The sequence below is a fragment of the Citrobacter sp. Cpo061 genome (genome assembly GCF_030332845.1).
GTDB classification, from domain to species: domain Bacteria; phylum Pseudomonadota; class Gammaproteobacteria; order Enterobacterales; family Enterobacteriaceae; genus Citrobacter; species Citrobacter portucalensis.
This window is the reverse complement of record NZ_JAOWHB010000005.1, coordinates 57,672-114,013: the sequence shown is the minus strand read 5'-3', so window position 1 is coordinate 114,013 and position 56,342 is coordinate 57,672. Positions and strand designations below refer to the sequence as shown.

General features: G+C 51.6%; 59 protein-coding genes and 2 pseudogenes (1 of these 61 only partly in view). 33 read left to right on the top strand and 28 right to left on the bottom strand.

The genetic code is table 11. From position 1 onward, the window contains the following. Positions 1-84: 84 nt before the first annotated feature. Positions 85-588, bottom strand: coding sequence for a molybdopterin-guanine dinucleotide biosynthesis protein MobB (gene mobB / locus OGX97_RS00555; RefSeq protein WP_060683030.1), 504 nt, complete (start codon positions 586-588; stop codon positions 85-87). Continuing rightward, the gene (gene mobA / locus OGX97_RS00550) at positions 585-1,169 is read right to left on the bottom strand and encodes a molybdenum cofactor guanylyltransferase MobA (RefSeq protein WP_048227536.1); all 585 of its coding nucleotides are present in this window, start codon (positions 1,167-1,169) and stop codon (positions 585-587) included. Before mobA ends, mobB begins: the two co-directional genes overlap by 4 nt. 69 nt (positions 1,170-1,238) lie before the next feature. Between mobA and OGX97_RS00545 the strand changes: the two genes are divergently transcribed. The 3 genes from OGX97_RS00545 (at position 1,239) to dsbA (ending at position 3,211) form a co-directional block, all read left to right on the top strand. Beyond that, positions 1,239-1,508: a YihD family protein gene (locus tag OGX97_RS00545; protein WP_003028616.1), complete on the top strand. Its 270-nt coding sequence runs from the start codon at positions 1,239-1,241 to the stop codon at positions 1,506-1,508. 76 nt (positions 1,509-1,584) lie between these two features. Further along, a complete protein-coding gene (locus tag OGX97_RS00540) occupies positions 1,585-2,571 on the top strand; it encodes a serine/threonine protein kinase (RefSeq protein ID WP_174770869.1) in 987 nt (328 codons plus the stop codon). A gap of 16 nt (positions 2,572-2,587) precedes the next feature. After that, positions 2,588-3,211 (top strand): thiol:disulfide interchange protein DsbA, encoded by a 624-nt coding sequence (gene dsbA, locus OGX97_RS00535; protein ID WP_003028621.1) that lies wholly within the window; start codon positions 2,588-2,590, stop codon positions 3,209-3,211. A gap of 13 nt (positions 3,212-3,224) precedes the next feature. On the opposite strand, the gene OGX97_RS00530 is transcribed toward dsbA, so the two are convergent. Next, positions 3,225-4,079 (bottom strand): acyltransferase, encoded by an 855-nt coding sequence (locus OGX97_RS00530; RefSeq protein ID WP_230320050.1) that lies wholly within the window; start codon positions 4,077-4,079, stop codon positions 3,225-3,227. Between OGX97_RS00530 and OGX97_RS00525 the strand changes: the two genes are divergently transcribed. From OGX97_RS00525 to OGX97_RS23245, 3 genes are all read left to right on the top strand, one after another. Next, complete coding sequence (locus OGX97_RS00525) at positions 3,973-4,308, top strand: hypothetical protein (protein ID WP_230320052.1); 336 nt, start codon at positions 3,973-3,975, stop codon at positions 4,306-4,308. The genes OGX97_RS00530 and OGX97_RS00525 overlap by 107 nt on opposite strands. Before the next feature lie 215 nt (positions 4,309-4,523). Continuing rightward, entirely contained in the window at positions 4,524-7,310 is a 2,787-nt protein-coding gene (gene polA / locus OGX97_RS00520) for a DNA polymerase I (RefSeq protein ID WP_235125990.1), read from the top strand. 166 nt (positions 7,311-7,476) lie between these two features. Beyond that, positions 7,477-7,524 (top strand): spot 42 RNA, inhibition of DNA synthesis, encoded by a 48-nt coding sequence (locus tag OGX97_RS23245; protein ID WP_071892919.1) that lies wholly within the window; start codon positions 7,477-7,479, stop codon positions 7,522-7,524. Between the two features lie 119 nt (positions 7,525-7,643). Here OGX97_RS23245 and yihA read toward each other — a convergent pair whose 3' ends face one another. Next, complete coding sequence (gene yihA, locus OGX97_RS00515) at positions 7,644-8,276, bottom strand: ribosome biogenesis GTP-binding protein YihA/YsxC (RefSeq protein ID WP_008786982.1); 633 nt, start codon at positions 8,274-8,276, stop codon at positions 7,644-7,646. 209 nt (positions 8,277-8,485) lie between these two features. On the opposite strand from yihA, the pseudogene OGX97_RS00510 reads away from it, so the two are divergent. The 3 genes and pseudogenes from OGX97_RS00510 (at position 8,486) to hemN (ending at position 10,912) form a co-directional block, all read left to right on the top strand. Continuing rightward, a pseudogene (locus tag OGX97_RS00510) lies at positions 8,486-8,671 on the top strand (hypothetical protein). 169 nt (positions 8,672-8,840) lie between these two features. Further along, a complete protein-coding gene (gene yihI / locus OGX97_RS00505; protein ID WP_003028627.1) occupies positions 8,841-9,350 on the top strand; it encodes a Der GTPase-activating protein YihI in 510 nt (169 codons plus the stop codon). A 188-nt stretch (positions 9,351-9,538) separates the two neighbouring features. Then, positions 9,539-10,912, top strand: a complete 1,374-nt coding sequence (gene hemN, locus OGX97_RS00500; RefSeq protein ID WP_279851033.1) for an oxygen-independent coproporphyrinogen III oxidase — start codon at positions 9,539-9,541, stop codon at positions 10,910-10,912. 87 nt (positions 10,913-10,999) lie between these two features. Here hemN and OGX97_RS00495 read toward each other — a convergent pair whose 3' ends face one another. The 4 genes from OGX97_RS00495 to glnA all read right to left on the bottom strand — a co-directional run bounded on the left by OGX97_RS00495 (position 11,000) and on the right by glnA (position 15,384). Beyond that, positions 11,000-11,110: a YshB family small membrane protein gene (locus OGX97_RS00495; RefSeq protein ID WP_020996121.1), complete on the bottom strand. Its 111-nt coding sequence runs from the start codon at positions 11,108-11,110 to the stop codon at positions 11,000-11,002. Between the two features lie 112 nt (positions 11,111-11,222). Continuing rightward, positions 11,223-12,632 carry a nitrogen regulation protein NR(I) gene (gene glnG, locus OGX97_RS00490; RefSeq protein WP_191226598.1) on the bottom strand — a complete coding sequence of 470 codons (1,410 nt, stop codon included), beginning with the start codon at positions 12,630-12,632 and terminating at the stop codon, positions 11,223-11,225. A 10-nt stretch (positions 12,633-12,642) separates the two neighbouring features. After that, positions 12,643-13,692 (bottom strand): nitrogen regulation protein NR(II), encoded by a 1,050-nt coding sequence (gene glnL, locus OGX97_RS00485; RefSeq protein WP_008786986.1) that lies wholly within the window; start codon positions 13,690-13,692, stop codon positions 12,643-12,645. A 282-nt stretch (positions 13,693-13,974) separates the two neighbouring features. Next, positions 13,975-15,384 carry a glutamate--ammonia ligase gene (glnA, locus tag OGX97_RS00480; protein WP_008786987.1) on the bottom strand — a complete coding sequence of 470 codons (1,410 nt, stop codon included), beginning with the start codon at positions 15,382-15,384 and terminating at the stop codon, positions 13,975-13,977. A gap of 379 nt (positions 15,385-15,763) precedes the next feature. Between glnA and typA the strand changes: the two genes are divergently transcribed. Continuing rightward, positions 15,764-17,587, top strand: a complete 1,824-nt coding sequence (typA, locus tag OGX97_RS00475; protein WP_008786988.1) for a ribosome-dependent GTPase TypA — start codon at positions 15,764-15,766, stop codon at positions 17,585-17,587. A gap of 67 nt (positions 17,588-17,654) precedes the next feature. Here typA and OGX97_RS00470 read toward each other — a convergent pair whose 3' ends face one another. Then, positions 17,655-18,443, bottom strand: a complete 789-nt coding sequence (locus tag OGX97_RS00470) for a DeoR/GlpR family DNA-binding transcription regulator (protein WP_008786989.1) — start codon at positions 18,441-18,443, stop codon at positions 17,655-17,657. 39 nt (positions 18,444-18,482) lie between these two features. Further along, complete coding sequence (locus tag OGX97_RS00465; protein ID WP_008786990.1) at positions 18,483-19,379, bottom strand: sugar kinase; 897 nt, start codon at positions 19,377-19,379, stop codon at positions 18,483-18,485. Between the two features lie 172 nt (positions 19,380-19,551). On the opposite strand from OGX97_RS00465, the gene yihU reads away from it, so the two are divergent. From yihU to fabY, 10 genes are all read left to right on the top strand, one after another. Next, positions 19,552-20,442, top strand: a complete 891-nt coding sequence (yihU, locus tag OGX97_RS00460) for a sulfolactaldehyde 3-reductase (protein ID WP_286591757.1) — start codon at positions 19,552-19,554, stop codon at positions 20,440-20,442. Between the two features lie 25 nt (positions 20,443-20,467). After that, positions 20,468-21,355 carry an aldolase gene (locus OGX97_RS00455; RefSeq protein WP_008786992.1) on the top strand — a complete coding sequence of 296 codons (888 nt, stop codon included), beginning with the start codon at positions 20,468-20,470 and terminating at the stop codon, positions 21,353-21,355. Between the two features lie 31 nt (positions 21,356-21,386). Next, complete coding sequence (locus OGX97_RS00450; protein WP_235125982.1) at positions 21,387-22,397, top strand: zinc-dependent alcohol dehydrogenase; 1,011 nt, start codon at positions 21,387-21,389, stop codon at positions 22,395-22,397. A 69-nt stretch (positions 22,398-22,466) separates the two neighbouring features. Next, positions 22,467-23,900 (top strand): MFS transporter, encoded by a 1,434-nt coding sequence (locus OGX97_RS00445; protein WP_008786994.1) that lies wholly within the window; start codon positions 22,467-22,469, stop codon positions 23,898-23,900. Between the two features lie 104 nt (positions 23,901-24,004). Next, complete coding sequence (locus OGX97_RS00440) at positions 24,005-25,330, top strand: MFS transporter (RefSeq protein WP_212024555.1); 1,326 nt, start codon at positions 24,005-24,007, stop codon at positions 25,328-25,330. A 30-nt stretch (positions 25,331-25,360) separates the two neighbouring features. Beyond that, positions 25,361-26,251, top strand: coding sequence for an aldose epimerase family protein (locus tag OGX97_RS00435; RefSeq protein ID WP_279851036.1), 891 nt, complete (start codon positions 25,361-25,363; stop codon positions 26,249-26,251). 90 nt (positions 26,252-26,341) lie between these two features. Beyond that, positions 26,342-26,941, top strand: a complete 600-nt coding sequence (gene yihX, locus OGX97_RS00430) for a glucose-1-phosphatase (RefSeq protein ID WP_008786997.1) — start codon at positions 26,342-26,344, stop codon at positions 26,939-26,941. Beyond that, positions 26,935-27,807 (top strand): virulence factor BrkB family protein, encoded by an 873-nt coding sequence (locus tag OGX97_RS00425; protein ID WP_279851037.1) that lies wholly within the window; start codon positions 26,935-26,937, stop codon positions 27,805-27,807. The genes yihX and OGX97_RS00425 overlap by 7 nt, the downstream gene beginning before the upstream one ends. Beyond that, positions 27,804-28,241, top strand: coding sequence for a D-aminoacyl-tRNA deacylase (gene dtd / locus OGX97_RS00420; RefSeq protein WP_003825289.1), 438 nt, complete (start codon positions 27,804-27,806; stop codon positions 28,239-28,241). Before OGX97_RS00425 ends, dtd begins: the two co-directional genes overlap by 4 nt. A 44-nt stretch (positions 28,242-28,285) precedes the next feature. Beyond that, positions 28,286-29,227, top strand: coding sequence for a fatty acid biosynthesis protein FabY (gene fabY, locus OGX97_RS00415; protein ID WP_003825286.1), 942 nt, complete (start codon positions 28,286-28,288; stop codon positions 29,225-29,227). Positions 29,228-29,244: 17 nt separating this feature from the next. Here fabY and OGX97_RS00410 read toward each other — a convergent pair whose 3' ends face one another. The 3 genes from OGX97_RS00410 to OGX97_RS00400 form a co-directional block, all read right to left on the bottom strand. Continuing rightward, positions 29,245-29,691: a helix-turn-helix domain-containing protein gene (locus tag OGX97_RS00410; protein WP_235125977.1), complete on the bottom strand. Its 447-nt coding sequence runs from the start codon at positions 29,689-29,691 to the stop codon at positions 29,245-29,247. Next, entirely contained in the window at positions 29,688-29,999 is a 312-nt protein-coding gene (locus OGX97_RS00405) for a type II toxin-antitoxin system HigB family toxin (RefSeq protein WP_048215202.1), read from the bottom strand. The genes OGX97_RS00410 and OGX97_RS00405 overlap by 4 nt, the downstream gene beginning before the upstream one ends. An 84-nt stretch (positions 30,000-30,083) precedes the next feature. Beyond that, on the bottom strand, positions 30,084-31,013 hold the full coding sequence (locus OGX97_RS00400) for an alpha/beta hydrolase (protein WP_235125944.1): 930 nt from the start codon (positions 31,011-31,013) through the stop codon (positions 30,084-30,086). Positions 31,014-31,233: 220 nt separating this feature from the next. Here OGX97_RS00400 and OGX97_RS00395 point away from each other — a divergent pair, with 220 nt between their 5' ends. Next, positions 31,234-31,545: a hypothetical protein gene (locus OGX97_RS00395; protein ID WP_057066653.1), complete on the top strand. Its 312-nt coding sequence runs from the start codon at positions 31,234-31,236 to the stop codon at positions 31,543-31,545. Further along, positions 31,546-31,833, top strand: coding sequence for a NadS family protein (gene nadS, locus OGX97_RS00390; RefSeq protein ID WP_038635893.1), 288 nt, complete (start codon positions 31,546-31,548; stop codon positions 31,831-31,833). It begins immediately after the preceding gene. Between the two features lie 43 nt (positions 31,834-31,876). On the opposite strand, the gene fdhE is transcribed toward nadS, so the two are convergent. The 4 genes from fdhE to fdnG are packed head-to-tail and all read right to left on the bottom strand — an operon-like array spanning position 31,877 to position 37,400. Continuing rightward, entirely contained in the window at positions 31,877-32,806 is a 930-nt protein-coding gene (gene fdhE / locus OGX97_RS00385; RefSeq protein WP_003028685.1) for a formate dehydrogenase accessory protein FdhE, read from the bottom strand. Further along, the gene (gene fdoI / locus OGX97_RS00380; protein ID WP_003028686.1) at positions 32,803-33,438 is read right to left on the bottom strand and encodes a formate dehydrogenase cytochrome b556 subunit; all 636 of its coding nucleotides are present in this window, start codon (positions 33,436-33,438) and stop codon (positions 32,803-32,805) included. Before fdoI ends, fdhE begins: the two co-directional genes overlap by 4 nt. Next, on the bottom strand, positions 33,435-34,337 hold the full coding sequence (gene fdoH, locus OGX97_RS00375; protein WP_003825273.1) for a formate dehydrogenase O subunit beta: 903 nt from the start codon (positions 34,335-34,337) through the stop codon (positions 33,435-33,437). Before fdoH ends, fdoI begins: the two co-directional genes overlap by 4 nt. 12 nt (positions 34,338-34,349) lie before the next feature. Continuing rightward, complete coding sequence (fdnG, locus tag OGX97_RS00370; RefSeq protein WP_100247862.1) at positions 34,350-37,400, bottom strand: formate dehydrogenase-N subunit alpha; 3,051 nt, start codon at positions 37,398-37,400, stop codon at positions 34,350-34,352. Positions 37,401-37,594: 194 nt separating this feature from the next. On the opposite strand from fdnG, the gene fdhD reads away from it, so the two are divergent. Next, a complete protein-coding gene (fdhD, locus tag OGX97_RS00365) occupies positions 37,595-38,431 on the top strand; it encodes a formate dehydrogenase accessory sulfurtransferase FdhD (protein ID WP_071692610.1) in 837 nt (278 codons plus the stop codon). On the opposite strand, the gene OGX97_RS00360 is transcribed toward fdhD, so the two are convergent. Both OGX97_RS00360 and OGX97_RS00355 read right to left on the bottom strand, forming a co-directional pair. Then, on the bottom strand, positions 38,398-38,904 hold the full coding sequence (locus OGX97_RS00360) for a YgjV family protein (protein ID WP_032945569.1): 507 nt from the start codon (positions 38,902-38,904) through the stop codon (positions 38,398-38,400). The two genes, fdhD and OGX97_RS00360, sit on opposite strands and share 34 nt — an antisense overlap. 58 nt (positions 38,905-38,962) lie before the next feature. Beyond that, a complete protein-coding gene (locus OGX97_RS00355; RefSeq protein ID WP_125363050.1) occupies positions 38,963-39,484 on the bottom strand; it encodes a Crp/Fnr family transcriptional regulator in 522 nt (173 codons plus the stop codon). Between the two features lie 129 nt (positions 39,485-39,613). Here OGX97_RS00355 and OGX97_RS00350 point away from each other — a divergent pair, with 129 nt between their 5' ends. Continuing rightward, a complete protein-coding gene (locus tag OGX97_RS00350) occupies positions 39,614-39,826 on the top strand; it encodes a DUF1471 domain-containing protein (protein ID WP_003825262.1) in 213 nt (70 codons plus the stop codon). 42 nt (positions 39,827-39,868) lie between these two features. On the opposite strand, the gene OGX97_RS00345 is transcribed toward OGX97_RS00350, so the two are convergent. Together OGX97_RS00345 and OGX97_RS00340 are read right to left on the bottom strand one after the other, a co-directional pair. Then, positions 39,869-40,192 carry an AzlD domain-containing protein gene (locus OGX97_RS00345; protein ID WP_003825260.1) on the bottom strand — a complete coding sequence of 108 codons (324 nt, stop codon included), beginning with the start codon at positions 40,190-40,192 and terminating at the stop codon, positions 39,869-39,871. Continuing rightward, positions 40,192-40,851 (bottom strand): AzlC family ABC transporter permease, encoded by a 660-nt coding sequence (locus tag OGX97_RS00340; RefSeq protein ID WP_003825259.1) that lies wholly within the window; start codon positions 40,849-40,851, stop codon positions 40,192-40,194. The genes OGX97_RS00345 and OGX97_RS00340 overlap by 1 nt, the downstream gene beginning before the upstream one ends. Before the next feature lie 101 nt (positions 40,852-40,952). Here OGX97_RS00340 and OGX97_RS00335 point away from each other — a divergent pair, with 101 nt between their 5' ends. Then, complete coding sequence (locus OGX97_RS00335; RefSeq protein WP_003825255.1) at positions 40,953-41,501, top strand: helix-turn-helix domain-containing protein; 549 nt, start codon at positions 40,953-40,955, stop codon at positions 41,499-41,501. A gap of 83 nt (positions 41,502-41,584) precedes the next feature. On the opposite strand, the gene rhaM is transcribed toward OGX97_RS00335, so the two are convergent. From rhaM to rhaB, 5 genes are all read right to left on the bottom strand, one after another. Next, positions 41,585-41,899 carry an L-rhamnose mutarotase gene (gene rhaM / locus OGX97_RS00330; protein WP_008787008.1) on the bottom strand — a complete coding sequence of 105 codons (315 nt, stop codon included), beginning with the start codon at positions 41,897-41,899 and terminating at the stop codon, positions 41,585-41,587. After that, positions 41,896-43,044: a lactaldehyde reductase gene (fucO, locus tag OGX97_RS00325; RefSeq protein WP_020996115.1), complete on the bottom strand. Its 1,149-nt coding sequence runs from the start codon at positions 43,042-43,044 to the stop codon at positions 41,896-41,898. Before fucO ends, rhaM begins: the two co-directional genes overlap by 4 nt. A 74-nt stretch (positions 43,045-43,118) precedes the next feature. Then, on the bottom strand, positions 43,119-43,946 hold the full coding sequence (gene rhaD / locus OGX97_RS00320; RefSeq protein WP_008787010.1) for a rhamnulose-1-phosphate aldolase: 828 nt from the start codon (positions 43,944-43,946) through the stop codon (positions 43,119-43,121). A 143-nt stretch (positions 43,947-44,089) separates the two neighbouring features. Beyond that, entirely contained in the window at positions 44,090-45,349 is a 1,260-nt protein-coding gene (gene rhaA / locus OGX97_RS00315) for an L-rhamnose isomerase (RefSeq protein WP_008787011.1), read from the bottom strand. Beyond that, positions 45,346-46,815 (bottom strand): rhamnulokinase, encoded by a 1,470-nt coding sequence (gene rhaB, locus OGX97_RS00310; protein ID WP_235125942.1) that lies wholly within the window; start codon positions 46,813-46,815, stop codon positions 45,346-45,348. Before rhaB ends, rhaA begins: the two co-directional genes overlap by 4 nt. A gap of 303 nt (positions 46,816-47,118) precedes the next feature. On the opposite strand from rhaB, the gene rhaS reads away from it, so the two are divergent. Both rhaS and rhaR read left to right on the top strand, forming a co-directional pair. Beyond that, positions 47,119-47,967 (top strand): HTH-type transcriptional activator RhaS, encoded by an 849-nt coding sequence (gene rhaS / locus OGX97_RS00305; protein WP_008787013.1) that lies wholly within the window; start codon positions 47,119-47,121, stop codon positions 47,965-47,967. 147 nt (positions 47,968-48,114) lie between these two features. Beyond that, positions 48,115-48,963: an HTH-type transcriptional activator RhaR gene (gene rhaR, locus OGX97_RS00300; protein ID WP_048215191.1), complete on the top strand. Its 849-nt coding sequence runs from the start codon at positions 48,115-48,117 to the stop codon at positions 48,961-48,963. On the opposite strand, the gene rhaT is transcribed toward rhaR, so the two are convergent. Next, positions 48,960-49,994, bottom strand: coding sequence for an L-rhamnose/proton symporter RhaT (gene rhaT, locus OGX97_RS00295; protein ID WP_003825242.1), 1,035 nt, complete (start codon positions 49,992-49,994; stop codon positions 48,960-48,962). The genes rhaR and rhaT overlap by 4 nt on opposite strands. Positions 49,995-50,283: 289 nt before the next feature. On the opposite strand from rhaT, the gene sodA reads away from it, so the two are divergent. Both sodA and kdgT read left to right on the top strand, forming a co-directional pair. Further along, positions 50,284-50,904, top strand: a complete 621-nt coding sequence (gene sodA, locus OGX97_RS00290; RefSeq protein ID WP_003825239.1) for a superoxide dismutase [Mn] — start codon at positions 50,284-50,286, stop codon at positions 50,902-50,904. Between the two features lie 233 nt (positions 50,905-51,137). Next, positions 51,138-52,121: a 2-keto-3-deoxygluconate transporter gene (gene kdgT, locus OGX97_RS00285; RefSeq protein WP_020996114.1), complete on the top strand. Its 984-nt coding sequence runs from the start codon at positions 51,138-51,140 to the stop codon at positions 52,119-52,121. 41 nt (positions 52,122-52,162) lie between these two features. Here the strand turns inward: kdgT and OGX97_RS00280 are convergent, their stop codons facing one another. Then, positions 52,163-53,059, bottom strand: coding sequence for a dihydrodipicolinate synthase family protein (locus OGX97_RS00280; protein ID WP_125363048.1), 897 nt, complete (start codon positions 53,057-53,059; stop codon positions 52,163-52,165). Positions 53,060-53,211: 152 nt separating this feature from the next. On the opposite strand from OGX97_RS00280, the gene yiiM reads away from it, so the two are divergent. From yiiM to OGX97_RS00260, 4 genes and pseudogenes are all read left to right on the top strand, one after another. Then, positions 53,212-53,886 carry a 6-hydroxyaminopurine reductase gene (gene yiiM, locus OGX97_RS00275; protein WP_235125931.1) on the top strand — a complete coding sequence of 225 codons (675 nt, stop codon included), beginning with the start codon at positions 53,212-53,214 and terminating at the stop codon, positions 53,884-53,886. A gap of 227 nt (positions 53,887-54,113) precedes the next feature. Next, positions 54,114-54,818 carry a GntR family transcriptional regulator gene (locus OGX97_RS00270; protein ID WP_128612238.1) on the top strand — a complete coding sequence of 235 codons (705 nt, stop codon included), beginning with the start codon at positions 54,114-54,116 and terminating at the stop codon, positions 54,816-54,818. Positions 54,819-54,826: 8 nt separating this feature from the next. Beyond that, complete coding sequence (locus tag OGX97_RS00265) at positions 54,827-55,780, top strand: sugar phosphate isomerase/epimerase family protein (RefSeq protein WP_235125923.1); 954 nt, start codon at positions 54,827-54,829, stop codon at positions 55,778-55,780. 122 nt (positions 55,781-55,902) lie between these two features. Next, positions 55,903-56,342, top strand: a pseudogene (locus OGX97_RS00260) (MFS transporter) (it continues 827 nt past the right edge of the window).

Below are 56,342 nucleotides of genomic sequence, written 5' to 3'. Positions count from 1 at the left end.
CCTTATCCGGCCTACAGGGGCCGGGCTGAACGTATTTTGTAGGCCTGATAAGCGCAGCGCATCAGGCACATCACAACACCACGGTTACCATCTTATCCATTGCGTAACAAAATCAGCAATTTGCTGTATGTCGTTAATATCTAACAATGGAACATCCACCGCCAGCGGAACATCACTGGCAACCGCGATAACATATTCGTCTATCGCCAATTCTTCAGGACTATGCCCGCAACCGTCGCGAAAAAGCACGATCTTAGCGACAGGTTCATGCTTAAACCCTTCAACCAGCACCAGGTCCAACGTTGCTGCATCCATCCGGCTTACCAGATACGCTAAATCCAGTTCGGGCTCTTCCGGTGTTTCTACCATTAATGCCCAACGTTGCTGGCTGGCGACCAGCGTTTGTGCTGCACCGGCTTTGCGCAGTTCATAGCTATCTTTACCGGGCTTGTCGACATCCATATTGTGATGAGTATGTTTAATCAATCCGGGACGTATACCTCTGGCACGTAGCTCCGGGATCAACTTTTTGAGCAGCGTGGTTTTTCCCGTGCCGCTCCATGCCGCAATGGCGAGAAATGGGATCATGATTTATCCTGCCATTTTGCGAGCTCTTCGGGGGTGTTCACGTTTACGAACGCATCTTTATGATCGCTGAAATCGACAGCATGGCCGCCAGCCAGACGCATAAAGACCATGACACGTCGTTCACCGGACTGAAGATAATCCTGCAGCAAAGGCTGCATCGAGCGGTGCATCAACGCAATGGTTGGGTGATCTCTTTCCCCATCATGCACCCAGACAACGGGAGCAGCTTTGCGCTGCTCTTTTAAACGAGCGACCAGATTGTGAGGAATATAGGGCATATCGCACGGGCAAAACAGAAACCACTCCCCCGTTTGCTGCAGGAATACCGATAGCATCCCGGCCAGTGGGCCAGGGAAATCGGCCAAGGAATCGGGAATAACTTTCAGGCCGCTTTGCTGGTATATATCCCGGTGGCGATTGGCATTAACCACCACGGTTTCGACCTGCAAAGCGAGAATGTCGGCCACATGCCGCCAAAGAGGTTTACCGTCCAGTTCAAGCAGACCTTTATCGGTCCCACCCATCCGTCTGGCCTTACCGCCAGCCAGCACAACCCCTGTTATTGCACTATCCAGAATCACTGATATCGCCTCTTTTAATGTGGGATTGACCCTGCTAACGTATCTGTATTGAGCCTAAGGAGCACAACCATGAAATGTAAACGTCTGAATGAAGTTATTGAACTCCTCCAGCCTGCCTGGCAGAAGGAACCCGATCTTAACCTGATGCAATTTTTGCAGAAACTGGCGCAAGAGTCAGGTTTTGACGGCGAACTGGCGGATTTAACTGATGACATTCTGATCTATCACCTGAAAATGCGAGACTCAGCGAAGGATGCTGTCATCCCTGGTATTCAGAAAGATTATGAAGAAGATTTTAAAACCGCACTACTCCGCGCTCGTGGCGTAATTAAAGAGTAAAAGCTTGTAATCGCCGCCACCGAAAGCGCTGCGAAATGATATCCTGAATCATTCGTAGTATTTTCCGGATGATGGGATGAACGACAACGCTTTTAATTTCCAGACGCTACACCCGGATACCATCATGGATGCACTGTTTGAGCAGGGGATCCGGGTGGATTCCGGGCTTACCCCGCTTAACAGCTATGAAAACCGTGTCTATCAATTCCAGGACGAAGACCGTCGACGCTTTGTCGTTAAGTTTTATCGCCCTGAACGCTGGTCTGTCGATCAGATCCAGGAAGAGCACCAGTTTGCTCTGGAACTGGTAAGCGATGAAGTCCCGGTAGCTGCACCGTTGGTACTGAACGGCCAAACGCTGTTAAGCCATCAGGGTTTCCATTATGCGATCTTCCCCAGCGTCGGTGGACGACAGTTTGAAGCTGACAACATCGATCAGATGGAGGCGGTGGGGCGCTATCTCGGGCGTATGCACCAGACCGGATGCAAGCGTACTTTTACCTTCCGACCGACGATTGGCCTTGAAGAATACCTGACTGAGCCGCGTAAAGTTTTTGAACACGCACAGCTTATCCCATCAGGGCAAAAAGCGGCTTTCCTGAAGGCAACGGATGCGCTTATCGCGGTGGTTACTGAACGCTGGCATACGCGTTTTACTGCGTTACGCCTGCACGGTGATTGTCATGCCGGTAATATTCTGTGGCGCGATGGCCCGATGTTTGTCGATTTAGATGATGCCCGCAATGGTCCGGCTATTCAGGATTTATGGATGCTTCTCAATGGTGATAAAGCTGAACAACGCATGCAGCTAGAAACCATTATCGAGGCTTATGAAGAGTTTAGTGAGTTCGACATCTCTGAAATCGGACTGATAGAACCTTTACGCGCTATGCGTTTAGTTTATTATCTTGCCTGGCTGATTCGACGTTGGGCTGACCCTGCGTTCCCAAAAAACTTCCCGTGGTTAACCGGGGAAGATTACTGGCATCGTCAGACCGCGACCTTTATTGAGCAGGCAAAAATTCTGCAAGAGCCCCCCTTACAATTAACGCCAATGTATTAATCGGAGAAACTTGAACATGAAAAAAATATGGCTGGCGCTGGCTGGTATGGTCTTAGCTTTTAGCGCATCTGCAGCGCAGTTCCAGGATGGTAAACAATACATCACCCTGGAGAAGCCTGTTGCGGGTGAACCGCAAGTGTTGGAGTTCTTCTCCTTCTACTGCCCGCACTGCTATCAGTTTGAAGAAGTGCTTCATGTATCTGATAACGTGAAGAAAAAACTGCCGGAAGGCACCAAGATGACCAAATACCACGTCGAGTTTCTCGGGCCGTTGGGCAAAGATCTGACGCAGGCATGGGCGGTTGCTATGGCGCTGGGTGTTGAAGATCAGGTTACTGTTCCGCTGTTTGAAGGCGTTCAGAAAACGCAGACCGTTCAGTCGGTTGCTGACATCCGTAAAGTGTTTGTCGATGCGGGTATTAAAGGCGAAGACTATGATGCGGCATGGAACAGCTTCGTAGTGAAATCTCTCGTGGCACAGCAGGAAAAAGCAGCGGCTGATTTACAGCTGCAGGGCGTTCCGGCGATGTTCGTGAATGGCAAATATCAGGTCAACCCGCAGGGCATGGATACCAGCAGCATGGATATCTTTGTACAACAGTATGCGGATACCGTGAAATACCTGGTCGGTCAGAAGTAAAAGTAAAAGCCGGTCACTGACCGGCTTTTTTATTTGCGGCTTTAATCGCGTCGAGCTGCGCGTCTTTCTCACTCCACAGCGTATTCAACCACAGCTGAAAGCGGCGCTTGAATGCCTTATCGTTCACGTAATCACCGTGTAACTCTTCATGGATTGGCTCCAGATTCACCCGCACGACAATCCTCGTTAGCTTACCGCTCAGCATGTCGTAGAAAGGCCGACTGCTGTTTTCCGGATAGCATAACGTGACGTTCAACATTTTATCGAACTGTGACCCCAGTACGTTTAATGCCATCGCAATACCTGCCGCCTTGGGTGGGAGCAGGTTTTGATAGGGTGAGCGGGTTTGCTCACGTTTATCTTTGGTAAAGCGCGAACCTTCGACAAAATTCACAATGGTTGTCGGGTGTACGCGAAACTTCTCGCAGGAACGACGGGTTGTTTCGACATCTTTACCACGGCGTTCCGGATGGCGAAGCAGATAGCCACGTGAATAGCGTTTCATAAACGGCATATCCAGCGCCCAGCAAGCCAGGCCAATAAAGGGCACCCAGGCCAGCTGTTGCTTGAGGAAATATTTATTCATCGGGATGTGCTTACGGAACAGAACGCAAAGCACAACGATATCGGCCCAGCTGTAATGATTACAAATGAGCAGATACCAGTTTTTCTTGCTAAGACCTTCCAGCCCTTCAACATCCCACTTCAGCCGTGGATTAAGGTGCAGCAGTAGCGCCAGACCTTCACACCAGCAGTACATCATGAAATTACAGAAGACAGAAACCTTGCGCCAGACGACAGGAATGGGCAAAAGGAGTTTCACAACCCCGGCAAGGATGATCGGCACAGAACAAAAAATCGTGACCAATATGGTCAATACGATACTCAGCAACAGCGTTATCGCAGCGAGTATTCTCGTCATAATTAAATTATTCAAAAGGTTAGCCATAGACAGTGCGCGAAAGAGGCGCAAGGGGCTGATTTTATCAGAAAACGAACCAAATGATGGATCTTCCCTGAATAGAAAAAAAGAGAATATCTATCCACATCAGGATATAAGCTGTAAAAATGGAATAAAATGTCGTGAGTTTATTTAACTAATTGAAATTATTGTATAAATACAATGGGGTATTAATTGCCTTGCTATATTTAAAGAGCTGAAAATTATTTATTCACAAAGTTATCCACAGCTGTCTTTGCGAGCAAAGCAGAAGATCTGCAAAAGTTTTTCGACAAATGCGGCGAAAAACTCATGTTTTCATCCTGTCTGTGGCATCCTTTACCCATAATCTGATAAACAGGCACGGACATTATGGTTCAGATCCCAGAAAACCCACTTATCCTTGTAGATGGCTCATCTTACCTGTATCGCGCATACCACGCGTTCCCACCGCTGACTAACAGCGCAGGAGAACCTACGGGCGCGATGTACGGTGTCCTCAACATGCTGCGTAGCTTGATTCTGCAATATCAACCAACCCATGCAGCGGTGGTATTCGACGCCAAGGGTAAAACCTTCCGTGATGAATTATTCGAACATTATAAGTCTCACCGCCCACCGATGCCGGACGATCTGCGTGCGCAGATTGAACCTCTGCATGCGATGGTAAAGGCGATGGGGCTGCCACTGTTGGCTGTTTCTGGCGTGGAGGCGGACGATGTTATCGGTACGCTGGCGCGGGAAGCAGAGAAGATCGGTCGCCCGGTGCTAATTAGCACCGGTGATAAAGATATGGCTCAGTTGGTGACGCCGAATATCACCCTTATCAACACCATGACCAATACGATCCTCGGCCCGGATGAAGTGGTAAATAAGTACGGCGTCCCGCCGGAACTGATCATCGATTTCCTGGCGCTAATGGGTGACTCCTCAGATAACATTCCTGGCGTTCCAGGCGTAGGCGAAAAAACCGCTCAGGCACTACTGCAGGGGCTGGGTGGGCTGGATACCCTCTATGCCGAATCAGACAAAATAGCGGGGCTGACCTTCCGTGGTGCGAAAACCATGGCAGGCAAACTTGAGCAGAACAAAGAGGTGGCGTACCTCTCTTATCAATTGGCTACCATCAAAACCGATGTTGAGCTGGAATTGACCTGTGAGCAGCTTGAAGTGCGTCAGCCCGCTGCAGAAGAACTGCTTGGCCTGTTTAAACAGTATGAATTTAAACGTTGGGTTACCGACGTTGAAGCGGGTAAATGGCTACAGGCGAAAGGGACGAAGCCGGCGGCAAAACTGCAAGAAACTATTGTCGTCGATGAAACGCCCGAGGAACCGGCCACGGTTCTTTCGTATGAAAACTATGTGACGATTCTGGACGAAGCGACGCTGGAAGAGTGGATCGCTAAGCTGAAAAAAGCACCTGTCTTTGCCTTCGATACTGAAACTGACAGCCTGGACAACATTTCCGCGAATCTGGTTGGCCTGTCTTTTGCCATTGAACCGGGTGTGGCGGCGTATGTTCCTGTTGCCCACGATTACCTGGATGCCCCTGACCAGATCGCGCGCGACCGTGCGCTGGAGCTGCTAAAGCCGCTGCTGGAAGATGAGAACGCGCACAAAGTCGGGCAAAACCTGAAGTACGATCGCGGCATCCTGGCGAACTATGGCATCGAGCTGCGCGGCATCACCTTTGACACCATGCTCGAATCCTACATTCTTAACAGCGTCGCTGGACGACACGATATGGACAGCCTGTCGGACCGCTGGCTGAAACATAAAACCATCACCTTTGAAGAGATCGCCGGAAAAGGCAAAAACCAGCTGACCTTTAACCAGATAGCACTGGAAGAGGCTGGCCGTTACGCTGCGGAAGACGCCGACGTTACGCTACAGCTGCATCTGAAAATGTGGCCAGAATTGCAGCAGCATAAAGGGCCGTTGAACGTCTTTGAAAATATCGATATGCCGCTGGTGCCGGTTTTGTCTCGCGTTGAGCGCAACGGTGTGAAAATCGATCCGGCTGTTCTGCACAAGCATTCAGAAGAGCTGACGCTGCGTTTGAATGAGCTGGAGCAAAAAGCGCACGAGATCGCCGGAGAAGCGTTTAACCTCTCTTCCACTAAGCAACTGCAAACTATCCTGTTTGAAAAGCAGGGTATTAAGCCGTTGAAGAAAACCCCTGGCGGCGCGCCATCAACGTCGGAAGAGGTACTGGAAGAGCTCGCGCTGGATTACCCATTGCCGAAAGTGATCCTGGAATATCGTGGTTTAGCAAAACTGAAGTCGACCTATACGGATAAGCTTCCGTTGATGATTAACAAGAAAACCGGGCGCGTGCACACCTCATACCATCAGGCGGTTACTGCCACCGGGCGCTTGTCTTCAACGGATCCAAACCTGCAAAACATCCCGGTACGTAATGATGAAGGTCGTCGTATTCGTCAGGCGTTCATTGCGCCAGAAGACTACGTGATTGTCTCTGCGGACTACTCACAGATTGAACTGCGTATCATGGCGCACCTTTCACGTGATAAAGGTCTGCTTACCGCGTTTGCCGAAGGGAAAGACATTCACCGCGCAACGGCGGCAGAAGTCTTTGGTTTACCGCTTGATTCTGTGACCAGCGAGCAACGCCGCAGCGCTAAAGCCATTAACTTCGGTTTGATCTACGGGATGAGCGCCTTTGGTTTGGCGCGCCAGTTGAATATTCCGCGCAAAGAAGCACAGAAGTACATGGATCTCTACTTTGAACGCTACCCTGGTGTGTTGGAATACATGGAACGCACCCGCGCGCAGGCGAAAGAGCAAGGCTATGTAGAAACGCTGGAAGGTCGCCGTCTCTATTTACCGGATATTAAATCCAGTAATGGTGCTCGTCGCGCTGGTGCTGAACGTGCGGCCATTAACGCCCCGATGCAGGGAACTGCTGCAGACATTATCAAACGAGCCATGATTGCCGTGGATGGATGGCTGCAAACCGAGCAACCGCGCGTGCGCATGATCATGCAGGTACACGATGAACTGGTGTTTGAAGTGCACAAAGATGATCTGGAAAGCGTCTCCAAAAAGATCCACCAACTGATGGAAAACGAGACTCAGATTGACGTGCCGTTGCTGGTGGAAGTCGGGAGTGGTGAAAACTGGGATCAGGCGCACTAAGGGTTTACTTAATAACGCTCCTTTTTCGTAACTAAGCAACATAAGAGAGAGCTTTTTGTGATGTCCATTAGAATTCCCTATGTAAGGAATGAAAAAAAATTACAAAAAGTGCTTTCTGAGCTGCTCAAAAAAGAGTAAAGTTATTCTCGTAGGGTACAGAGGTAAGATGTTCTATCTTTCAGACCTTTTACTTCACGTAATCGGATTTGGCTGAATATTTTAGCCGCCCCAGTCAGTAATGACTGGGGCGTTTTTTATTGTGCGAAAGAAAAGTTTTGCACATGCTGTAGGCCGGATAAGACGCGCAGCGGCGTCATCCGGCATATCGGTGGGTTATTCCCCTTCCTGCACCTCTTCAACCGGTGCCAGTTCACTAAACCAGCTATCCAGTTTTTGCCGCAGTTTGTCCACACCCAGTTTTTTCAGCGATGAAAATGCTTCTACCTGCACATCACCGTTAAATGCCAGTACGGCTTCACGTACCATATTCAGCTGCGCTTTGCGTGCACCGCTGGCCAGCTTATCTGCTTTAGTCAGCAGTACCAGAACCTGAACGTTGCTCTCAACTGCCCACAGGATCATCTGTTGATCGAGATCTTTTAACGGGTGACGAATATCCATCAGTACCACCAGACCTTGCAGGCTCTGACGCTTTTCCAGATATTCAGCCAGCGCGCGCTGCCATTTACGCTTCATTTCTTCTGGAACTTCGGCATAACCGTATCCTGGCAAATCGACCAAGCGTTTGCCGTCAACGACTTCAAACAGGTTGATGAGCTGAGTACGACCCGGCGTTTTAGATGTACGCGCCAGACCTTTTTGATTCGTCAGGGTATTTAGCGCACTGGATTTGCCTGCGTTGGAACGGCCAGCAAAAGCCACTTCGATACCGGTATCGGAAGGTAAGTGGCGAATATCAGGCGCACTCATCACAAAGTGCGTCTGTTGATAATTCAAGTTAGTCAAAGCAGTCCTCTCCATCAATCAGGGCTTTGCAGCGATTATACCTGAACCCCAGCAAAAGGCTGGTTTTTCGACGAGTGGGCTGTGTAAGTAAAAACCTCGCGCTTTGTGAGACATTGCCGACAGTTTCTATACGAGATGACAGAGTAAAAAATGACAGAACTAAAATAAATCATATGGTTACATTTGGGCGCTATTCTTAAAATCAGAAATTGTTACCCAGGTTACTTGTACGTTTAAACCAAAACGGTAAAGTAGCGTCCATAGCGAGGAAGCTGACAGGATAGACGACTCAGGATGAGGGTCAGGAGCGCCAGGAGGCGAAGACACAGGATTGTCAGGAAGACAAACGTCCGGAGACGTTAGTAAAAGGAAATGGAAACAACACGGAATGTTAGAGGCTAAGGGAAAAACAGGGTGTGTTGATAGCCAACAGGGATTGTAGAGCCCGTAAGGGTTGAGAGTCAGGAAAAAAGGCGACAGATTACTCTGTCGCCTTTTTTCTTTATTTCTGCTAGATTCCGGCGCAATTATATACTGAATAAAAACAGCCAAAGACGAATCATGATGAAACCAACTTCTACACCACGCGGTAAAGGTCCTGCAAAAGCGCGTCGTAAAACACGCGAAGAAATTAACCAGGAAGCTCGCGACCGTAAGCGCCAGAAAAAACACCGTGGTCATGCGGCAGGTAGCCGTGCGTCCGGTAGTGAAGGCGCATCTGGTGGCGGAAACCAAAATAAGCAAAAAGATCCTCGTATTGGCAGCAAAACCCCCATTCCATTGGGCGTGACCGAAAAAGTCACCAAACAGCACAAACCGAAGAGTGAGAAACCTATGCTTTCACCACAGGCTGAGTTGGATTTACTGGAAACGGATGAGCGCCTGGATGCGCTGCTGGAGCGTCTTGAAGCAGGAGAAACCCTGAGCGCGGAAGATCAGTCCTGGGTTGATGCCAAGCTGGATCGCATCGATGAGCTGATGCAAAAGCTGGGTCTTTCCTACGATGACGAGGAAGAAGAGGAAGAAGAAGAAAAGCAGGAAGACATGATGCGCCTGCTGAAAGGCGGCAACTAACGGTTTTACACCGTGGGTCTTCCCGTCCTGCTTATAACCCTTCCGGTTATATGTTATCTGGTGTGGTTATTCGTTAAACTACAGCGGTTGTCGCGGCGACAGAAGTGGCTGCGCAACCGACTTATCACCCGTACTGGGGTTAAGTCGGTACGCCGTACCCGCCAGAGACGCCATCGGAAGGAGTGAGCATGTCAGAGCAGTTAATAGACTGGGACCTGGCCCTGATCCAGAAATATAACTATTCCGGGCCACGATATACCTCGTACCCGACCGCGCTGGAGTTTTCTGAAGACTACGGCACTGAGGCATTTCTAAAGGCCGTGGCGCGTTATCCTGAGCGTCCTCTCTCGCTGTACGTTCACATCCCGTTCTGCCACAAGCTGTGCTACTTCTGCGGCTGTAACAAGGTCGTGACTCGCCAGCAGCACAAAGCCGATCAATACCTCGATGTCTTAGAACAAGAAATTATTCATCGCGCACCGCTGTTCTCCGGACGCCATGTCAGTCAGCTGCACTGGGGCGGCGGCACGCCTACGTACCTGAATAAAGCGCAAATCAGTCGTTTGATGTCGCTGCTGCGTAGCAACTTTAACTTTAACGACGACGCCGAAATTTCGATCGAAGTGGATCCGCGTGAAATTGAGCTGGATGTGCTTGATCATTTACGCGCTGAAGGTTTTAACCGCCTGAGCATGGGGGTGCAGGACTTCAATAAAGAAGTTCAGCGCCTGGTGAACCGTGAGCAGGATGAGGAATTCATCTTTGCACTGCTGAATCATGCGCGTGAGATTGGCTTTACCTCGACGAATATCGATCTGATTTATGGTTTGCCAAAACAGACGCCGGAAAGTTTCGCCTTCACCCTGAAACGCGTTGCTGAGCTGAATCCAGACCGACTGAGCGTCTTTAACTACGCGCACCTGCCAACGCTGTTTGCCGCTCAGCGTAAGATTAAAGATGCCGACCTGCCCAGCGCGCAGCAGAAGCTGGATATCCTGCAGGAAACCATCTCGTCACTGACCGAAACCGGTTATCAGTTCATTGGCATGGATCACTTTGCCCGTCCGGATGACGAACTGGCCATTGCTCAACGCAAGGGTGTGCTGCATCGTAATTTCCAGGGTTATACCACCCAGGGTGATACCGATCTGCTGGGAATGGGCGTGTCAGCCATCAGTATGATTGGTGACAACTACGCGCAGAACCAGAAAGAGCTGAAGCGCTATTATCAGCAGGTAGACGAGCAGGGGGACGCGCTGTGGCGCGGAATTGCACTGACCCGTGACGACTGCATTCGTCGAGATGTTATTAAGCTCCTGATCTGCAACTTCCGCCTCGACTATGCCACTGTGGAACAGCAATGGGATCTGAACTTCGCTGACTATTTTGCCGAAGACCTGAAACTGCTGGCACCGCTGGCGAAGGATGGGCTGGTGGATGTCGATGAGAAGGGGATTCAGGTCACGCCGAAGGGCCGTCTGCTGATCCGTAATATTTGCATGTGCTTCGATGCGTATCTGCGCCAGAAAGCACGGATGCAGCAATTCTCGCGGGTGATTTAACGCTTTTCCGGGTGGCGCTTCGCTTATCGTGCCTACGAAAATCTCAATACGTAGGTCGGGTAAGCGAAGCGCCACCCGGCGAACCCGCTAGCTGAACAGTCCAACCAGCGCTGCGCACAATACTGCGGCGACCGCAGTTTGTGGCGTATGGCTTTCGACTGCACCGCTCGACAGCAGATTAATGATTGATTCCAGCATGATGACTTCCCCCCGTTAGTCGGGCACGATCATACTTAACTCATCGGAACAGTAAAGCGCAAAATAGCAGCTATTTGCGCTCAATTATTAATCTTTACACAGTGACGATATGTCACTCCATTCCGAGTTCTTTTAGCTTACGCGTCAAGGTATTACGACCCCAACCGAGCAAGCGTGCCGCTTCCTGTTTATGCCCCTGGGTATGACGTAGCGCGGTAGTCAATAGCGTACGCTCCATCTCTGGTTGGGCCTCAGAAAGCAAGTTTTGATGACCGGAGCGTAATGCCCGATCCGCCCACTGTGCCAATAGCGTTGCCCAACTATCCGGCTGCATATGGGACGGTGCTTCTGGCACAGAGGTTTCAAACAGCTCGGTTGGTAAGTCCTGAATCAGGACTTCCTGCCCGGCGGCCATGACGGTTAACCAGCGGCAGGTATTCTCAAGCTGACGCACGTTACCTGGCCAGGCCAGACGGGTGAGCGCAGCCTCGGTTTCCGGGTGTAATTGTTTGGCTTCCACCCCCAGTTCGCGGGCGGCCTCCTGCAGGAAATGACGCGCCAGGCGGGGGATATCTTCCCGACGTTCGCGCAGTGGCGGCAGATGTACCCGAATGACGTTCAGGCGATGGAATAAGTCCTCACGGAATTTGCCTTCCTGCACGCGCAGTTCAAGATTCTGGTGCGTGGCGGCGATAATGCGTACATCTACCTTTACGGGCGCGTAACCGCCAACGCGGTAAAACTGTCCGTCGGCTAATACGCGCAATAAACGCGTTTGCACATCCAGCGGCATATCGCCAATTTCATCGAGGAACAGCGTACCGCCGTCTGCCTGTTCAAAGCGCCCCTGACGAATGGTATTCGCCCCGGTAAACGCGCCTTTCTCGTGGCCAAACAGCTCAGATTCGATCAAATCTTTCGGGATTGCCGCCATGTTCAGCGCGATAAACGGCGCTTTGACGCGCGGGCTATGACGGTGCAACGCATGGGCAACCAGCTCTTTACCGGTTCCTGACTCCCCATTAATCAATACGCTGATTGAAGACCGGGACAGGCGACCAATAATGCGAAAGACGTCCTGCATTGCTGGCGCTTCGCCGATGATGTCGGTTGTGGGGCCATTGATCTGAACATTGCGCGGCTGCTGCTGTTCCTGATAATGACTGATGGCGCGCTCGACCAGCGCCACCGCTTCATCAATATCAAAAGGTTTGGGCAGATAATCAAACGCCCCTTGCTGATAGGCGCTGACGGCGGCATCCAGATCGGAGTGCGCGGTCATTATGATGACCGGAAGCATCGGATGCCGCTGTTTAATCTGTTTTAACAGCGTCAGGCCGTCCATACCCGGCATGCGGATATCCGACAACAGCACGTCCGGCGTTTTGCTGGCCAGCGCGTCCAGTACCTCTTTACCACTTTCAAATGTGGTACAGCTTAGCCCTGCCCCTGCGAGCGCACGTTCAAGCACCCAACGGATGGAACTATCGTCATCAACGACCCAGACTATTCCTCGTTGCATAAACGTCACCTTATTTCCTGATAGGCAGGTAAACCGAGAACTCGGTATGACCCGGCCAACTGGTAAATTCAATTTTGCCGGAATGTTGATCAATCAAATTACGGGCGATAGATAATCCAAGGCCGGTACCGCCTTCGCGACCGCTAACCATTGGGTAGAACAGCGTATCCTGCAAATGCGAGGGGATACCTGGACCGTTATCCTCTACATCAATTCGTGCCGCCAGACGGTAACGCATGCCGTGTAGCGTGAGCTGAAACGCGGTGCGGGTGCGCAGAATGATCTCGCCGCCTTCCGGTCCCAGCGCCTGCAAAGCATTGCGTACGATGTTCAGCAAAACCTGCTCGATCTGGTCCGGGTCGTGCAGTAATTCGGGCAGACTTGGGTCGTAATCCCGGATTAGCGTGACGTTTTCCGGCAGCTCCATCGAGACCAGCGCCACCACGCGTTCCGCCACTTTGTGAATACTTTCCGTGATGTGCATGCCGGGCTGTTGTGGCCCCAGCAGACGGTCGACCAGATTACGCAGGCGGTCCGCCTGTTCAATAATGACTTTGGTATATTCGGTCAGCGCCGGGTCCGGAAGCGCTTTACTGAGAAGTTGCGCCGCACCGCGTAATCCGCCCAGCGGGTTTTTAATTTCATGTGCCAGACCACGCACCAGATCGCGGGCAGCAATCTGCTGGGCGTGCTGGAGCTGTTCCTGACTCAGACGGCGCTGGTTATCCATAGGGGCCATCTCCAGCAAGATAAGGCCATCAGGCAGCCTCTGAGCGGTCACAGAGAGGATATGTGAGTGGCTGTCTATCACCAGCGTCACTTCGTTATCCGTAAAGCCCTGGCCTGCTTCCAGGCTCTCTCGCATCAGTCCGATGTTTAAGGAGAAATAACTCAACAGATCGGGAAGCGGTGTACCAAACAGTTTGCGGGAGCTTTGGGCGAGCAACTGCTGTGCCGCCGGGTTGGCGTAATGTACAGCCAGCTCATCGTCGACGAGTAAGATGCTGTTGATTAAAGAATTTAGGATCTGCCCAGCATCGGGCAGCGTGCCGGTTGCCATTCAGCAGTCTCCTGAAAAGTGTTGCACCAATTTAGTGCATTATAGCTTTTTACATCAAAAAAGCGCGAAAAAGCAGGTTGTTAGTGGAGAAAAAAGCCCATCCGGGGATGGGCTACAGATGACTGGCAAACATAGATGCCGGATGACGGCTTTGCCTTATCCGGCCTACAAGGTAATGTTACCCTCCAGGCCTGATAAGTTTGCGCCATCAGGCGTCCTATCATTCACCATCGATCTCAAGCCTGCCTGAGCACGCTAAAAGTTCCACGGCAACTCAAACGATTAAACGCTGTAGTACAGCTCAAACTCTACCGGGTGCGGAGTCATACGCACGCGGTCATCTTCTTCGCGACGCAGCGCAATGTACGCATCGATCGCTTCATTGGTGAACACGCCGCCTGCGGTCAGGAACTCGCGGTCCAGATCCAGTTCTTTCAGTGCTTCTTCCAGAGAACCAGCAACCTGTGGGATCTCTTTCGCTTCTTCCGGCGGCAGGTCGTACAGGTTTTTGTCCATTGCTTCGCCCGGGTGGATCTTGTTCTTAATACCGTCAAGACCAGCCATCAGCAGCGCTGCGAAGCACAGGTATGGGTTAGCAGCCGGGTCCGGGAAACGCACTTCGATACGACGCGCTTTCGGAGAAGCAACTACCGGGATACGGATAGACGCAGAACGGTTACGGGCAGAGTAAGCCAGCATTACCGGTGCTTCGTAACCCGGGACCAGACGCTTGTAGGAGTTGGTGGTCGGGTTAGCCAGGGCGTTGATCGCTTTAGCGTGCTTGATTACGCCACCGATGTAGTACAGCGCCTGCTCAGACAGACCCGCATATTTGTCACCGGAGAACAGGTTTACGCCGTTCTTGGACAGGGACATGTGGCAGTGCATGCCGGAACCGTTATCGCCAAACATTGGTTTTGGCATAAAGGTCGCGGTTTTACCGAAACGGTGAGCGACGTTGTGAACGACATATTTGTAGATCTGAATTTCGTCCGCTTTTTTGGTCATGGTGTTAAAGCGGGTCGCGATTTCGTTCTGACCAGCAGTCGCCACTTCGTGGTGATGCGCTTCAACAACCAGGCCCATTTCTTCCATGATCAGACACATGGTAGAACGGATATCCTGAGAAGAATCTACCGGAGGAACCGGGAAGTAACCGCCTTTCACGCCTGGACGGTGACCTTTGTTACCACCTTCGTATTTGGTGGAAGAGTTCCATGCGCCTTCGATGTCATCGATAGCCACGTGGGAACCGGAAATAGTTGCGCCGAAACGGATGTCGTCAAACAGGAAGAATTCTGGCTCTGGTCCGAACAGAACGGTGTCTGCGATGCCGGTAGAACGCAGATACTCTTCAGCACGTTTAGCAATGGAGCGCGGGTCACGGTCGTAGCCCTGCAGCGTACCTGGTTCCAGGATATCGCAACGGATGATCAGGGTAGACTCTTCAAAGAACGGGTCGATGAGAGCAGTAGACGCATCTGGCATCAGAACCATGTCTGATTCGTTAATGCCTTTCCAGCCACCGATTGAGGAGCCGTCAAACATTTTGCCTTCTTCAAAGAATTCGGCATTTACCTGATGAGCAGGAATAGTGACGTGCTGTTCTTTACCTTTGGTATCAGTGAAGCGTAAATCAACAAACTTCACTTCGTGTTCGTTCAGCATCGTCAAAACGTGTTCAGCGGACATACTTACTCTCCCGGATTGGTCATTGTCGTCGTGGTAACGAAGTCTTCAATTCTGCAAAAATTGGCCGTGTCGCCATAAAAAATATAAAGCGAAATCTGTGCCAACTTTTAAATTGCCCCTAAAAGGCGTTATCATGCGCACCATCGTGCAAAGGGGCTGCACCATGAAGGTTGTATTGCACCATTATAGTGCTTTAATGTGAACATTAAGCACCATATTGGTGCAAAGCATGTCAGATTACCCCTTTTAACGCTCCGTGAATGTGATCACAAAGAAACTCTGCAATACTTGTTTGCGGAGGATGTTTGTGATCCTGTTTTGTACTGCGATTAATCCGTGTACAATAACGCGCTATTTCTAAAATGCCTGAGGCAAAGTTGTGATCGAAAATTTGCGTAACATCGCCATCATCGCGCACGTAGACCATGGTAAAACGACCCTGGTAGACAAGCTGCTCCAACAATCCGGTACGTTCGATGCACGTGCTGAAACCCAAGAGCGCGTGATGGACTCCAACGATTTGGAGAAAGAGCGTGGGATTACCATCCTCGCTAAAAACACCGCTATCAAATGGAATGACTACCGTATTAACATCGTTGATACCCCGGGGCACGCCGACTTCGGTGGTGAAGTTGAACGTGTAATGTCCATGGTCGACTCTGTGCTGCTGGTGGTGGATGCAATGGACGGTCCGATGCCGCAGACGCGCTTCGTGACCAAAAAAGCCTTTGCCCATGGCCTGAAGCCAATTGTTGTTATCAACAAAGTTGACCGTCCTGGCGCGCGTCCTGACTGGGTTGTTGATCAGGTATTTGACCTGTTCGTTAACCTCGACGCTACCGACGAGCAGCTGGACTTCCCGATCGTTTACGCTTCTGCGCTGAACGGTATCGCGGGTCTGGATCACGAAGACATGGCTGAAGACATGACTCCGCTGTATCAGACTATCGTTGATCGTGTACCGGCTCCGAGCGTAGATCTTGATGGCCCGCTGCAGATGCAAATCTCTCAGCTGGACTACAACAACTACGTTGGCGTAATCGGTATCGGCCGCATCAAACGCGGTAAAGTTAAACCGAACCAGCAGATCACTATCATTGATAGCGAAGGCAAAACCCGTAACGGTAAAGTCGGTAAAGTTCTGACCCATCTGGGTCTGGAACGTATCGAGAGTGATATTGCCGAAGCAGGCGATATCATCGCGATCACCGGTCTGGGCGAACTGAACATCTCCGACACCATCTGCGACCCGCAGAATGTTGAAGCGCTGCCAGCTCTGTCCGTTGATGAACCGACCGTTACCATGTTCTTCTGCGTAAACACCTCTCCGTTCTGCGGTAAAGAAGGTAAATATGTTACCTCTCGTCAGATCCTTGACCGCCTGAACAAAGAGCTGGTGCACAACGTTGCGCTGCGCGTTGAAGAAACCGAAGATGCGGATGCGTTCCGTGTATCCGGTCGTGGTGAGCTGCACCTGTCTGTTCTGATCGAAAACATGCGTCGTGAAGGTTTCGAAATGGCGGTTTCCCGTCCGAAAGTAATCTTCCGCGAAATCGATGGCCGTAAACAAGAGCCGTTCGAAAACGTAACGCTGGACGTTGAAGAGCAGCACCAGGGTTCTGTGATGCAGGCTCTGGGTGAGCGTAAAGGCGACCTGAAAAACATGAATCCAGATGGCAAAGGCCGCGTACGTCTTGACTACGTGATCCCTAGCCGTGGTCTGATCGGCTTCCGTTCAGAATTCATGACCATGACTTCCGGTACCGGTCTGCTGTACTCCACCTTCAGCCACTACGACGACGTTCGTGCGGGTGATGTGGGTCAGCGTCAGAACGGCGTACTGATCTCCAACGGCCAGGGTAAAGCAGTTGCGTTCGCACTGTTCAGCCTGCAGGACCGCGGTAAGCTGTTCCTGGGTCACGGTGCTGAAGTTTACGAAGGCCAGATCATCGGTATTCACAGCCGTTCTAACGACCTGACTGTAAACTGCCTGACCGGTAAGAAACTGACCAACATGCGTGCGTCTGGTACTGACGAAGCAACGGTTCTGGTTCCGCCGGTTAAGATGACTCTGGAGCAGGCTCTGGAATTCATCGATGACGACGAACTGGTAGAAGTAACACCAACCTCTATCCGTATCCGTAAGCGTCACCTGACTGAAAACGATCGTCGCCGTGCAATGCGTGGCGCGAAAGAAGAGTAATTAACACTCTTTTTCAGGTAAGCACAAAAAAGCCGCTGATTATCAGCGGCTTTTTTTATCTAAAAGATCAGGTCGTTTCCTGCTCTGCAATGACTAGCTCAATATTTTCTAAATCAAGCAATTGCTTGAATGAATTTGGTGGCTGGGAATCGGTAAAAAATGCCCGAATTTTACGCATATTACCGATGGATACAGCGGCTGAGGCGGTAAACTTAGTATGATCAGCAACTAACAGCGTATTACGTGCATGCTTAATCATCGTTTTGGCGACAAGCGCTTCGTTAACGTCAAATTCCAATAGTGTGCCGTCTTCCTCGATGGCACCAATACTGGTAATCAAATAGTCGGCTCTAAATCCTTCAATAAAGTTCACTGCTCCTGGGCCAACAATACCGCCATTATGAGCACGTAACGTTCCACCGGGCACCATAACCTCAAGATCTTGATTCTTATATAAGATCTGCGCAACACGAAGACTGTTAGTAATGATGCGAAGATCCCGACGGTTCAGCAAAGCTCGTGCGACGGCTTCCACCGTTGTACCAATGGTAATAAATACCGTACAGCGTTCAGGAAGATAATCAGCAACCGCTTCCGCTATCGCTTCTTTTTCCTGGGTGAGGGACAACTCTCGCTGTTCAAAGGCGGTATTCATGACGCTGGATACACGTCCGGCTCCACCATGATGTCTGGTGATCAAGCCCTGTTCGCTTAACTTACGAATATCCCGGCGCACGGTTTGCGTGGACACGTCCAGCAATTGTGCGAGCTCTTCGATATTCATATAGCCGCGTTCTGTAATGTAATGAACAAGTTGATCGTGTCGCGGATTACCGGTGACTTCAATGATGCTCATGAATACTCCTGGACTTCTTCCCCGTAATTGTTGGCTATTTTACGCATAAAGTGACAAAAATGATTCGGTTTGCGCACGATTAGGAATTCCGGCTCGTCCGCCCGCCTGAGTGCATTTCATCGCCGCCACCGCACTTGCGAAGCGAATCGCCTGGTCAGTCGGCATTTGCTCTGCAAGAGCTGCTGCCATTGCACCATGGAAAACATCGCCTGCACCGGTTGTATCCACAACATTGACAGAAAATGCAGTCTGTTGACACATATGACCATTTTCGATCCATAGTGACCCTTCGCCGCCAAGCGTAACGTACACTTTACCATTGGTTTGCTCAGCGGCCAGTTTAAGTGCCTGTTGTGCATCATCTTGCCCGGTCATTCTCTTCAGACCTGGAGTTGAAAAAACGGCATGATCGGCAAGCGCCACCAATGGGGTTATATCTTGTGGTGTCATATCGGCATCCAACAGCGTTGGAACTCCGGCGGCACGTGCCAGTTCGAAGGATTTCAACGTCCCTTCATGCCAACGTACATCGGCCAGAACGATGTCATAACGGGAAAAATCAATCGACTCCAGCCACCTTGCATCCGTATCGAGATCCGGGCTTGGATAGTTCACGATAATGCGTTCGCCATGCTGGTCGACCAAAATTGCGGACTGGGATGAACGGGAGTTCGGGTATTGCCGGCAGAACGCCGTATTGACCCCCCAGCTCTGAAGCTCGTTAAGCAAGGTATTCCCACAACTGTCATCGCCTACACGGCCTATAAAATCAACGTCAATACCAAGCCGGGCAATGGCGACAGCTGCTGTTGCCGCCGGGCCGCCACCTGTCTCCAGATATTGATTTGACTGATATTTTCCCCCGCCATCGGGCAGATTGTTCAGAGAATAAATACGGTCCTGAACGGTGATTCCAACACATGCAATTCTGGTCATATTTGGTTAGTCCTGTGTGATCTTGTCTTCTTTTGTTCATTTTAATGACATAAATGATCAAATTAGTGACGCGTGTCTTGTTTTTAGTCATAAATTACAAATATGCTCAAAAACAGACGAAAACGAGTTTTTAATTGTAATTATTTTGTCAACCTGAGACAGGAGAGCATTCATGACAACCGTTGCATTTTTGGGCTTGGGCCAGATGGGCAGCCCAATGGCTAATAATCTGTTGCAAAAGGGACATGCTTTGCGTGTGTTCGACGTAAACCAACAGGTAGTCAACGAATTAGTACAAAAAGGTGCGACTGCTGCTCAAACACCTGCTGAAGCCGCTAAAGGTGCCGAATTCATAATCACTATGCTGCCAAATGGCGACATCGTTCGGCAAGTTCTGCTGGGTAAAGATGGCGTCAGCGAAGGCCTGTCCCCCAATGCATTGGTTATTGACATGTCCACGATTCATCCATTGCAGACCGATGAGTTGATTCATGAGATGAAAGAGAAAGGCATCAGCATGATGGATGCTCCTGTGGGCAGGACGTCAGTTAACGCGATTGACGGCACGCTGCTGATTCTTGCTGGCGGAACGCCTGAACAGGTTGAACGTGCTCGCCCTGTGCTGATGTGTATGGGGAATGAGCTGGTGGAAGCTGGCGGTCCCGGTATGGGGATCCGCGTAAAGCTCATCAATAACTATATGAGTATTGCGCTGAACGCCTTGTCAGCGGAAGCCGCTGTTCTTTGCGAATCATTGGGTTTGAGCCTTGATGTGGCCATTAAGGTCATGAGCGGTACTGCCGCAGGCAAGGGGCACTTTACGACAACCTGGCCTGGCAAGGTACTTAAAGGAGACCTTTCTCCGGCATTCATGGTGGACCTCGCGTTGAAAGACCTGCGTATTGCCGTCGATGTCGCTAGTCAGACCGGTGCGCCGCTCAATATGGGCATTGCAGCAGAAACCTATTACACCCGTGCCAGCGAGAACGGTCGAGGCCGTCAGGACTGGAGTGCGCTGTTATCTCAGGTTCGTCAGCAGGCTGGCCGACCAGATTCACTCTAAATTTTAAACAGTTACAGGAGTTATTATGTCTTCCCACAATACCCCATACACGCTGAAAGATATTTCTCGCCCTGGCGGTGGATTTGCCATGCTGGCCGTTGATCAGCGTGAAGCAATGCGTCTGATGTTTGCAGCGTCTGGACATCCTAAACCTGTTGCCGACAGCGTATTGACTGATTTTAAAGTTGCAGCAACACAAATTCTGTCTCCCTACGCTTCAGCGGTTCTGGCAGATAAACAATTTTGTCTCGATCAGATTGTCTCTCAAGGTGCAGTCGCTGATTCATGTGGACTGATTGTGGCGGCTGACCATTTTGTTCCGGGTAATGGTATTCCGGTTGATAGTGTCGAAATTGACAGAGCAATTGATCCGCATAAAGCCCGCGAAATGGGTGCGAAAGCCATGAAGTTGTTAGTGCTGTGGCGTGAAGATGAACCCGCAGAAGAACGTTTGGCTATGGTGGCTGAGTTTGTTCAACGCTGTCGTAGCGCAGGGCTGGTCAGCATCATTGAGCCGGTCGTTCGTCCTCCTCGTCGTGGCTGGGAATTTGACCGGGAAAGCGCCATCGTTGCCGCAGCGGCTGAACTCGGCTGCACCGATGCTGACCTCTATAAAGCTGAAATGCCATTAGGCGGCAAAGGTGATGAACAGACCCTACTTGCTGCGTGTCAAAAGTTGCATGAACAAATGAAAATGCCGTGGGTCATTCTCTCTTCTGGTGTTGATGCGGACATTTTTGGCCGCGCGGTCCGTATCGCCATGAAGGGTGGAGCTTCCGGATTCCTGGCAGGGCGTGCCGTTTGGGCATCGGTTGTTGGTGCTCAAGATCCGCAAACAATGTTGCGTGATGTGTCGGTTCCACGCTTACAACGCCTGGCAGAAATCGTCGATGAAGGGATTTCTCAGCGTTAATCACCCATTTTAACGAATCTGGAGAAGAACCATGGATAAGATTACCCAAGTTCTATTTTCTGATATTGGGAAGGTGACCACCCAATATGTTGAGCTGCCGCACCAGGAACTTAAACCGCAAGAAGTCCGCATTGCTCCGGTGTTTTACGGAATATGTGGCTCTGATCTGCATGTACTGAAAGGAGGACACCCATTTGCAAGACCTCCGGTTGTGCCTGGACATGAAATTGCGGCACGCGTAACTGAAGTGGGCAGTGAAGTAACGAATGTTAAGCCGGGCGATCATGTCGTAGTCGACCCAATTATGGCCTGCATGGAGTGTCGTGCTTGTAAAGCGGGTCGCTTTAATCTGTGTGAGCCGCCACAGGTTGCTGGCTTCCGGGCGCCGGGTTTTGCCCGCTCGCAGCACATTGTACCTGCACGAAACTGCCATGTTGCACCTGCTTCGTTACCACTAAAAGCACTGGCTTTCGCTGAGCCCGCAGCCTGCGCGCGTCATTGCGTGAGCCGTATGCCGAAAGCGTCATTGGAAAGTGTATTAGTGATTGGTGCAGGGACAATTGGTTTATCCATCGTTCAAGCATTGCGCATCATGGGTGCGGGAAAGATCACCGTCATCGAGCCTGATGCCGCCAAGCGCGCGTTGTCGTTAAAGCTAGGTGCCACGGAAGTCTGGGCTCCGGGGGAATTGGATGCACAGGTCCGTTTTACGGGGGCAATTGATGTTGTTGCCGCCCAGGCCACGCTGAATGATGCATTTACCCATGTTTATGCTGGCGGAACGGTAGTGTGCATGGGGGTACCGAGTGGCCCACGTGAAATTCCTCTTCCGATGATGCAGCGCTTCGAACGCGATTTGTTGAATTCCGGCATGTACATCCCGGAAGACTTCGATGCCGTGATTGAATGGCTTGCGGATGGGCGGTTTGACACCAGCGAACTGGTGACCGATCTCTTCCCTGTCGAAGATGCGGATAAGGCGTTTGAACGTGCGCAGCAAAATGACTCTATAAAAGTCATGCTGCAATTTGCTGAGGTTTGATGCTGTAACCCTCTGTCTGGCGCTGCTTAAGGGTAGCGCCATCCTACAACAATGAAAAAGGATGCTGCGATGAGTCACATCACCAGTCCTACACCTTACTCGATCGGTCGTCCCCAGGACGTGATTGATATTGTTAATAAACATTCAGCAGTAAACACCAGTGTCGGCGTCATTTTTATCGCTCTTGGTGGCATTCTAATTGATGCCTATCAGGCGGCGATGGTGGGTTTTGGTAATAAATATATCGCATTGCAATTTGGTATTTCACCGGGGCTGGCGGCGACGGTTAACGCCTCTGTTTTAGTCGCCGCCCTGATTGGTGGATTACTGGCGAACCGTGTGATTAACCGCTTTGGTCAAAAGCGTGCATTTATCATCGGAATGGGCCTGTGCACAATAGGTGCCGCAGCTGTCGCGATAGCCCCGAACATCTGGTGGGTGCTGGTGTGTCGCGTAATCATGGGATTTGGCTTGGGTATTGATTTCCCGCTGGCAACAAATGCGGTGGCAGAACTACGCGGCTCAACATCTAAGAAAACCGGTTCGTCAGTTAATCTCTGGCAAATGGCCTGGTATGTATCAACTACGGTCGTCTATCTTGTGCTGCTTCCACTGTTGTTGTCGGGTATCGCGGAAGAGCAATTATGGCGCTATGGTATTTTCATTGGTGCTATTTTTGCCGTCATTATCATGATTCTGCGTTATTTCTTCATCGGTGAGTCTGCAATGTGGGCCGCACGAGTCGGACGTTATGATAAAGCCTGCGATATTCTGGCTAAACGCTATGGGGTTCATGCTCGCGTTGCTGCCAAACCAAAAAACGATGATTTTTCTGCTGAAAAAACAGAAAGTAAGTTTCATGGCGGCTATGGGATTTTATTTAACTCACGTTATCGCAAACGCACTATTCTCGGCTGCGTTGTGGCGACGATGCAAGCCTGGCAATATAACGCCGTGGGTGTTTATTTACCGCTGACTTTGGCGGGAATACTGAGCGGTGGATTAACCGGGGCTCTTAGCGGTTCTGCGGTAGTGAATGCCCTGTGTGGCATTACAGGTGGATTGATTGGTTCTCTTATCCTCCAGCGTTTGGGAACTCGCCTTCAGTCGATGTATGGTTTCGCCGTCGTAACGGTTGCATTACTGGCTTTAGGTGCATTAGCAACCACCAACCCATGGCTTTCTTTAGGTTTGTTGGGCGCAATCATTTTCTTCCATTCAGCGGGCCCGGGCGGCCTGGGAATGACCATTGCCACACTTTCTTATCCGCCATCTATTCGCCCGACAGGCGTAGGATTTGCTCGTGCAATTATGCGTACTGGGGCGATTGCCGGACTTATTTTCTGGCCTATGTTGTGGGGTGCATTAAAGACAGAAGCGTTCTATTGGCTGGCAATTGTTCCTTTTCTCGGCTTCCTGACATGCGTGTTGATTAAGTGGGAACCACTTGGTGCAAACGTTGACGCTGAAGACGCTGAGGTACTGGCTGAGTTGGATAAATAACAAGCAAGCGCGTCGCAACATGTCGACGCGCTTTTTCGTATAAATCCGCCGCTTTTTTAGTGATTTTATTGCGCAGATTTCTCGCCGACCCGGAGAGGAAAATTATGGCTGAAATAGGACATGTACCAGGGAAAGAGCTATCCGGCAAAGCCATGAGACGCGTTGTCATGGGCAGTTTCGCTGGCGCGTTGATGGAATGGTACGATTTTTTTATTTTCGGAACGGCGGCAGGGCTAGTCTTTGCTCCCCTGTTTTTCCCTGATAGCGATCCTTTTATTGGTTTAATCGCCGCATTCGCCACCTTTGGTGTGGGTTTTCTGTCACGTCCGCTTGGAGGCATTGTTTTTGGCCACTTTGGCGATAAAGTCGGTCGCAAAATAACGTTGATTTGGACGTTAGCGATAGTTGGTTCCTCAACGTTTTTAATCGGTTTCATTCCAACATACCAGGATATTGGTATCTGGGCCCCGATTATATTGATGGTTCTGCGCCTGGTTCAGGGGTTCGGTCTGGGTGGGGAATATGGCGGGGCTGCATTGATGACTATTGAATCTGCGCCTGAGGCGAAGCGCGGGTTTTTAGGTTCGCTCCCACAAACGGCAGCCTCAGTTGGGATAATGCTGGCGACAGGGGTGTTTGCATTATGCAATCACTTCCTGACTCAGGAAGAGTTTCTGGCCTGGGGATGGCGTATCCCTTTTTGGCTATCTGCCATCATGTTAATTGTTGGGATGTTCATACGGTTACATACTGAAGAAACACTGGATTTTAAAAAACAAAAAACGGCTGTCTCACAGGAACAATCAGCACCACCGTTGATTGAACTTTTCCGTAAGCATCCACGGAATATTCTGTTAGCGCTAGGGGCCAGGCTGGCGGAGAGCGTTTCGTCGAACATCATTAATGCCTTTGGTATTGTTTATATTTCCAGCCAGTTGGCATTATCAAGGGATATTCCACTCAACGGCATGCTAATCGCCTCAGCAATTGGCATTGTGTGTTGTCCATTAATTGGTTGGATCTCTGACCGCGTTGGGCAACGGAAGATGTATTTATTTGGCGCTGGTTTTTGCATCCTTTTTGCATTCCCATTCTTCCTGCTGCTGGATACGAAAAGCACACTTATCATCTGGTGCTGCATGATCCTTGGCTATAACCTGGGGCCAACGATGATGTTTGCAGTACAGCCCACCTTATTTACCCGTATGTTCGGAACACGAGTGCGCTATACGGGTCTTTCCTTTGCCTATCAGTTCTCAGCAATTCTGGGTGGGTTAAGCCCGCTCATTGCCTCCAGCTTGTTGGCGCTGGGAGGCGGGAAACCGTGGTATGTAGCACTGTTTCTGTTTGTTATCTCAATACTTTCATTCAGTTGCGTCTGGCTTATCGAGCCACATTCAGACAATAAAAATGACGCTAATAACATTTAACTTCTTACCGAAATATCAGAGAGCAATAACATGAACAATGAATTGAATACTGAGCATTATCAAGCATTACAACGTGCTTTTGATACCGCCTGGCCGGGACCGATCGGCCAACCTATTTTTCTGGAAAAAGGACATCTACGTCTGCAAATTTTTCCGCGCGATGGTGCCAGAATCACCTCGCTTCAGGCGTTTGGTTTTGAAGTGTTACGTCAATGGGAGCCACAGCGTAAAGCATTTCAGTATGGCTGCTTTCCTATGGTTCCTTGGGCAGGCCGCCTTGGCGATGCAACATTGACCGTGGGGGAGAAACAGTACGTATTACCTGCTAACAAACCGCCTCATGCTCTACATGGTATGGCCTGTTATTCATCATGGGAAATTGTCGAACATAAAGCGGATACCTTGAAACTGCGCATGCCACTGGGCGCTCCTTGGCCCTGGGAAGGAGAGGTCCTGCAGACGATGACTCTTGAAGACGATGCGTTAATTCTGCGACTTGAAATTCACACCATGTCTGAAACTTTTCCGGCATCTGCTGGATGGCACCCTTGGTTTGCAAAACAACTGGGCCAGCAGAATGAAGAAGATGAATTACTGGTATGTTTTAAGGCCGACTGGCAGGAAGAAGCCGGGAATAATGAGTTACCAACAGGTAATAAAATCCCGCCACAATCAGGCCCGTGGGATGACTGCTTTGGTTTTAATGATGGTCTCAATGTCAGATTACAGTGGCCAGGTAAGCTGAGTATGACGATGACATCGAGTGCGCAAAGCCTGGTCGTTTTTGACAAACAGCCCGACGCAACATGTGTCAATCCGCTTACTCAGGCGCCAAATGCGATAAATAGGACACCGCAGTTTGTCAGTGCAGGTCTTCCGTTGGTGATTGAGTCGCGCTGGCAATTTATACAGGAATTCTGATGGCTTAGCCAATAATCCCGACAGGGACTCATAGTCAAACTTCTCCTTTCCCGCTACAGTTATTCATCCACGGCGAATAAGGAGAAGGGCATGCTCTATATCTTTGATTTGGGTAATGTGATTGTCGATATCGACTTCAATCGCGTGTTAGGTACTTGGAGCGATCTGAGCCGTGTACCGCTGGCTTCGTTAAAGCAAAGTTTCACCATGGGAGAGGCTTTTCACCAGCACGAGCGAGGTGAAATAACGGATGAAGCCTTTGCCGAGGCGCTATGTCATGACATGGCGCTACCGCTAAGCTATGAGCAGTTCTCCCACGGCTGGCAGGCCGTTTTTGTTGCCTTGCGTCCTGAAGTCATCGACATCATGCAAAAGCTGCGTGAGCAGGGGCATCGGGTGGTCGTCTTGTCGAATACTAACCGTCTGCACACGACGTTTTGGCCGGACGAATACCCCGAAATCCGTCAGGCTGCTGACCATATTTACCTTTCCCAGGATCTGGGCATGCGTAAACCGGAAGCGCGGATTTACCAGCATGTCCTGCAGTCTGAAGGTTTTTCTGCGCATGAGGCGGTATTTTTTGACGACAACGCCGATAATATTGAAGGGGCTAATCGGTTAGGGATTACCAGCATCCAGGTTGTCGATAAAACGACCATTCCGGACTATTTCGCGAAGTTGCTATGCTAAAAAATGTTCAGCAACAAGCCAGGCACCATACGCGTCCTGTTCGGGCCTGGCTGAAGCTACTATGGCAGCGGATTGATGAGGACAACATGACGACGCTGGCAGGGAATCTTGCCTATGTCTCATTGCTCTCATTAGTGCCGCTTATTGCCGTAGTTTTTGCGCTTTTCGCCGCATTTCCGATGTTTTCTGACGTTAGCGTCCAGCTACGTCATTTCATTTTCGCAAACTTTATCCCGGCGACGGGAGATGTCATTCAGCGTTATATCGAACAGTTCGTTGCCAACTCGAATAAAATGACCGCCGTTGGGGCGTGTGGGCTGATTGTGACAGCGCTATTACTGATGTATTCCATTGATAACGCGCTGAATACTATCTGGCGCAGCAAGCGTACTCGCCCTAAAGTTTACTCTTTCGCCGTTTACTGGATGATTTTAACGCTGGGGCCACTGCTGGCGGGGGCCAGTCTGGCGATCAGCTCTTATCTGTTGTCATTGCGCTGGGCCAGCGATCTCAACACGGTGATCGATAACGTCCTGCGTATTTTCCCGCTGGTGCTCTCCTGGCTCTCTTTCTGGCTGCTTTACAGCATCGTACCGACTACACGTGTACCTAACCGTGATGCGGTTATTGGCGCCTTTGTGACCGCTGTGTTGTTCGAAACCGGAAAGAAAGGATTTGCGCTCTATATCACGATGTTCCCGTCTTATCAGCTCATTTACGGTGTCCTGGCTGTGATCCCCATTTTATTCGTCTGGGTATACTGGACCTGGTGTATCGTCTTGCTAGGCGCGGAAATAACTGTCACTCTCGGGGAATACCGCAAACTTAAACAAGCCGCAGAACAAGAAGAAGCAGAGCAACCATGATTGCATTAATTCAGCGCGTAACCCGTGCCAGCGTCACCGTGGAGGGCGAGGTGACGGGTGAAATTGGCCCAGGACTTTTGGTCCTGTTAGGTGTCGAAAGGGATGATGACGAACAGAAAGCGAACCGCCTGTGCGAGCGCGTACTCGGCTATCGAATCTTTAGCGATGCCGAAGGCAAAATGAACCTTAACGTGCAGCAGTCAGGGGGCAGCGTGCTGGTGGTTTCACAGTTCACGCTGGCGGCAGATACCGAACGCGGCATGCGCCCGGGGTTTTCAAAAGGGGCTGCGCCCGATCGTGCAGAGGCGCTGTATGAGTACTTTGTTGAGCGTTGCCGACAACAGGAAATGAATACGCAAACCGGTCGATTCGCTGCGGATATGCAGGTTTCACTGGTTAATGATGGCCCCGTGACGTTCTGGTTACAAGTATGAACCAGCTACCGGTGTGGCCGCGGACAACAAGAGAGAATACGACTATGTATCACCTTCGAGTACCGCAAACAGAAGAAGAATTGGAGCGTTACTACCAGTTTCGCTGGGAGATGCTGCGTAAACCGTTGCACCAGCCTAAAGGCTCCGAACGGGATGCCTGGGATGCGATGGCGCATCACCAGATGGTGGTGGACGAAGAGGGGAATCTGGTCGCGGTAGGACGTCTGTATATCAATGCGGATAACGAAGCCTCCATACGCTTTATGGCCGTTGACCCCTCCGTGCAGGAGAAAGGGTTGGGCACGCTGATGGCGATGACCCTGGAGTCTGTGGCGCGTCAGGAAGGGGTAAAGCGCGTAACCTGTAGCGCCCGTGAAGATGCGGTCGAATTTTTTGCCAAACTGGGGTTTGTGAGCCAGGGAGAAATCACCACGCCGCAAACCACGCCGGTGCGTCACTTTTTGATGATTAAACCCATCGCGACGCTGGACGACATTCTCCATCGCGGGGACTGGTGCGGACAACTACAGCAAGCCTGGTACGAACATATTCCATTGAGTGAGAAAATGGGTGTGCGCATTCAGCAATATACCGGGCAGAAATTTATCACCACGATGCCCGAGACGGGCAATCAGAACCCGCACCATACGCTGTTTGCCGGGAGCCTGTTTTCCCTGGCGACGCTAACGGGCTGGGGGCTTATCTGGCTGATGCTGCGCGAGCGTCATCTCGGCGGGACGATAATCCTTGCTGACGCGCATATACGGTACAGCAGGCCGATCACCGGGAAACCTACAGCCATCGCCGATCTGGGCTCGCTGAGCGGAGACCTGGACCGTCTGGCAAGAGGTCGTAAGGCGCGCGTTCAGATGCAGGTCGGGGTATTTGGCGACGACACGCCGGGTGTGGTGTTTGAAGGCACTTACATTGTGCTACCCGCAAAACCGTTTGGCGCATATGAAGAAGGCGGGAACGAGGAAGAGTAAGTCAGAGGGTATCTTCTCTACTCGATGAATGCGTCTGCCGGAAGATTAAAGCGTTCTGCAAGCGCTTTAATATGGCTTACAGTCAGTGCTCTGCGACCATTTAAGATGTTGCTGACGTTCGATTTTGAACCGAGTTCGTTGGCAAGGTCTGCTGCTTTGAGACTGTATTGGTCCATGAGCGTACGCAATACTGAAACGCCAGAGGGTGTTTTCTCCAGGTGTTGGTTGAGTACTTTGAATTCCGGCGCATGTTTTTCATATTTACTGATTCGGGCACAGAGCAATTCAAATAGTGGGTTTTCAAGATCGTCGTGGTCGACCAGATACTCCACTAGCGCAAGTGCCCTGCGATACTCAGTGTCATTTCGGTCTTCTCCCAACAGTGGGATGGTTTTTACCGCATCGCTGAAGGTATCAACAATCTTTTTTGCGCTGGCTGCATCCATATGACGATGCGTTCTCATTCTTTATTACCCCGATAATATGCTGTCAGTTTGTCATATTCGGCATGGGAAACGATATGTTTGACAAATATCTTATGTGACCTGAAATCTATGTAGGAGATGAGTCTTAGGCTGTTACCAGAAACATCAATCACCCACCATTTATCTCTGTACTTAAAATTATCCAGTGAAGGAATATACTGCTTCATCTCTTCAGGCTGAATGAATGTTTTTTTCTCCAAAACATTCAGTAAATCAGCGAGAGCAAGCTGATGATTTGGATACATGAGCATTGCCTCGTTAAAAGGTTTTCGGCTGATAACATGCACGGTGTAGTTCCATTACAAGGTTTTCAACCTGAAAACAAAATAACGCAAAGCAATCAAGTTTTCAAGATGAAAACAAAATATTAATTAAGCATGTCTTACTGCTGTAGAATTTATGACGCGCCAGGCAACATCCCGCATTGCGCTTCGTGCCGCTTGACTCACCCCTGCTAGCTGGAAAAATCCGTGGATAACGCCGAGATAGCGTTGGCAAGTGCACTCCACGCCCTGCTCCTGGAACCGTTGATACAGGGCCTCGCCTTCATCTCGCAGTGGGTCGAATTCAGCTGTAATGATGTGCGTGGGCGGTAAACCGTTGAAGTCTTCGCGCCAGAGCGGGCTGACTTCGGGATGCAATGGATCGGTTTGCGGCATATACATCTCGTAGCCCGACAGCAGTGTGTCGCGGGTGATAATGTAATCCTGTCCATTATGGTCATAGCTCGCAAAGCTGGCGGTTGCATCCAGCATCGGGTAGATCAGCATAAGCTGCGCAGGTTGCCATTGCCTGGTAGCTTTCAGGCGTAGTGCGGTGACCAGCGCCAGATGCCCGCCAGCGCTGTCGCCAGCCAGCGTAATGTTGTCCCGGTCTACTCCCAGTTTCTTGGCATACTTCCAGATAATATTGGCCCCCGATTCAGCATCGTTATGTGCTGCCGGGAAGATGTGCTCTGGTGCGAGGCGATACTGCACCGCAATGACCCGACAGCCGCTGTACCAGGCGAGTTGCCTTAGCTGGTTATCATGAGTGGTAAATCCGCCGCTGACAAAGCAGCCGCCGTGATAATAGATAACGCAGGGGAGATTTCCCGTGCAGCCCCGCGGCGAAACTACGCGAAACATCATGGCATCGAGTTCAATATCTTCAACCTGTACGCGGGTTTCAGTGTCTCCGGCCAGTACCGTGCTGGCGATGTAGCCTGCTCTCCGGTCATCAATATTCTGCCCGCGCGAAGAAGGACGTCCCGCCGCGATAAATGCCTCAACCAGCTGTGCAATCCCGCTTTCCAGTGCCATTTTCACATCCCCTTATCTGTATGGATATACAGGTTTATAACCTGGATAACTAAGAATGAAAATGGGAAAAATGGGGGTGGTTATGATTCTGGAAAGCGGCTCGCAGATTAAATACCGTCATTGGTTTCTGCTGTTTGAATTCTGTATTGTGAGGAAAATGTACTATACGCCATTGACGTATAGTTAATTTCTATTAATATAGTCCAATGGCGTACTCAAAATGCTATTCATAGAAACGGAAGTCTTCACTGAAGACGTCAAAAAATTACTGGATGATGATGAATACCGTAGATTACAGATATTCCTTGCGATTCAGCCTGATTGTGGCGATCTGATACAAGAAACGGGCGGACTGAGAAAGGTTCGCTGGAGAGAGCGAGGGAAAGGCAAACGTAGCGGTGTGAGGATTATTTACTTTCATCAAATCAGAAAATCACAAATTCGATTGTTGCTGATTTATCAGAAAGGGATCAAGGATGATCTGACTCCACAAGAAAAAGTGCTGCTGCGTATGTTGAATGAGAGGTGGTAAATGGATAAGGCACTATTTGAGCGATTAACTCAAAGTATGGTTCAGATGAATGAGATCGCTGAAGGAACGCGACAACCTTCCCGTACCTTTCATATTGACGCCATGAAAATAAAGGAAATTCGCCAGTCTTCAGGATTATCACAGACTCGTTTCGCAGATTTGATATCGGTAAGCGTGGATACGTTGCGAAATTGGGAGCAAGGGCGTCGTTCACCGACCGGTCCAGCAAAAGCGTTGTTACGTGCTATTGCCAATGATCCAAAACATGTCATTCAGGCACTAAGATAATCCCCGGCAGTTTGGTTCAATTGCCGGGGGAAGATCTTAAAACTTACTCCCCTTCACCCGGGAACAGGAACGGGTTGATGGAGCTGCGGGCAAAGCCCTCTTGCTCCATGTGCGCGTCCAGCATCAGTGAAGCGAGATCGTCAGCCACGGCTTCAACTTTAGGGTCTTTTTCCTGATAGAGAATCTTCAGGTAAGTCCCACAGTCGCCGCAGCTTTCAGCTTTAATTGCCGCCTGTTCGTTATCCAGCGACCAGTAGTTCAAATCACGGCTTTGCTCGCAGTTGCTGCATTTCACGCGTACCACGTGCCACTCGGTTTCGCACAGGTTGCAGTGCAGATAGCGCAGCCCCTGAGTGGTACCGATTTGCACCATGCTGGAGACCGGCATTGAACCACACACCGGGCAGTACTGACGCTGTTCGCCGTATTCCGCACGGGCTTTGCCGGGGATCAGGCTTGCCATCTGCGCCCAGTAGAGCGACAGGGCAGCCCAAATAAACGGCGCTTTATCGCTGCTGACGGAGGCGAAATCAGAGGCAAACAGCGCGCTGGCCATCAGCTCCAGTTCCTGCTCTGAGGCTTTTTCCAGATTTTCGATCACGGCAAGCGCAGGACCGCTCATTTCTGGTTTCAGCTCAGCAATTAACGACTGCAGCAGTTTTTGCCAGTGCTTGTCGCGTGGCAGAACGTGGATATCCAGCGGCGGTTTGCCCTGATCGTTCGCTTCTTTGATGCGAGCGGTCAGATCCATCTGCAGCGGATGGTCGTACAACACCACTTCCTGCGCGTGTGCGATCAGCGCGGCAAAGCGCAGATAATCGCCCAGCGGGTTGTTCTCGGCCAACTCGCGCAGGCGCTCAGCGCGGCGGTTATACAAATTTTTGAGTCTGGGGAATAATAACGGCGGAATCATATCCGCCGTGCGTTTCTCGCTCTTCTCCAGCTCATCTTGCGGGATTATGCGAATACTCATTCAGATGACTTTTCCTGTTTCTGGCGGACTTCACGGTACCAGCGCGGGTGATGTTTCTTCGCCCATGAACTGGTAACCCATCCTTCCACCATCGCGGTAATGGTGCCTTTCACCCAAAGGGCGGCGTAAATGTGCACCATGATAACCACAATTAACGCTACTGCGGCAAATGAATGCAGCATTAACGCGAATCGGATCACCGGGATTGAGAAAGCAGGCGCAAAATACGGACGCCAGATGACCACTCCGCTCACCAGCAACAGGACCAGGAAGATAATCGCCGCCCAGAATACGCATTTCTGGCCGAAGTTATAACGTCCCGTGTCACCTACTTCCTCGTTGACGACAATCTTACGAATATTCTTCGCCCAAAAGATATCATCCCGATTGATTAGATTGTGGTGCCAGTAACGGAAAAACATGATGATAAACGAGGCAAACATGATCACGCCGACAAACGGGTGCACAATTCGCGCCAGTTGTGGAGTGCCCATGATGTGCATCAGCCAGTTAAAAGACGGGAAGAGAAAGCCCATCCCGCTCACCGCCGCCAGAATGAAGCAGAAGGCGGTGATCCAGTGGTTGATGCGTTCCGGCGCCGTGTAGCGCACGATGGTGTCACGTCGTTTCATTTGCGCACCTCGTCGTCTTTTTCATGCAGATTGTCTTCTTCCTCTTCCGCACGGTTCGGGCCTACGCCGACGTAGTGGAAGATGCTGGCCGCAAATGTCGCTGCAAAGCCGACGGCTGCGAGGGGTTTCCAGATGCCTTTCCAGAACTTAACGGTAGCGCTGATCTCCGGGTTCTCCGGCAGGCCGTGATACAGATTTGGCTTGTCAGCATGGTGCAATACGTACATCACGTGCGTCCCGCCAACACCCGCCGGATCGTACAGACCCGCGTTTTCGTAACCACGCGTTTTCAGCTCCGCCACGCGCTCGCCTGCCAGCGTTTTCATTGACTCTTTGGTGCCGAAATGAATGGCGCCGGTTGGGCAGGTTTTCACGCAGGCCGGTTCTTGCCCGACCACAACACGGTCAACGCACAACGTACATTTGTAGACGCGGTTGTCTTCCGGATTGAGGCGCGGCACGTCGAACGGGCAGCCCGCGATGCAGTAGCCACAGCCGATGCACTGCTCAGACTGGAAGTCGACGATACCGTTGGCATACTGAATGATTGCGCCTTCAGCCGGACACGCCTTCAGGCAGCCCGGATCGGCGCAGTGCATACAGCCATCCTTGCGGATAAGCCATTCCAGTTTGTCGTTTTGTTCCACTTCCGAGAAGCGCATCACCGTCCAGGATTTGGCGGTCAAATCAGCCGGGTTGTCGTACACCCCAACGTTGTTGCCCACTTCATCACGGATGTCGTTCCATTCAGAACACGCCACCTGACACGCTTTACAGCCGATACAGGTGGTGACGTCGATAAGCTTCGCCACTTCTTCCTGATGGTCCCGCGCCTGAGGCGCGGGGGTGAAACCGTTAGTGGCGGAACGACGAATGATGTCTTGCGATTGATAAGCCATAGGTCGTCTCCGTTACACCTTTTCCACGTTCACGAGGAAGGACTTAAATTCCGGCGTCTGCGTGTTCGCATCACCGACGAATGGCGTTAACGTGTTAGCGATAAAGCCTTTTTTCGCCACACCTTCGTAGCCCCAGTGAATCGGAATACCGATAGTGTCGATATCCTTACCGTTAGCCTTCAGCGTGCGAATACGTTTGGTCACCACCGCCTTGGCCTTAATGTAGCCGCGATTAGAGGAGACTTTGACGGTATCGCCGTGGGAGATACCGAGCTTATTCGCCAGCTTCTCGCCAATTTCCACAAACTGTTCCGGCTGAGCGATGGCATTCAGCAGCGCATGCTTGGTCCAGTAGTGGAAGTGCTCGGTCAGACGGTAGGTTGTACCGACGTACGGGAACTTATCTGCTTTACCCAGTGCTTCTTCGTCACCTTTAAAGATCCGCGCGGCAGGGTTAGAGATTACGTTCGGGTGCAGCGGGTTAGTCCCCAGCGGTGTTTCAAACGGCTCGTAGTGTTCCGGGAACGGACCTTCCGCCATCTTATCGATAGCAAACAGGCGTCCCATCCCTTCCGGCTGCATGATGAACGGCCCTACGTTGCTGCCAGGTGCGGCGGCACTGTAGTCCGGAATATCCATCCCGCTCCACTTCGCCCCATCCCATTTCAGGATCTGACGTTTTGGATCCCACGGATTCCCCTGCGGATCAGCGGAGGCGCGGTTATACAGAATGCGTCGGTTAAGCGGCCATGCCCAGGCCCAGCCCAGCGTATTACCAAGGCCTGACGGGTCGGCGTTATCGCGACGTGCCATCTGGTTGCCTTCCGGCGTCCAGCTACCGGCAAAAATCCAGCAGCCGCTGGAGGTCGTGCCATCGTCACGCAGTTGGGCGAACGAGCTAAGCTGTTGGCCTTTCTTGACGATAACCGCACCGGTTGCCGGGTCGGTAATGTCGGCCAGCGCTTTACCGTTGCTCTCCATCGCCACTTCTTCCGAAGCCGGTTCGTGCGGGGTGGAGTAGTTCCAGGTCATGCTCAGCACCTGTTCCGGGTTCGCGCCACCTTGCTCGGCATACATCTTGCGCAGGCGCAGGAAGATACCGGCGAGGATTTCGCCATCGGTAACGGCAATCCCCGGGGCATCAGCGCCTTTCCAGTGCCACTGCAGCCAGCGGCCGGAGTTGACGATAGAACCATTCTCTTCGGCGAAGCAGGTGGATGGCAGACGGAATACTTCGGTCTGGATTTTCGACGGATCAACATCGTTCGACTCACCGTGGTTCTGCCAGAAGGTGGAAGTCTCAGTGTTGAGTGGGTCGATAGTGACCAGGAACTTCAGTTTGGACAGTGAAGCCACAACTTTGTTTTTGTTCGGGAATGACGCGACCGGGTTAAAGCCCTGGCAGATATAGCCATTCACTTTGCCCTGATTCATCATCTCGAAGTACTGCAGGACGTCGTACCCTTTATCCCACTTCGGCAGCCAGTCGAAGCCCCAGCTGTTTTCCGCTGTCGCTTTATCGCCAAAGAAGGCTTTCATCATCGAAACGAAGAATTTCGGGTAGTTGCCCCAGTAGTTCACCTGACCTTCCAGCAACGGTTTTGGCGTGTTGGCGGCAAGGTAGGTTTGCAGGTCAGTCTGTTTCTCGCTTGGCAGCGTCATATAGCCTGGCAGGCTTTGTGACAGCAGGCCTAAGTCGGTCAGGCCCTGAATGTTGGAGTGACCGCGCAGGGCGTTAACACCGCCGCCTGCCATCCCCATGTTGCCAAGCAGCAACTGGATCATCGCCATGGTACGGATGTTCTGTGCACCCACGGAGTGTTGCGTCCAGCCCAGGGCGTACAGGAACGACGCGGTTTTATCTTTGGCGCTGGTTTCTGCGATGTACTCACAGACCTTCAGGAAGTCGGCCTTTGGCGTACCGCAGATGTTTTCTACGACGTCCGGCGTGTAGCGGGAGACGTGCTGTTTCAGCAGGTTCCACACGCAGCGCGGATGTTGCAGTGTGACGTCGCGTTTGGCGAAGCCTTTTTCATCCAGCTCGTAGTTCCAACTGGTTTTGTCATACTTGCGTTTGTCCGCGTCGTAGCCGGTGAACAGGCCATCTTCGAAACCGTAATCCTCACGCACGATCAGGCTGGCGTTGGTATAGGCCTCAGTGTATTCGCGGTTGAATTTTTCGTTGTTCAGCAGGTACAGCAAAACGCCTGACAGGAAAGCAATGTCAGTACCGGAACGAATTGGCGCATAGAAATCAGCCACCGCAGCGGTTCGCGTAAAGCGTGGATCGATAACAATCAGCTTCGCGCCGTTGTGAATTTTGGCTTCCATCGCCCAGCGGAATCCGACCGGGTGAGCTTCAGCGGCGTTACCGCCCATCACCACGACGAGGTTGGCGTTTTTAATGTCGACCCAGTGGTTGGTCATCGCACCGCGACCAAATGTTGGAGCAAGACTTGCTACCGTTGGTCCGTGTCAGACGCGTGCCTGGTTGTCGACCGCGAGCATACCGAGCGCGCGGGAGAATTTTTGCGTTAAATAGCCGGTTTCGTTACTGGAAGCGGAAGCACACAGCATTCCGGTGGAAAGCCAGCGGTTAACGGTTACGCCTTCAGCGTTTTGTGCAACGTAGTTAGCGTCGCGGTCTTCTTTCATCAGCTTAGCGATGCGGTCAAATGCCTCATCCCAGCTAATCTGTTGCCACTTATCTGAGCCTGGTGCGCGATATTCCGGGAATTTCAGGCGGCTTTCGGAGTGGATGAAGTCCACAAGTCCTGCCCCTTTCGGGCACAATGCGCCACGGTTCACCGGGTGATCCGGGTCCCCTTCGATATGGAAGATGGATGCTTTGGCGTTTTTTGCGCCGTCACCGAGGCTGTACATTAACAGTCCACAGCCAACGGAACAGTAAGTGCAGGTGTTACGGGTTTCGCGGGTGCGCAGCAGTTTATATTGCCGTGTTTCCGCGAGCGCTACGCCGGGTGCAAAGCCCAGTGCCGCTGCCGTGGTGCCTGCCATACCGCCAGCGCAGATCTTAAAGAACTGCCTTCTGCTGACCTGCATGGTTCGCTCCTTGTTTCGACATTGTCACGTTCCCTTCGCTTTTCTGTAACGCGAACGCGAGGGAAGTGGTTGTTATTTTTCTTTGCGGACGGGACCGCAAAGGTCCAGAATTGGGTGAATTTCCCTCCGTCCAGGAGGGATTTGTAAAGAATACCACAATGTTGGTATGCGTGTTCCAATATGGTTAAAAGAAAGTGAATAAGATTATTCAAGAAAACATCAAGAATGTGACATCTTCGACAGGATCGCGCCAGTTGACCCTCTGGAAGCGCGAGGATTTGCAACATCCTCAGCCTGATGAGGTAGCTGAAGAAGTGCCTGTTGCGCTGGTATACAACGGGATTTCGCACGTGGTGATGATGGCATCACCGAAAGATCTTGAGCACTTCGCGGTGGGTTTTTCACTTTCTGAAGGCATTATTGAGTCCCCGCAGGATATTTACGGAATGGACGTAGTGCCTTCCTGCAACGGATTGGAAGTGCAGGTTGAACTGTCCAGCCGTCGCTTTATGGGGCTGAAGGAGCGTCGTCGCGCGCTGGCCGGTCGCACCGGTTGCGGCGTTTGTGGCGTGGAGCAGCTCAATGACATTGGCAAGCCGGTCCAGCCGCTGCCGTTTACCCAGACATTCGATCTGGCGAATCTTGATAACGCTTTACGACATCTCAACGATTTTCAACCCGTGGGGCAACTGACAGGCTGCACGCACGCGGCTGCCTGGGTACAGCCGTCAGGTCATCTGGCGGGCGGGCATGAAGATGTTGGACGTCATGTTGCGTTGGATAAACTGCTGGGACGACGTGCAATCGAAGGGGAAACCTGGCAACAGGGCGCGGTATTAGTCTCCAGCCGTGCCAGTTATGAGATGGTGCAGAAATCGGCGATGTGCGGTGTGGAGATCCTGTTTGCTGTTTCTGCGGCGACAACGCTCGCCGTGGAAGTTGCCGAACGTTGTAACCTGACGCTGGTGGGTTTTTGCAAACCGGGCAGGGCGACGATCTATACGCATCCGCAACGTCTGGTCGCGCTGTGACGCCACCAGGCGGCCAGAATACTGCCGGAAAATGCCAGTTCCATGATTACGGCAACTGGCGAGCCAACAATCACATTGTTCAGCAGCCAACACAGGCTGCCGCACAAGGTGTATCCCCGTAATTTTCCGCTGCGTTTTTGAAATGACGCAAAGGTCATCAGCAGGCTTCCCATCAGCGGCAAAATACTCGACAGATTTTGCCAAAGATAAATGCTACACAGCAGCGACCCCAGCATAAATCCCCACATCACCCAGCGGTGAAAGGTGACGATGGCTGTCGCGTAGCGGCATGCGGCAATGATCATTAACCCAGCCGCAGCGTGTTGATCCAAAAGATAGAAATGGATAGCTAACAGAGACGTAGAACTGGTGAGCAGCGTTAAAGTGATAGCCCGGCGTTGAAAATGAAAAGCGGAAATATCCAGTAAGAAGCTGATGCCAGCCAGCATCTGAGAAAGAAGAAATGCGTTCATTGTGGTCGCCATCTATTAAAGAGTGACGGGACAATAATCGACGCATCACCGTAAGGCGTTAACCTTTGTTAAGACGCTGGCGAATACGGGACAGGCTAACGGGGGTAATGCCGATATAGCTGGCAAGATCGCGCTGGGTGAGCTGTGACTCCCAGTCCGGGAAGTGTGTTTGTACGTACTGATAGCGTTGCTCTGGGGTATTGAGCAGCAGCATTTGCTCTTTTTTCTCTTTGTAGATCAATTGCTGGACCAGTAGCTGAGTCTTAATATCCTGATTTTCCGGCGCATCAAGCAAAGCCAAGGGGATTTCAGTGGTTTCTCCCGCGGCGATCATTTGTAGGCTGTAATCGGCAGGTGTGTTAGTTAGCCAGTTCAGGTACAGAAAGCAGTATTCCCCGGCAAAGTAGAACTCTTTAACCCTTTCAACGCCGTTATCCGCGTGATAAACCGCACGAGCCACACCATGATGTAAAAGATGAATTTTACTTTGTAGTTCACCCTGACGAAGTAACCAATTACCCGCCGGTTGCGTTTTTCTACGGCTGCCAGCAAGCCATTGTGATTCCTGATTACGTAACATCTTATCTCTCAAATAATTTGAATAAGACTGGCAAATCCTTCCGCTTTCAGTTGTTCGGGTATCAGCCTATTATTTATCACATCAAGGCACGGTGCCTTACTCAAACAACTAAGTTAAAGGGTTTATATTATGAAAAGCATCAAAACTTTTGTCGCAGTTATCGCTCTGGCTACTTCTTTTGGTTCTTTCGCTGCTCAGACAGTGACCGCAACCGGTTCTACGCTGGAAAGCGCTGAAGCAAAAATCGCCGCTCAGGCTGAACGTGCGGGCGCCAGCGATTACAAAATCACTCAGGCATACACCGGTAACCGCGTGCACATGACCGCCGAACTGCTGAAATAAGATACCTTAGTACTGTCGAAAGAGCGCCCTTGAGGCGCTTTTTTAGTTTATACCCGCCATTCGCAGCAATGCGGTCACCACTGCGGCAGCGACGATCACCACGATTAGCGGCATCTTGCGCCAGGCGAGAAATACCGCAAAAGCCACGCCCAGCACGCGGGCCATGCCAGCGAAGTGTTCACCTTCGTAAAAGGTGGTCGCCAGCGCAACGGAGAACAGTAATACCGTTGCGGCGTCGGAAAGCAGCGCCTGCGAGCGTTCCGAGAACGCTAATCGGCTCCCAAGCTTCGCTCCTCCTAAACGCATTAAATACGTTCCCAGAGATAACATGGCGATACCGACGATAAACAGCGTCATGTTGCCCATTATTTTTTCCTCGTCAGTAAGCCAAACAGTGAGAGCAAAACAGGTAAACCGACCGGCGCAAAGGGGATGGCGGCAAGCGACAACCCGGCACCGCTACAGGCGCGAATCAGCGTGGTGCGATTTTTAAAGGCCGGGACCACTAAGGCTAATAAAATTGCAGGGAAGACGGCATCCAGACCGATGGTTTCCGGGGCGGGGAGCAGTTTGCCTACGCCCGCGCCGATCAGTGTGCCAACAGGCCAGAAAATTGCGACGCCCAGACCGCACAGCCAGAAGGCGGCTTTACGTTGTTCGGGCGTTTTTTGCGACAGGCCAAAGACTACGCTTTCGTCGTTCATGATATGACAGCCGAGGAAACTCGCAGCCCGGGAGCCCACCAGATCGCGCACCGTGACGCCAAACGGCACGTGTCTGGCGTTGACCAGTAAACCGGCAGCAGCCGCCGCCAGTGGGTTACCGCCGCTGGCGACGATACCGATAAACATAAACTCGGACGCACCCGCCAGTACCGTAATCGAAAGCACAAACGGTACCCACAGTGGGAAGCCGTAGGCCATCGCCAGCGAGCCGTATGACATGCCGACTACGCCGACGGCCAGACAGACTAAAAAAATTGCTTTTATCGTGTCGCCTTTGAGACTGGAAAAATAATGTTTCATACCGTTTTAGCCATATCGAACGAATTTCCATTATAATGAACGCGACCAGTTAATATTACAAGTCGAACGAATCGTTCGATATAAAGAACATGGAGTCGTGAATGACCCAGCCCATCAGTATGATCGCGAAAAGCCTTGTGCGTGAACGTCAGCGCACCGGTTTGTCATTGGCAGAGATTGCCCGTCGCGCAGGGATTGCAAAATCGACACTCTCGCAATTGGAAGCGGGCAATGGCAATCCTAGCCTGGAAACGCTCTGGTCGCTGTGTGTGGCGTTGGATATTCCCTTTGCGCGCCTGCTGGAGCCGCAGGAACAAAAAACGCAGGTGATTCGCCGCGGCGAAGGAACAAAGGTGGTGGCCGAGCAGGCCCACTATCAGGCCATTTTACTGGCCGCCTGCCCGCCGGGGGCGCGGCGGGATATCTATCTGCTGCTGACGCAGCCGGGCGCGGATCGTATTTCACAGCCGCATCCACCTGGATCGGTTGAACACATAATCGTGACGCAGGGTAAGGCGATGGTAGGATTGACGGAAGCGCCGGAGGAGTTAGGCGAGGGGGACTATATTTGTTACCCCGCCGATCGGGCGCATATTTTTAAAGCGCTGGAGCCTGACACTCAGGCGATTCTGGTTTCTGAGCAAAATTGAATTGCCGGATGGCGCTATCGCTTATCCGACCTACAAAAAATAAAACCGTAGGCCCGGTAAGCTTGCGCCACCGGGCATATAACTTACTGCAAATAAAACACTTCTTTTAGCTCTGCGCTAACCGGGCTGTTGTCCGGGTTTGCTGGCATTACGTCACGCATATGCTTCCACCAACGTTGGCAAACGTCGGTGCTGGCAACGGCATTCCAGCGTTCTTCGGACTCAATCTCAACGGTGGCGAACAGCAGATTGCGCACCTGATCGAGATAAATCGCGTAGTGATGGGCGCCGTGCTCTTTCAGCACCGCTTCCAGCTCTGGCCAGATGGGATTGTGCCGACGTTGATATTCAACGTGCGCGTCGGCATTCACCTGCATCACAAAGGCCTTGCGGATCATAACGCCTCCAGATACAGCTCGCGGACCTCGTCGCGGCTGGCGGTGCGCGGGTTGCATGGCGCACACGGATCGGCCAACGCTTTATCCAGCCAGCCTTCAATATCCTCTTTCGTCACGCCAAGGGAACTAAAGCCCGCAGGAATACCAACACGCTTGCTGAGTGCACGAATCGCGTTGATGGCCTCCATACTTGCCGCTTCATCGCTCATGTCACGGGTATCGACGCCCATCGCCTGCGCCACGCGGGCAAAGCGCGCTACGGCGTTCGGACGGTTAAAGTTTTCGATTACCGGCAGCAGGATGGCGTTGCAGACGCCGTGTGGCAGATTATGGGTTGCGCCCGGCTGGTGCGCCAGCGCATGCACCAGACCCAGACCAGCGCTGTTAAATGCCATCCCCGCCAGATACTGACCAAACGCCATTTGCTCACGAGCTTCGAGGTTATGACCGTCGTCGACCGCTTTTGGTAGCCACAGGTTGATCAGGCGAATCGCTTCCAGTGCGTTAGCGTCGGTGAGCGGATGAGCACCAACGGAAACATAGGCTTCCACCGCGTGGGTCAGGGCGTCCATACCGGTTGCGGCGGTGACGGAGGCCGGGATTTCCAGCATTACGCTGGCATCATCCACAGCGATGTCCGGGATGATATTCGGGTCGATGATCACCTCTTTAACCTTACGGGCAGAGTCGATAATGACCGCGTTGCTGGTCATCTCTGCTGCCGTACCGGCGGTAGTGTTGATGGCGACCAGCGGGACGCCAGCATTTTTCACTTTGCCCACGCCGGAGTAAGCGGTAGAAGGGCCAGGGTTGGCTGTCAGGATTTTCACCGCTTTGGCGGTATCGATCGGGCTGCCGCCACCGAAGGCGATGATGTAGTCACATTCTGCGTTCTGATAGGCTGCAAAACCTTTCTGTACCAGCTCTTCTGTCGGGTTCGGGAATACTTCATCAAACAAGTGGTAAGACATTTGATGTTTATCCAGCGCGGCAAACAGGCTATCCAGCAGGCCCAGTTTTACCAGTTGACCATCGGTGACGATCAGCGCTTTGCCCCATTGTTTATTCGCCACGAGATTCACCATATCGGCAATCGCGCCGGCGCCATGCAGGCTAATTTTTGGCAGTGCCAACATAAAGCTCATCACTATTCTCCTTAATAATAAAATCCTGTAGGCCGGATAAGGCGAAGCCGCATCCGGCGTTGAGTTGGGAGGTATCAGTACAGCTCTATGGCGCTTGCCAGCGGCGTAACACCAAAGCGTTTGCCAAGTGCGACCAGCTCTTCACGTGAGATGGTCTGCTTCATACCGCCCATCGAAAAGATTTTGACCAGAACTTCGGCGGATTTCTCTGCGGTATCTATCAAACCGAACGCTTCGTCGAGGGTAGGTCCGCTTCCGAACACGCCGTGGAACGGCCATAGTACCAGCGAGTGTTTCTGCATTTCCTCGGCGGTAGCCTGACCAATTTCATCTGTACCCGGCACCATCCACGGCAGAATGCCAACGCCATCCGGGAACACCACCAGGCACTCGGTGCTGCCTTCCCACAGCTTGCGGGTAATCAGCGCTGTGTTGTTTTCCAGTACGTAGGTCAGAGCGATCAGGTTGGTGGCATGGCAGTGCATGATCACGCGGTCTTTACCGTTCGTCGCTTTAATGCGTTCGCAGTGAGAGAGGAAGTGAGCCGGCAGTTCAGAGGTCGGCACGGCCTCGTGGGTCAGGCCCCAGAGGATGTGGTAGCCCGCACCGTCGCTGTCTATTTGTACCACGCCCAAGTTTGCCGCGGGATCGAGCTGGACGTTACGGAAAAACTTACCGGAACCGGTGACGATAAACGGTGTGTTTGCCAGCAGCGGCATCGGCTGACTTAGCGCAATATAGCGTGGTTTTTCGTGGAAATCGGCGCTAAACGGCGCGATATCTGCTTCATCAAGACGCAACGTCAGGTTGCCGCCATTACGCTCGTCCCAGCCTTTCAGCCACGCATCAGAAGTGGCTTTGATCATCCCCTGGACGAACCAGGAAGTCGTAATTTTTTGCATGTTCGGTGTTCCTGTTTATTGCCCGAACGTTATCGGGTCTTACGTAGGCCGGATAAGCGAAGCGCCATCCGGCAATCGTGTTTCATTTTTTGCCGGATGGCGACGCGGGGCGTCTTATCCGGCCTACAAGCCTGGCGTCACGGTTAGCTACGTTTGCTCAAAATCTCTTTTTCATAAGCGCGCACGCTGTCCAGCCACTGGCTGCCCGCAGGCGTGTCATGGCGCTGGCAATACATCTCCCAGACAGCCTGCCACGGCAGCGATTTTTGCTCTTCCAGCAGGGCCAGGCGTGCGGTGTAGTCGCCGCTGGCTTCGAGCTGACGCAGTTGCTCGGTGGGTTCTAACAGCGCGCGCAGCAGGGCTTTTTTCATATTGCGGGTGCCGATCACCCACGCGGCGATGCGGTTAATGGAAGCGTCGAAGAAGTCGAGGCCAATGTGTACGCGGTCAAACAGGTTGTGGCGAACGATCTCGCTGGCAATCGCCTGAGTTTCATCATCCAGCAGCACCACGTGATCGCTGTCCCAACGCACCGGACGACTGACGTGCAGCAGCAGGCGCGGTACATACAGCATGGCGGCGGAAATTTTGTCGGAGATCACTTCAGTCGGATGGAAGTGGCCCGCATCCAGACACAGTGCGGTCTGGCGGCTGGTGGCGTAACCCATGTAGAACTCGTTAGAGCCCACGGTGTAGCTTTCCGCACCGATGCCAAACAGCTTGCTTTCGACGGCATCGATATGGTGCGCCGGGTCGAGTTTCTCGCTGATCACTTCGTCCAGTGCGTCCAGCAGACGCTGGCGCGGCGCTAAACGGTCAACGGTGATGTCTTTCATGCCATCCGGGATCCAGATGTTCATCACCGATGGTGTACCCAACTGCTCGCCAAAATACGCCGAGACGCGACGGCTGGCTTTGCAGTGATCGATCCAGAACTGGCGAATGGTGTCGTCGGCGTGCGCCAGAGTGAAACCGTCGGCGCTCAGCGGGTGTGAGAAGCAGGATGGGTTGAAATCCAGCCCTAACTGGTTCGCTTTCGCCCACTCCACCCAGTTTTTAAAGTGCTCAGGTTTGATTTGGTCGCGTGCAACCGGCGTATCAGATTCCAGATAGATCGCGTGCAAATTCAGACGTTTTGGACCAGGAATCAGGCTCAGCGCCTGCTCCAGATCGGCCCGCAGTTCGGTGGCGTTACGCGCTTTACCCGGATAGTTACCGGTAGCCTGAATACCGCCAGTGAGCGAGCCTTCCGGGTTTTCGAAACCGGCGACATCATCGCCCTGCCAGCAGTGCATGGAGACCGGCAGACGATCGAGCTGGCGTAAGGCCGCCTCGACATCAATACCTACCGCGGCGAAACGCAGTTTTGCCAGTTCCCAGGCTTGTTCAAGTTGAGTGGTCATGCGCAAAGCTCCTTTGTCTGTCGTAGTGATTGAAACTGCGCCTGGTAGCGGGCAATTTCACTTTCAGGATTGGGAATGAAGGTGGTCAGTTCGTAGTTGGCGCGCACCACCTGACGGAAATCATCGACGTTGTTCAGCTCGTCCAGCGTCATCAGCTGGATGCCAATATTGCCGAGCGTGGAAGCCTCAATCGGCCCGGACATCACGCGAATGCCGCAGGCATCCGCACATAGCTGGTTCAGTAAGGTGTTCTGGCAGCCGCCACCGACAATGTGCAGTTGGCTAAATGCTGCACCACGCAGTTGTGCCAGTTCTTGCAGGATGTCGGCGTACAGCAACGCCAGGCTGTCGAAGATACAGCGCGCCAGTTCGGCGTTTTGCAGGGGAACGGGTTGGCCTGATTCACGGCATGCTGCCTGAATTTCTGCACTCATATCGTCGGGGTTGATAAAGCGATCGTCGTTCGGGTTTATCAGGAACTGGCAGGCTGGCAGCGCTTGCGTTTGGCTGATAAGCGTTGGCAGGTCGGTAATCTGGCGCTCTTTTAATACGCGCTGGAGCAGCCACAGCCCCATAATATTTTTCAGGACACGGTAGCGTCCTTCCGCGCCGCCTTCATTGGTGATATTCGCCGCCAGCGCCACATCGTTGGTATAAGGTGTTCTGCTCTCAAAGCCCATCAGCGACCAGGTCCCGGAAGAGAGATAGGCGCTGTTTTTGTCGGCCAGCGGAGAAGCAATGACCGCGCTGGCCGTGTCGTGACTGGCGACGGCGACAACCGGAATTTGGTTTTTCTGTGGGCAAATCCAGTGGCCGATCACGTTCCCTGGATGCGTCGGGCGACCAAACCAGGCTTTGTCTGCCCCGGTCCACGCCAGCAGTGTGTCATCCCAGTCGTCGGTATTGATATTGACGAGCTGGGTGGTGGTGGCGTTGGTGTATTCCCAGTTCATTTTGCCGGTCAGGCGAAAGCTGAAGTAGTCGGGGATCAGCAGGGCATGGGCCACCTGCGGGAGCAGTTCTGGCTGCTGTTCAACCAGCGCACGCAGTTGATACAGGGTGTTAAAGGGCAGAAACTGAATGCCGCTACGGCGGTAAATTTCACCTTTACCCGGCTGCTCCATCGCCTGCGCCATAATGCCGGTCGTGCGGCTGTCACGGTAAGAGACCGGCAGACCGACACGTTGACCGATGTTATCGATCAGAACGTAATCCACGCCCCAGGTATCAATGCCGATGCTGTCTATCCGAATGCCTTCATCGCAGACTTTTTTCAGGCCAAGACGAATATCGTTTTCCAGGCTGTCGATGTCCCAGGTGTCAAAACCGTCTGTTTTTTGCAGGCAGTTCATGAAGCGGTGGATTTCACGTAGCGTCAGGGAGCGGTGTTCACTGTCGTAACGCGCCAGCATTACGCGCCCACTGGATGCGCCGAGATCGACTGCGACACAATGGAGAAAAGTCATAGCGAGGTCCTTCTGAGTTTTATTGCACTCAGTCTAAGAACCCCAGATAACGCGTACCTTCTTGACAGTGACAGCCACAATTAGCGGCTGGCAACATGGCAAAGGTGAACGTGACGCTGTTCACAATTTCTATTAATAGGACCTGTTTTAGCGGATGTGACGCCTTCCGCAATTCGCGATCTTTCCCGCCATTTCTTGAAGAATTGACCGTGTTTACGCACTTTGGCGTCAAAAATTTAAGGTGAGGGTGATAACCCTTAATTACTATTCAGCCATGTTCATTTGATCGGGAAGGATGTCATCATGACGGTATTGCATTGCGTGGATTTTTTTCCGACAGGTAAAGCGCCAGTGGCTATTGAACCGCGGCTTCCTCAACCTGCGTTTCCAGAGCATCATCATGATTTTCATGAAATTGTTGTGGTCGAACATGGAACGGGGATCCATGTGTTCAATGGGCAGCCTTACACCATCAGCGGCGGTACAGTGTGTTTCGTTCGCGATCATGACCGGCATTTATATGAACATACTGACAATCTGTGCCTGACCAATGTGTTGTATCGCTCCCCGGATGCGTTTCAATTTCTGGCTGGGCTGAATCAGCTTTTACCTCAGGAACAGAACGGGCAGTATCCCTCCCACTGGCGGGTGAATCAGGGGGTGTTGCAGCAGGTTCGACAACTGGTGGGGCAGATGGAAGCGCTCGGTGAGGGGATGGATACACCAACGGCGGCAAATCGCGAGATCCTGTTTATGCAACTGCTGGTGCTGCTGCGTAAAAGCAGCCTGATGGAAGCAGCGACCGATAACGACGCGCGGCTTAACCTCCTGATGGCGTGGCTGGAAGATAACTTTGCCGACGAGGTGTGTTGGGAGGCGCTGGCCGAGAAGTTTTCCCTCTCTTTGCGCACTCTGCATCGCCAACTCAAACAGCAAACCGGATTGACGCCGCAGCGCTACCTTAACCGCTTGCGTCTGATCAAGGCCCGGCATCTGCTTCGCCACAGTGATGACAGTGTGACAGACATCGCTTATCTCTGCGGATTCGGCGACAGTAACCACTTTTCGACGCTTTTTCGTCGTGAGTTCAAGTGGTCACCACGCGATATTCGTCAGGGGCGCGATCTCGTTGTGGCAAGCCGCCTCCAGTAACGCGAAAGCTATCAACGTTTTTTACCGCCGAATCTCAGATAATCATGTCCCTTAACGCCGGATGGTGGCTACGCCTTATCCGGCCTACGTGTCACGTAATCTGTAGGTCGGATAAGGCGTAGCCGCCATCCGACAGGGAATATTGTGATGGCGAATCATCTGGTCCTTCTGAAATCAGACTTCTTTGCGCATGAGCAGCAGGCTGTGGCCGTGGCTGACCGTTATCCGCAGGATGTCTTTGCTGAGCATACCCACGAGTTTTGCGAGCTGGTTATGGTCTGGCGCGGTAATGGTCTGCATGTCCTTAACGATCGCCCGTACCGGATAACCCGTGGCGATCTGTTTTACATTCGCGCCGAAGATAAACACTCCTACACCTCCGTGAACGACCTGGTGTTGCAAAATATCATCTACTGCCCGGAGCGGTTGACGCTGAATGTTGACTGGCAAGGGGCGATCCCCGGATTTGACGGTACGCCGAGGCAGCCGCACTGGCGACTCGGCAGCGTTGGCATGAGCCAGGTCCGACAGGTGATAAGCCAGCTTGAGCATGAAAGCAATCAACGTGATGCACAGGCTTTTACCATGGCTGAACTGCTGTTCGGGCAGTTGGTGACACACCTTAAGCGGCATCGTTATGCCACGGATACGCTCCCGGCGACCTCCAGTGAAACGCTGCTGGATAAACTGATCACCGCATTAGCCGGTAGCCATGAGCATGCGTTTGAACTGGATACGTTTTGCGAGCGCGAACAATGCAGCGAGCGCGTTTTGCGCCAGCAGTTTCGCAGTCAGACCGGGATGACCATCAACCAGTATCTCCGCCAGGTGCGGGTTTGCCATGCGCAGTATCTGCTCAAACATAGTCGGTTGATGATTAGCGAGATTTCCATGCGCTGCGGCTTTGAGGACAGTAACTACTTTTCGGTGGTATTTACGCGGGAAACCGGGATGACGCCGAGCCAGTGGCGTCATCTCAGTACTCAGCATGCTTAGCTGGCCATTCCCAGACCGACAATGTTTGCCGCGACAATGATCACTACGCAGCCGAGGCTTAACACGCTGACCGGACGACGACCCGCGTTTTTCCACTCTTTCAATACCAGACCGACAATCCCGCCGCACAGAACATAGAAGCTCATGTGCAGCATCCAGCTTACATAGTCATACTGCGCCGGAATACGTGCGTGGCCCCAGGCGTAGAAGAAGAATTGCAGATACCACATCAAGCCACCAAGCGCAGAGAGCAGCACGTTAGTGATAATCAGCGGTTTGGCTAACGAGAAGTCGGCTTTTATCGACAAGTTCTTCACTTTTGCCAGACGAATGAAGCAGAAGCCCAGGTTAACAAGCGCGCCACCGCCCATAATAACCACATAGCTAGGCAGGGCGACATACAGCGGATCGACGCCCAACGCGGCGGCGGCATCGTGCATCGGTTTCGCCGCGTTCATCGCAAAGGACATCCCGGCGGAGAAAATACCGCACATGACGGCCAGAACCAGACCTTTTTTCAGGTTGAAATCTTCCGCTTTGATGCCCATTTTGCGTTCTTTTAACTGACCGGCACGGGTAACAATGCCCACACCAATCAGCGCGACCAGTACGCCAAGCAGCGTCATGCGGCCGCCAGAGGTATTGATCAGTACATCAAAATTGCCGTTGATAATCGGGGTCATCAGCGTGCCGACAATCAGCGTAATACCTATCGCAATCCCGATACCCATCGACATACCGAGATAGCGCATGGTCAGGCCATAGTTGATATTGCCAATCCCCCACATTGCACCAAACAGAAATACCGGCGCCAGCGTGGAGAGGCTGAAGGAGCTGAAGTAGGCCCAGAAATCGGGAAGTAACATGGCGCTGATGGTCCACGGCAGGATTATCCAGGAGACGATCCCGCCAACCGACCACATCGTTTCCCATGACCAATGTTTGACTTGCTTGAACGGGGCATAGAAACAGGCGGCACTGGCTGCCCCTATCAAATGCCAAAAGATACCCATCGTAATCGCGTTACTCATGACTTAATCCTCGTTATTTTTTATCGTCGGTAATGACCCCTCCGACCTAACGAGTTTAAAAATTACGCAGGTGGTTAACCTTTTGACGATTGCCGCCCTTTTGCGCATGTTGGCAATTATCACGTTAAGTGGGTGATTCGGCTCACATCTTTAACAATGGGTTTGATTCATTAAAACCCTGTAAAAAGTACGGCATTGATAATCATTTTCAATATCATTTAATTAACTATAATGACCCAACTGCTTACGCGGCGTTAACACTGGCCGCCCGACAATACTGGAGATGATTATGAGTTATACACTGCCATCCCTGCCGTACGCTTATGATGCCCTTGAACCGCACTTCGATAAGCAGACGATGGAAATCCACCACACCAAACACCACCAGGCTTACGTAAACAACGCCAACGCTGCGCTGGAAAGCCTGCCTGAATTCGCCAGCCTGTCCGTTGAAGAGCTGATCACCAAACTGGATCAACTGCCAGCAGACAAGAAAACCGTACTGCGTAACAACGCGGGCGGTCACGCTAACCACAGCCTGTTCTGGAAAGGCCTGAAAACCGGTACTACGCTGCAGGGCGACCTGAAAGCGGCTATCGAACGTGACTTCGGCTCCGTTGACAACTTCAAAGCTGAATTTGAAAAAGCAGCGGCAACCCGCTTTGGCTCCGGCTGGGCGTGGCTGGTTCTGAAAGGTGACAAACTGGCTGTTGTTTCCACCGCCAACCAGGATTCCCCGCTGATGGGTGAAGCTATCTCTGGCGCTTCCGGTTTCCCAATCGTGGGCCTGGACGTTTGGGAACACGCTTACTACCTGAAATTCCAGAACCGTCGCCCGGACTACATCAAAGAGTTCTGGAACGTCGTGAACTGGGACGAAGCTGCCGCGCGTTTCGCAGCAAAAAAATAAGTTCTACGCTTTAACAAAGCCCTGCAAGCGATGCTTGTGGGGTTTTTTTGTGATCAAACTCAATATAAAAACAATGATCCACTTAAATTGAAACAAGGTTTTATTGTGCGAGTGGGATCACTTTTATAGTCTCTATGAATGTCTATCTTCTTTTCATCAAGACGGGCGCATCTCAAAGCAAGATGCAATCGCCCATAAAAATTGCCCCATTTTTATGTCTACAGGTGATGGAAATGCAGATCAAACGTACGATAGAGAAAATCCCAGGCGGTATGATGCTGGTGCCGCTTTTCCTGGGCGCGTTGTGTCACACCTTTTCCCCCGGCGCCGGGAAATATTTCGGCTCTTTTACCAACGGTATGATCACCGGTACGGTGCCTATCCTGGCAGTCTGGTTCTTTTGCATGGGGGCGTCGATCAAGCTAAGCGCCACCGGCACCGTGCTGCGCAAATCAGGTACGTTAGTCATCACCAAGATTCTGGTGGCGTGGGTGGTTGCAGCGATTGCTTCACGCATTCTGCCGGAACATGGTGTAGAGGTCGGATTCTTCGCTGGGTTGTCTACGCTGGCGCTGGTGGCCGCGATGGATATGACCAACGGCGGGCTGTATGCCTCGATTATGCAGCAGTACGGCACCAAAGAAGAGGCCGGGGCGTTTGTCCTGATGTCGCTGGAGTCTGGCCCGCTGATGACCATGGTGATTCTGGGAACCGCCGGGATCGCGTCGTTTGAACCACACGTATTTGTTGGTGCGGTATTGCCGTTCCTGATTGGCTTTGCGCTGGGGAATCTGGACCCTGAACTGCGGGAGTTCTTCAGCAAAGCGGTGCAGACGCTGATCCCGTTCTTTGCCTTCGCATTAGGTAACACCATTGATTTGAGCGTGATTGCGCAGACCGGCGTGCTGGGTATTCTGCTGGGCGTGGCGGTGATTATCATCACTGGTATTCCATTGATTATCGCCGATAAACTGATTGGTGGTGGCGATGGTACGGCGGGGATTGCCGCTTCCAGTTCTGCGGGGGCGGCGGTTGCTACGCCTGTGCTGATTGCTGAAATGGTTCCGGCATTTAAACCGATGGCACCGGCAGCAACTTCCCTGGTCGCCACGTCGGTGATTGTGACCTCCATTCTGGTGCCGATTATCACGTCTATCTGGTCGAAAAGGGCCAAAGCAAGGGCGGCAGAAATTGATATTCGTGGCACCGTGAAGTAAGTCTCTTAAGCCGGATGGTCTGCACCATCCGGCTTAATTATTTACCCTTTGACGACAAACACCTCATCGATTGTTCGACACTCACTCTCGTTCAACTCTCCACCGGCATTACGTGACACGCTGGTACAATAGCCAAACTTACGCGATACCACGGTTTTGATGGTAGTGACAAAATCTTCGCCGATGGCATAGATGGACATGTAGGTGCCAATCTGGTCCTGAATATCGCGAAGCGCTGCCAGGTCTCCCTGTTTGAACGCTTCCCGCGCGCTGACAAACAGTTCCGGCATGACGTTGTTCAACCCTGAAATAATCCCCGCGCCACCTGCTAACAGGTTGGGAATGTAGTATTCGTCATAGCCGGACAGCACGGCAAAATCCTCCCGCACGGCGCGGGTGGTCTGAATCATACTGCGGGTATGGGACTGGCAGTCGACGGTGTCTTTAATGCCAGCGAAATTCGGGAACTCGGCGGCGAGGGTGGCTACCAGTTCGGGGGTTAAATCGCAGCCGGTGCGTGCCGGGAAGTTATAAGCAAACCATTTGCCGCTGAGTTTCTGCCCCAACTGACGGAAGTAGCTCAGCAGCTGTTTCGCCGTTTGTCCGTAGTAGTAGGGCGGCAGGATCATCACGGCATCGTAACCTGAGCGATACGCTTCCTGCGCCATCAATAAAACATCATTCTGGCAGGTGGATGAGACGTTGGCGACCATCTTCAGCGAGCTCATGGCGCGGGCCTCGCGGATCAGCAGCAGTCTTTCTTCGAGCGTGAAGGAGGCAAATTCCCCGATGCTGCCCATCAGCAAAATCACGTCGATTTTGGCCTCGGTAAGGCGTTTGAGATGCTGGCTTAGACCGTTGAGATCGATCTTGCCATCATTGTCCATTGGCGTAATGGAAGGACACCAGACGCCAGCAAATTGCGATTGACCAGTCACGTTGTCGACTCCTTATTTGAAATGATGTTTCAAAACCAGATTGCATTGATAGCATGTGTCCCTAAGTTTCATGTGAACCGTGCTCTCATTTTGAGCGACTGGGGTAAAATAAATGTGGTGTAATGGGGGAAATTTATCGGGAGAGGGAACAGATGCGATATCCGGTCGATGTTTTTACAGGCAAAGTTCGGGACTACACGGGAAGCCGTCCCAGCGCGATTGCTAAAGTCCAGATTGACGGTGAGTTGATGCTGACCGAACTGGGGCTGACGGGGGATGAACAAGCGGAAACAAAAATTCACGGCGGGCCGGATCGCGCGCTGTGTCACTATCCGCGTGAACACTATCAGCACTGGAGACAAGCGTTTCCGGAGCAGGCGGAGCTATTTGTCGCCCCCGCGTTTGGTGAGAACCTCTCTACTGAGGGGCTGACTGAAGATAATGTGTATATTGGCGACATTTTCCAGTGGGGAGAGGCGCTGATTCAGGTCACGCAGCCGCGCTCGCCGTGCTTTAAGCTGAATTTCCATTTTGGCATTAGCGATATGGCCAGCCAGATGCAAGATGCGGGCAAGACGGGCTGGCTGTGTAGCGTCATCGTGCCTGGTCAGGTGTCAGCAGACGCACCATTGATTCTGGCGTCACGCGTGAGCGACGTCAGCGTGCGGGAGGCCATTGCTATCGCCTGGCATATGCCGTTTGATGATTCGCAATATCACCGTTTACTGTCGACTGCTGGGTTATCAAAAAGTTGGACCAGAACGATGCAAAAGCGCCGTTTAAGCGGCAAGATCGAAGACAATTCCCGCCGTTTGTGGGGAAAATAAACCTACCTTCATCTGGCAATTAAATCAGGTGGTGACACCTGATTTACCTCTCCCCGTGGTTCATCCCCCTGCGTACCAAACCGGGCAAAAACCTGACGGTCACGGTTTGCTTCAAAGCCATTCTTGATACCTGGTCCACAAAAAGAAACTCTGCGTTGAAAAAAAACTTGAGTATTTCCTGCACTCAAATATCTTAGCTTCAAATTGGTTTAAACCAGATGAGCGAAATGAAAAAGAAAAACAATGTTGATGTGCTCAGGGAGCGCTTTGAAAGCTGGTTAAACGAGAAGAATTTACCAGCGGGGTCCAAATTGCCTTCGGAAAGGGAGTTATGTGAGCTGCTGGATGCAAAGCGTATGACCTTACGTCAGGTTCTGATTGAGCTTGAGATCGATGCGCGTATTTTCCGCAAGAACCGCAGTGGTTGGTTTATTTCATCGAAGCGGTTTATTTATAACCCTAAATCACTTTCCAGCTTCAATGCTGAAGCCTGTGCCCAGGGACGTAAGCCTTTTTGGGATTATTTAACCAAAGAAACCATTGATACAGTCCCACACCATGTTGAGGATGTTTTTCTCTCTTCGGGCGATCGTTATTTAGTTACCGGTTGGTGCGGTCTTGATTCACATAAAGTGTTTTACCATGAATCCTATATTGATGCCGATGTTGCGCCAGGATTCATTAATAAATTGGGCAATCAGTCTTTTGCCAGCGTCTGGGAAGATGCGTTTGGCCATGTTTTAAATATCAAAGAAATGGTTTTTAAACCGGTCAATATGCCAGAAGTGGCCTGCAAAGAACTGGGTGTTGCGCCTAATACGTATGGAATTTTAGTAGAAAAACATCGGGCTACCCGAGATAAAAAAGTGGTTCAGGTTGATTTCGAATACTGGAGACTTGAATCAGTGGAACTTGTTATTCGCGATGAATGAGAAAAATAATGGGAAAATGTAACCAAAAACTTCTTGCGGAACGCGCGAGAAATATACCGCTGTACCTACATGCTTATGCTTTTCATCTGAATATGCGCTACGAGAGAGTCCTGCCGGGGGATCTTCTGGATATTGCGCATCAGCAAAAATTGAAGGGTGTAAAAATACATGTTGAGGATGGTGAGTCCCAATCACTGCAGAAACTGAACGATCAGCAGCTACACGATTTTAAAGAGAAGGCCAAAAAATATAATCTGGATGTGCATATCGAAACGAGCGCATCGGATAAGGCGACATTGACGGATGCCATCCGTATTGCTGTTGCTACTGGTGCAACTTCAGTGCGTTTCTACCCGCGTTATGAAGGGCATCTCAACGATGTTATGGCGAAGATTGCCAATGATATTGCATGGCTGTCTCAGTATGACGATTGCGGACTAAGCTTTACTATCGAACAGCATGAAGATCTGCAAGGCCATGAGCTGGTGACGCTGGTTAACAATAGCGGGATGAAAAATCTCTCTATTCTGTTTGATTTTGGCAACATGATTAATGCTAATGAACAGCCGCTTTCTGCGTTAGAGGTTATGTCTCCTCTGATCACTCAGGTGCATATCAAAGACGCAAAAATTATTAAAGAAGGTAAAGGCTGGGGGCATGAGGCTTGTCGTTCAGGACACGGCGATTTACCCATGGAAGAGATGCTTAAGGCATTATTACTTTTAGGTGAAGATAAACCGCAAGTACATGCTTTTGGCCTGGAAGAAGAAGTTGAATATTATGCCCCTGCATTTCGCTTCGACGATGAGGGTGATAATCCATGGATCCCATGGCGCGATGCAAGTTATACGCCGCTGCCTGACAGCAACATGATTGATGCGCGACTGGCGCAGGAAAAAGAACATGCTCTTGCCCAAATAAAATACATTCGTGATATATGTGACAAGTTTATAGGCAATTAATTAGTTTTCTTAAAATATTATTAAATGCGGAAAGGATTATGAAAATAATCCCCTGGCTTTATTAATTATACAATTTAATTTAGATATTTCTCTCAACAAGCAATGAGGGTTTAATCATGTTCATGAATAAATGGGCAAGGCTCTGTTTTTTGATTTTAGGCGGCGGCACGATATTCAAGCTTTCAAGCTTTCAAGCTTTCAAGTATGAAAGATGTTTTCTATGTGCCAATGCAGAATGACTGGGGTTTAACTAATACGCAAATTGGGTTGAGCTTTACGGTTTATACGATTGTTCAGACAACCGGACTTTTTCTTTCTCTCTATATCGCAGATCGTTACTCCAAGAAAATATTATTACCGTTCGGTCTGATTGGTGTTGGGTTATGTGGCTTATATCTGGCAACGCTACCGTCATTTACTGGTTATCTCATTTGCTTTGCCGCGATGGCTTTCTTTGCCGATGTGGTTTATTGGCCGGTATTGCTGAAAGCCGTTCGTTTGCTGGGAACGAAAGAAGAACAAGGACGCATGTTCGGCTTTTTAGAAGCCGGACGTGGCGTGG

Bases quoted from the DNA above. Each gene is read 5' to 3' on its own strand.
- mobB (WP_060683030.1), bottom strand. From the start codon at position 588: ATGATCCCATTTCTCGCCATTGCGGCATGGAGCGGCACGGGAAAAACC.
- OGX97_RS00545 (WP_003028616.1), top strand. From the start codon at position 1,239: ATGAAATGTAAACGTCTGAATGAAGTTATTGAACTCCTCCAGCCTGCC.
- OGX97_RS00540 (WP_174770869.1), top strand. From the start codon at position 1,585: ATGAACGACAACGCTTTTAATTTCCAGACGCTACACCCGGATACCATC.
- dsbA (WP_003028621.1), top strand. From the start codon at position 2,588: ATGAAAAAAATATGGCTGGCGCTGGCTGGTATGGTCTTAGCTTTTAGC.
- OGX97_RS00525 (WP_230320052.1), top strand. From the start codon at position 3,973: ATGAAATTACAGAAGACAGAAACCTTGCGCCAGACGACAGGAATGGGC.
- polA (WP_235125990.1), top strand. From the start codon at position 4,524: ATGGTTCAGATCCCAGAAAACCCACTTATCCTTGTAGATGGCTCATCT.
- yihI (WP_003028627.1), top strand. From the start codon at position 8,841: ATGAAACCAACTTCTACACCACGCGGTAAAGGTCCTGCAAAAGCGCGT.
- hemN (WP_279851033.1), top strand. From the start codon at position 9,539: ATGTCAGAGCAGTTAATAGACTGGGACCTGGCCCTGATCCAGAAATAT.
- OGX97_RS00495 (WP_020996121.1), bottom strand. From the start codon at position 11,110: ATGCTGGAATCAATCATTAATCTGCTGTCGAGCGGTGCAGTCGAAAGC.
- glnG (WP_191226598.1), bottom strand. From the start codon at position 12,632: ATGCAACGAGGAATAGTCTGGGTCGTTGATGACGATAGTTCCATCCGT.
- glnL (WP_008786986.1), bottom strand. From the start codon at position 13,692: ATGGCAACCGGCACGCTGCCCGATGCTGGGCAGATCCTAAATTCTTTA.
- glnA (WP_008786987.1), bottom strand. From the start codon at position 15,384: ATGTCCGCTGAACACGTTTTGACGATGCTGAACGAACACGAAGTGAAG.
- OGX97_RS00470 (WP_008786989.1), bottom strand. From the start codon at position 18,443: ATGAGCATCATTGAAGTCACCGGTAATCCGCGACACGATCAACTTGTT.
- OGX97_RS00465 (WP_008786990.1), bottom strand. From the start codon at position 19,379: ATGACCAGAATTGCATGTGTTGGAATCACCGTTCAGGACCGTATTTAT.
- yihU (WP_286591757.1), top strand. From the start codon at position 19,552: ATGACAACCGTTGCATTTTTGGGCTTGGGCCAGATGGGCAGCCCAATG.
- OGX97_RS00455 (WP_008786992.1), top strand. From the start codon at position 20,468: ATGTCTTCCCACAATACCCCATACACGCTGAAAGATATTTCTCGCCCT.
- OGX97_RS00450 (WP_235125982.1), top strand. From the start codon at position 21,387: ATGGATAAGATTACCCAAGTTCTATTTTCTGATATTGGGAAGGTGACC.
- OGX97_RS00445 (WP_008786994.1), top strand. From the start codon at position 22,467: ATGAGTCACATCACCAGTCCTACACCTTACTCGATCGGTCGTCCCCAG.
- OGX97_RS00440 (WP_212024555.1), top strand. From the start codon at position 24,005: ATGGCTGAAATAGGACATGTACCAGGGAAAGAGCTATCCGGCAAAGCC.
- OGX97_RS00435 (WP_279851036.1), top strand. From the start codon at position 25,361: ATGAACAATGAATTGAATACTGAGCATTATCAAGCATTACAACGTGCT.
- yihX (WP_008786997.1), top strand. From the start codon at position 26,342: ATGCTCTATATCTTTGATTTGGGTAATGTGATTGTCGATATCGACTTC.
- OGX97_RS00425 (WP_279851037.1), top strand. From the start codon at position 26,935: ATGCTAAAAAATGTTCAGCAACAAGCCAGGCACCATACGCGTCCTGTT.
- dtd (WP_003825289.1), top strand. From the start codon at position 27,804: ATGATTGCATTAATTCAGCGCGTAACCCGTGCCAGCGTCACCGTGGAG.
- fabY (WP_003825286.1), top strand. From the start codon at position 28,286: ATGTATCACCTTCGAGTACCGCAAACAGAAGAAGAATTGGAGCGTTAC.
- OGX97_RS00410 (WP_235125977.1), bottom strand. From the start codon at position 29,691: ATGAGAACGCATCGTCATATGGATGCAGCCAGCGCAAAAAAGATTGTT.
- OGX97_RS00400 (WP_235125944.1), bottom strand. From the start codon at position 31,013: ATGGCACTGGAAAGCGGGATTGCACAGCTGGTTGAGGCATTTATCGCG.
- OGX97_RS00395 (WP_057066653.1), top strand. From the start codon at position 31,234: ATGCTATTCATAGAAACGGAAGTCTTCACTGAAGACGTCAAAAAATTA.
- nadS (WP_038635893.1), top strand. From the start codon at position 31,546: ATGGATAAGGCACTATTTGAGCGATTAACTCAAAGTATGGTTCAGATG.
- fdhE (WP_003028685.1), bottom strand. From the start codon at position 32,806: ATGAGTATTCGCATAATCCCGCAAGATGAGCTGGAGAAGAGCGAGAAA.
- fdoI (WP_003028686.1), bottom strand. From the start codon at position 33,438: ATGAAACGACGTGACACCATCGTGCGCTACACGGCGCCGGAACGCATC.
- fdoH (WP_003825273.1), bottom strand. From the start codon at position 34,337: ATGGCTTATCAATCGCAAGACATCATTCGTCGTTCCGCCACTAACGGT.
- OGX97_RS00360 (WP_032945569.1), bottom strand. From the start codon at position 38,904: ATGAACGCATTTCTTCTTTCTCAGATGCTGGCTGGCATCAGCTTCTTA.
- OGX97_RS00355 (WP_125363050.1), bottom strand. From the start codon at position 39,484: ATGTTACGTAATCAGGAATCACAATGGCTTGCTGGCAGCCGTAGAAAA.
- OGX97_RS00350 (WP_003825262.1), top strand. From the start codon at position 39,614: ATGAAAAGCATCAAAACTTTTGTCGCAGTTATCGCTCTGGCTACTTCT.
- OGX97_RS00345 (WP_003825260.1), bottom strand. From the start codon at position 40,192: ATGGGCAACATGACGCTGTTTATCGTCGGTATCGCCATGTTATCTCTG.
- OGX97_RS00340 (WP_003825259.1), bottom strand. From the start codon at position 40,851: ATGAAACATTATTTTTCCAGTCTCAAAGGCGACACGATAAAAGCAATT.
- OGX97_RS00335 (WP_003825255.1), top strand. From the start codon at position 40,953: ATGACCCAGCCCATCAGTATGATCGCGAAAAGCCTTGTGCGTGAACGT.
- rhaM (WP_008787008.1), bottom strand. From the start codon at position 41,899: ATGATCCGCAAGGCCTTTGTGATGCAGGTGAATGCCGACGCGCACGTT.
- fucO (WP_020996115.1), bottom strand. From the start codon at position 43,044: ATGAGCTTTATGTTGGCACTGCCAAAAATTAGCCTGCATGGCGCCGGC.
- rhaD (WP_008787010.1), bottom strand. From the start codon at position 43,946: ATGCAAAAAATTACGACTTCCTGGTTCGTCCAGGGGATGATCAAAGCC.
- rhaA (WP_008787011.1), bottom strand. From the start codon at position 45,349: ATGACCACTCAACTTGAACAAGCCTGGGAACTGGCAAAACTGCGTTTC.
- rhaB (WP_235125942.1), bottom strand. From the start codon at position 46,815: ATGACTTTTCTCCATTGTGTCGCAGTCGATCTCGGCGCATCCAGTGGG.
- rhaS (WP_008787013.1), top strand. From the start codon at position 47,119: ATGACGGTATTGCATTGCGTGGATTTTTTTCCGACAGGTAAAGCGCCA.
- rhaR (WP_048215191.1), top strand. From the start codon at position 48,115: ATGGCGAATCATCTGGTCCTTCTGAAATCAGACTTCTTTGCGCATGAG.
- rhaT (WP_003825242.1), bottom strand. From the start codon at position 49,994: ATGAGTAACGCGATTACGATGGGTATCTTTTGGCATTTGATAGGGGCA.
- sodA (WP_003825239.1), top strand. From the start codon at position 50,284: ATGAGTTATACACTGCCATCCCTGCCGTACGCTTATGATGCCCTTGAA.
- kdgT (WP_020996114.1), top strand. From the start codon at position 51,138: ATGCAGATCAAACGTACGATAGAGAAAATCCCAGGCGGTATGATGCTG.
- yiiM (WP_235125931.1), top strand. From the start codon at position 53,212: ATGCGATATCCGGTCGATGTTTTTACAGGCAAAGTTCGGGACTACACG.
- OGX97_RS00270 (WP_128612238.1), top strand. From the start codon at position 54,114: ATGAAAAAGAAAAACAATGTTGATGTGCTCAGGGAGCGCTTTGAAAGC.
- OGX97_RS00265 (WP_235125923.1), top strand. From the start codon at position 54,827: ATGGGAAAATGTAACCAAAAACTTCTTGCGGAACGCGCGAGAAATATA.